Below are 57,671 nucleotides of genomic sequence, written 5' to 3' on the forward strand. Positions count from 1 at the left end.
GCTCCAGCCCCAATCGCTTGAATTTCCACATTACCACTTGTTCTTAGTACACCCGCTATTGCACCCGCGACTGAATTTGGGCTTGATTTTGAAGATACCTTTAATATATTTTCCATGTAAGTTGCTCCCTCTATTATTTAATCTCTCTTTCGTTACAATTTTAAATATTTTAGCGTATCTTTAATTACTATTCACACCAAAAACAAACGATGCTTCATATGTACATTATTCTATATTTTCTGACTTCTTCCTGCTCAGCTACGCAAATAAAAAAATAAACTGAATAACCTAATATACATACAGTTAAATGTCATAACTTCACCAAATGATAACATCCATACAGCTAAAGATAATATTGCTGTTTTGTCAGACTAAATAAATATAGTAAATTGAAATTTTAATGAGTGGGGGTTTAATTCATCCCCCACCTAACTTCTTTGCTTTCGCTGAATTTTGAGGTGGGAGTCTTACTGCTCGGAAAATAGCGGGATAAACGTTTCCTCATTACTTCAATCTATTTAGAAATTCCATTTATTTTTCTATTAAATTATAAACCTTGTCATCTTCAAAAGGTGTTACAGGTAATACCCAAATACTACACTTCATCATTTGACCACTTTATATTCCAAATCTATCTCCTTTTATAGTACAAGCATACACGCCAATTGTGATTCATCTTCATAAACTACTATGTGATTTAAATTTATTAAGAATAGGAGGTAATATATTGGGTTCATACTATCATTCTTCAAACTCGTATAAAAAATGCTCATGCAAATCTTCTTCCAGTTCAAATAAAAAATGTTCATGTGACCATTCACATAAACGAAGCTGTCCTGCATACGGAACTTTTTGGCAAACTGAATTTATAACTGTTCCTTTTGGCGATCCTTTTCCATTTAATCACGTTGGACCTTTAGCAGGAGGTGTTTCCTTACTAAATCCTACTACTATACACTTTAGACAAGCTGGTGATTATAGAGTTTCGTTCATTTCCAGTATTAATACTACTTTAAATCCTGTATTTCCACATATCCCAGTCATAACTATATTTTTAAATAACAATCCACTTGCTAATAGTCAAGGTGACTTCGCTATTCAAATGAATACTTCATCAAATAACGAATGTCTTCAACTCGTTGGCGAAACAATTGTTACAGTGCCTGCTAATTCAACTCTTCAACTTAGAAATAATAGTGGTTTTAATCGTCAAAGTATTGTAACTTGTGACAATGGTATAAATTCAGTTGAATTAACAGTTACAAAACTAAGTTAAAATTATTTCTTCACATTCAGATGCTATTTCAGCATCTTTTTTTATTGAATAACAGTTTTTTCAACTTTTATTATCTCTCCCCACATAAAAAAGTGCAGAATTCTTTCTAACACAAGATTTCTGCACTTTTTATTATACTTATTTATTCTTCCTTATTTCTCTACATAAACCGACTTAACAATCGTACGATTATATGGTTTTCCTTCTTTATTCATCCCTTTTATATCCATCGTAACGTTGTATACTCCCGGTTGTTTTATATCTTTCAAAGCACCTGTAAATGTATTCGTATTAACATTTTGTAATTCATTAAATTCAGAGACTAACTTACCTTCTTTATTAACGACTCTTACTGTTATGGAAAGATCCCCTTTCATTTCAGGTGCCACTGGTGATTTTTTCAGTTTATACTCAGGTTTATTTACTTTAACTTTTGTAGGCATTTGAAGAACAAATGGCGCGCTATTATTGTAATCGCTTACAACTAAATATGCATCTTTCGACTGCTTCGCCATCATTTTGATTTTCCATTCGCCTACTTCCAATTTATCAAACTTAAATGTTCTAATTGTCGCCCCATTAAAGAAAGATTCGCCTTCACCAGTAGTTATAGCGCTATCTTTGTTTGCATAGATTTCTCCTTTTGGAGATACCATTTGTACTTCTACATCAGAAGAAGCAGTTAGTACAGAAACTATTCCTTCAGCCTTTTTATCAACAGAAATACTTTGCTCTATCCACTGATTTTGTGGTAATTCGCCTCCTAAAATATTTTGATTTGAAGTTGTATTTAATTGTTCTAGATTTTCATTTGAACTAGTGCTGGATGCTACTAAAGCTGGTAACCCCACATTTGTCGTACGTAAATATGGTTCAATTCGTGCAAAAACAGCTGATCCTTTTCTTATATTGTCATGATCAAATCTGGAATCTGTAAATAAATGTGTACCGTACGATAGCTTCGCACTCCATTCATTTACTAGTCCATCATTTGAACCGTACGATGATAAATATAACCCGCCCATAGATAATGCAGAAAATGTTGGTCCCCAGCTAGTCCCAGTAGCCGTATAGTAACGGTTTAATTTAGCTGCTGGGTTGTTATCTATTATTGAACGAAACTTTGCCATTTCACCTATTTGTAACGAATACGTACCATCATCTTTTTGACCTAATATAGAAGCAAGCCACCCTGCCCACCAACTATATGACAAATCTGCTAAATTTGAGCCATGATGCGGTGTAGCAAGTGTAATAACATTTCCAACAAATCGATTCGCACCATATTCAACTAATGCAGCTTGTGTATCAATTCCACCTTTACTATGCGCTACAATATTAACTTTCTTACCGAAATGATTATATATTTCTTCAAGTTTTTGTGCCAACAATTTTCCGTTATCCCACTGACTAGCCGAACCTTTCCCCGCTGCATCATACAATTGTATAAACACTGTTTGATAGCCTGCTTTTAAAGCATAATCATACATATCATTTATATCATGATATACTGTCTTTCCATACCAACTATCAGCATTACCATTTCTTCCTTGTACAAAGAGAATTGGCGGTTTATTCTCATCATAATTAGCAGGTTTTTGGCCTAAAAACCATTCTCCAGGTGTGAATACTTCTGTATCAGGAAACCCCTTTCCAAGCTCTTTTACAACTTCTGCCTGTACATTTGGGCTAATCGTTGGAGCCATGATAAAAAATACAATTAGTAAGGCCACACATCTTCTCATCAGTCGCATATTACTCCCCCTATTTTTTTGAAAGAAGGTGTTCTTTATAATATTTTATATTTTCCCTTCCTTAATAATAGCTAATCTTTTATTTTAAAAAGATGTTAGCCCTATTTTTAGAAGGTTACTAGTTGTATACCCTCTTTCTTAACTCTCGTTATTCTCTTTGTTTCTACCTCTTCCTTTTGATAGAATACGACAAAAAAGTTTCTCAATAATTGTTTACTTCGCTACACCCAGATATTTTTTAAATCATTATTGTTTATATAAAGCATACAAATCTTGAAAAAATTTTAGTAAAAAAACATTTTATTACTAGTTAGTTATTTAAAAATATAATAAAGATATGTACTTTCTTTTCATTAAATACAAACTAATTTTAAAGGAGCTTGTATTATAAGACTTTCCTACGATTAAAAATTAAACTGAAATTTCCGAATAGAAAATCATATTTCCAGAAACATATATTATGATAATTTCCGCACACTTGAATTAACTTTTTAGAAGTACTAACCTATCGGTGAGCAGAAGAAAATTCTGTAAAAAGAAAGGAGAATACTTTATGATGACCAAATTACAAAAGGAGTTTTTTAAACGCTTAGAAATTCCTGCAAAAGAAATAACATTTGATGATTTAGATGAAATTCTCTTAAAAATGGGAATGATTCTCCCCTATGAAAATCTTGATATTATGGCTGGTACTATTAAAAATATCTCAAAAGATAACTTAATAGAAAAGTTACTTATTCAAAAACGAGGTGGACTTTGTTATGAATTAAACTCCCTATTGTATTATTTTTTAATTGATTGTGGGTTTCAAGTATACAAAGTAGCCGGTACTGTTTATGACCTTTACGATAATAAATGGAAACCCGATGATGGTCATGTCATTATCATATTAAGTCATGAGGATAAAGATTATGTTGTGGATGCAGGTTTTGCATCTCATCTCCCTTTACATCCAGTCCCTTTTAACGGAGAAGTCATCTCCTCTCAAACAGGAGAATATCGAATTCGTAAGCGAAATACTCGAAAAGGTACGCATATTTTAGAAATGAGAAAAGGAGCTAACGGGGAATCTACAAGTTTCTTACAATCTGAACCTTCAAACGAATGGAAAATAGGCTATGCTTTCACTGTAGATCCAATAGATGAGAAAAAAGTGAATAAGATTCAAAAAGTGATTGTAGAGCATAAAGAATCTCCTTTTAATAAAGGAGCTATCACTTGTAAATTAACTACTTATGGTCACATATCATTAACAAATAAAAATTATACAGAAACCTTTAAAGGCACCAAAAATAAACGACCAATAGAATCTAAAGATTATGCTCGCATTCTTCGTGACTCTTTTGGAATAACGCAAGAGAAATATGTAGGAAAAACACTAGAAAGAGGCTAGTTGACTACAAGTATTTCATAATAAAGCAGATTCTATATTTAGAATCTGCTTTATTTTATATTTTGTTATAAATTAATTTAATTTTGTTGTTACCCTTTAATTTTCAATTATATACTCATCATCATATTTATCGTATTGTAGCCCTTTCCCTATCTTTGACTCCGTAACTTGATCTCTTAAAAACGGTGCAGCATCCATTTTACTAGTTGCAATTTCAATTCCATATTTTTTCGTTAAATGAGCTAACTCTATTAAAAACCACTCTCTTCGCAATGTAACTGGAATATCCAATGTTTTTCTTTTCATATATAATAGCACCTCTTTTATTTTCATAGCTTAAAAATATCACTGGATGCACTTATTAAAACTACCTTTCACCGCTAACATCCAATGAAACATTATAGTATATGCATGTCCATTTCAAACGTGCTATCACAAATATGATATTTAAGTTTACATAATTATATTATGTAATAGTAGGAAAGGAAGGCATGTCCCTTCCTCTTCTACTATAGAGATTTAAATTAAGAACATCTTGGTACACCTAAAGCTAAAAATAAACCTGCTACTCCCGCAGTAATCGGTACTTTTAACGTAATAACATCATCTACCTTCGTTACTAAAAAGTAAGCATTACCTTCTTGTAATATACAAGTTACCAACAATTGAAATTCCATTCAAATCTCCTCCTTTCAATCGATATACTATAATTTATGAAATCTCTTTCAAAAAGTAATAGGAAATATATCTATTTTTCCTTATATATAAAATAAATGTTTATGAGTCTATTAAAAATATTAATTTTCTAAATTTATACAAAACGTGTAATATCCAATAAATTCCTATATAATCAATAAGAAGAATCTTACAAATGGAGGTATGAAAATGTCGATTTTAAGTAATATTGGTGCAGCTTTATTTTTTATTGCTTTTATTCTTTTAATCTTATGTATCATTTCATTCTTTAAGAAAAATGGAAAAGCAAAACAATATGGACGTCCTACCGTTATTCTTTTTATGATTTCTATTATATTAATAACGGCCGGTACAACAAAATCGGAACACCCCGTCGTCGAGTTTTTTTCTACTTTAAGTTTCATTCTATTTATATTCTTCCTTGTTCTAGCAATCTTATCTGTTATTAAGAAAACAGGTGTAGCGAAAAAACAATTTATTATTACAGCTGTATTATTTGTCATTTTTGTTGCGTTATTAGGTATTTCAGCTCCTTCTTCTGAAAAAACGACAGCAACTAGTACAAAAGTTGCCTCTAATAATGAAGAGCCAAAAGATAGCGAACAGAAAAAAGAGCTAGAAAAGAAAGAGGCGGACGAAAAAACTCAAAAGCAAGAAGATGAGAAGCGTCTAGCCGAAGAACAAGCTCGTAAGCAAGAGGATGAAAAACGTCAGGCTGATGAACAAGCTCGCAAACAACAAGAAGAACAAAAACGTCAGGCTGATGAACAAGCTCGCAAACAACAAGAAGAACAAAAACGTCAGGCTGATGAACAAGCTCGCAAACAACAAGAAGAACAAAAACGTCAGGCTGATGAACAAGCTCGTAAACAACAAGAAGAACAAAAACGTCAGGCTGATGAACAAGCTCGTAAACAACAAGAAGAACAAAAAGCACAGCAAGCTCAAACACAACCAGCTAATGGTAATACTGATAGTGCATACTACAAAAATTGTGCTGCAGTTAGAGCAGCTGGGAAAGCTCCTTTACATAAAGGGCAACCAGGTTATAGCTCTCATCTTGATCGTGATGGCGATGGAATTGCATGTGAAAAATAGTAATAAAAAAGAAGCTTTTACTAAGCTTCTTTTTTATTAACGTAAAATATTACCACTTATTACTTTCCCCCTTATTTTAATAACATTCTTCTTATTATTCTCAAAAACGACACAGAATAAGTGATTTCAATCACTACATAGATTTTAATTTATCGCTATTCTTAATTCAGATATTACATTAAAACTTTATGGAGGCATTCATATGGAACATACATTTACTGAAACTTCAATTGTTGGTGAGATTGTTACACAATTTCCGAAAGCTAGTGATCTTTTTAAATCATATAGAATAGATTTTTGTTGTGGCGGTAATAAGCCACTTATTGATGCAATTCATGAAAGAAATTTATCAGCTACTGAAGTGCTTACAGAGTTAAATACGCTTTATCATAATACGAAACGATTAAATGAATCGGAAATTGATTGGAAGAATGCTTCTTATCGTGAATTGATTGATTATGTTATAAATAAGCATCACCGCTATTTAAATGAAGAATTACCACAGTTAAGTCCATATGTGACAAAAGTATTACGTGTTCATGGGGCAAGTCAGCCTCATTTAGCTCAAATTCATAAGCTATTTCATGAACTTAAAATGGAATTAGAACAGCATTTAATTAAAGAAGAAATGGAAGATTTTCCATTAATTTTAGAATTTGAACAAAATCCAACTAATGAAAACTATGCTAAGTTACGTAAAGTAGTAAATGAACTAGAAAATGAGCACAATCATGCTGGAAATATTATAAAAGAACTTCGTAAAGTGACAAATGACTTTACTCCTCCAGAAGGTGCTTGCGGTACTTATCGACTTGTTTACCAACGCCTCGAAGCGCTAGAGTCTGATTTATTTGAGCATATTCATTTAGAAAATAATATTTTATTTCCGCGTGCCATTACGAAAGCATAAATCAAGTGCAGGACATGAGTGTAAATACTTATGGCCTGCTTTTTCGTTTCGCGAAAAATATTCACATCCCCTTCACATAAAACCGAATTTTAACAATTTGTGAATCATTATAAAAATGTGATAAATATCACATCTCCCCCTTATTTGATTTTCTATAATAAAAATATAATCCTTTGTTCAATATTTCACATAAAAAGGGGAAACGAAAATGAAAAAACGTTTAGTTATGATCGGAAATGGTATGGCTGGCATTCGCTGTATGGAAGAAATCTTAAAACATGATAGTGATTCATATGAGATTACTATTTTTGGAGATGAACCGCATCCAAACTACAACCGCATTATGCTCTCTCATGTTTTACAAGGCAAAACAAATATGCAAGATATCATTATGAATGAATACAGTTGGTATGAAGAAAACGAAATAACTTTGTATACGGATGAAAGAGTTCAAAGTATTAACCGAGAAGAAAAAATTATTATTACAGAAAAGAAGCGTACTCTTACATACGACAAGCTCATTATCGCAACAGGTTCTAGTGCTTTTATTTTACCTGTTGAAGGTTCCGCACTTTCTGGTGTAACAGGATTTCGAACTATTGAAGATACACAATTTATGATAGATACCGCTAAAGAAAAGAAAAAGGCCGTTGTCATTGGTGGCGGGTTACTCGGTTTAGAAGCCGCAAGAGGTCTAATTGATTTAGGAATGGACGTACATGTTGTTCATTTAATGCCTAGCTTAATGGAGCAACAACTAGATACGAAAGCAGCTGCTCTTCTGCGTGAAGATTTAGAAGCACAAGGCATGAAGTTTTTAATGGAAAAGAAAACTGTAAAAATTCTTGGTACAGACCATGTTGAGGGCATTCAATTTGAAGACGGTGAAGTTGTAGATTGTGATTTAATCGTAATGGCTGTCGGAATACGCCCAAATACGCAAATAGCAAAAGATGCTGGTCTAATTGTAAATCGCGGTATTGTAGTCAATGACTATATGCTAACAAATGATGAGTCCATTTATGCAGTTGGAGAATGTGCAGAGCATGACGGTATCGCATATGGATTTGTTGCTCCTCTTTATGAACAAGGTGCGATATTAGCAAAACATATAACAAATTTACAAACTGATGGATATTCGGGCAGTATCGTCGGTACACAATTAAAAGTTGCTGGTTGTGATTTATTCTCTGCTGGCCAAATTTATGAAGATGATCAAACGAAAGCAATATCCATCTTTAATGAATGTAAACGTTCCTATAAAAAAGTATTAATTCGTGATAATAAAGTCGTCGGTATCGTTTTATACGGTGATACAACTGACGGTACCCGCCTCTTTAGCATGTTAAAGAAAGAAGAAGATATACAAGAATATACACCAGCTTCCATTCTTCACAAAGCTGGTGAAGAATGTGAACTTGACGTTGCTACTATGAGTGCGGATGACACAATTTGCGGATGTAATGGTGTTACGAAAGGCACAATCGTTCACGCCATTTTAGAACAGGAGTTAAAGACTTTTGAAGAAGTTAAAGCCTGTACGAAAGCCGCAGGGTCTTGTGGTAAATGTCGTCCGCTTGTAGAACAAGTTTTATCTCATACACTTGGAGATGCTTTTGATGCTTCTGCACAGTCTACCGGTATGTGCGGATGTACACCTTTATCACGTGATGAAGTCGTAGCGGCCATTCATGAGAAAGGTTTAAAATCTCCAAAAGAAGTACGAAACGTTCTTGGTTTTGTACATGAAGATGGATGTTCGAAATGTCGTCCTGCTTTAAACTACTATTTACGTATGGCGATTCCAGAAGAATATGAAGATGATAAATCATCCCGTTTCGTGAATGAAAGAATGAATGGTAACATCCAGCACGATGGTACCTTCTCTGTTATTCCACGTATGTACGGAGGCGTTACAACAGCAGATGATTTAATGAAAATTGCTGAAGTTGCGAAAAAGTACGATGTTCCACTTGTGAAAATTACAGGTGCGAGCCGAATTGGCTTATACGGTGTTAAGAAACAAGATTTACCTAACGTATGGGCTGAATTAAATATGGCTTCTGGATATGCGTATTCAAAATCTCTTCGTAATGTAAAATCATGTGTTGGCTCTCGTTTCTGCCGTTTCGGTACGAAAGATTCATTAGGACTTGGTATGTTGCTTGAACAATCATTAGAAATGGTAGATACACCTCATAAAATGAAGATGGGTGTAACGGGTTGTCCGCGTAACTGTGCGGAAGTACTGACGAAAGATTTTGGCGTTGTTTGTGTCGAAAATGGATATCAACTTTATATTGGCGGAAATGGTGGTACAGAAGTACGTGAAGCTGATTTTGTAATGATTGTCCCTACTGAAGATGATGTCCTTCGCATCGCTGCAGCTTACATGCAATATTATCGTGAAACTGGTATTTACGGAGAGCGTACCGCCTACTGGACAGAACGTTTAGGCTTCGATCATATAAAAGAAATACTACAAGATGCAAGTATGGTTACTACGTTAAATGAACGTTTCCAAACAGCTCGTAGAACATATACGGAAGCATGGGGACAAGCACTAGAAACGAAATCATTAAAAGCGATGTATGAAGTAGAAACTGTGAAATAAGGAGCTGTGATCTAAATGATACAAACGAAAGAAAAAATAAAAGTTATGCGTGCGGAAGATCTTGCTATTCAAATCGGTAAAGAAGTGCAAATGAAAGGTATGTCTATCGCCCTATTCCGCCTTTCAAATGGCGATATTCGAGCTGTAGAAAATCGTTGTCCTCATAAAAACGGACCGTTAGCAGAAGGGATTGTGTCTGGAGAATTCGTCTTTTGTCCACTGCATGATTGGAAAATCTCACTACTAACAGGTGAAGTTCAAAAACCTGATGACGGCTGTATTCAAACATACGAAGTAGAAGTTATTGACGGTGACATTTATTTATACATGTAATTTTCGAAAGGAAGCCTCCTCTGGCTTCCTTTTAAATAAAAATTGATGAGGTGCAATTATGAACGGATATGTATATTTAGTTGGTGCAGGACCAGGTGATGAAGGGCTTATTACAAAAAAAGCGATAGAGTGTTTAAAACGTGCAGATATTGTTTTATATGACCGTTTACTAAACCCTTTCTTTCTTAGCTATACAAAACAAACATGTGAACTTATGTATTGCGGAAAAATGCCAAAGAATCATATTATGCGTCAAGAAATAATTAACGCACACCTTCTTCAATTTGCGAAAGAGGGCAAAATTGTTGTCCGATTAAAAGGCGGAGATCCATCTATTTTTGGCCGTGTTGGTGAAGAAGCAGAAACTTTAGCAGCAGCAAATATTCCATATGAAATTGTACCAGGCATTACATCTAGCATCGCCGCTAGTAGCTATGCAGGTATTCCCCTCACTCACCGTGACTACAGTAATAGTGTCACTTTATTAACCGGACATGCAAAAGGTCCCTTAACCGATCATGGAAAATATAATTCATCTCACAATAGCGACACGATTGCCTACTACATGGGTATAAAAAACTTACCTATAATTTGTAAAAACTTACTACAAGCAGGAAAAAAAGAAGATACGCCAGTAGCAGTCATTGAATGGGGTACAACTGGTAAACAGCGCGTTGTCACAGGGACACTGTCTACCATTGTTTCTATTGTCAAAAACGAAAATATTTCTAATCCTTCTATGACAATTGTTGGTGATGTTGTTACTTTGCGGAATCAAATCTCTTGGAAAGAACGTAAACCATTGCACGGCAAGAAAGTTTTATTTGCAGCTGCAACAAATAAAAAAAGCGCAATAAAGCAAAAGTTACAAGAGTCCGGTGCAGAAATATATCAAATTCCAACTTTCAAAAAGAAAGAATACACATTAACCTCTGAACAAATCAATAAGATTTTTAACGTTGATCGTCTTGTATTTTGTTCCGCTGACAGTGTAGACATCTTAATGCAATCATGCAGTAAATATCATAAAGATATTCGTTCCTTACAGGCAGAACTTCAGTATATGAACCTTTCTATTCAAGAAAAGCTCATGCAATATGGATTGTTCAGTAAACCTGCGCAATTTTCTTCGAATTCAACGATTTATTTAGGACGAAACATTAATCGAATTGCTGTTATTCAAGAAAAAATTGGTGCTGGTTCCTATATGATGACTCATGAGTACACAATTGATCATCGCTTCGATGAAATTCATTCACGTATTCTTTCTGAATTCTCATGGGATAGCATTGTATTTGAAGGTCGTGCTTCTATTGATACGTTTCTAGCAGAAATAAAACGCCTTGGCTTTATCAATATTCTTACTCTCCCATTCTCGTATACCGACGTTCCAACTTTACACTATGCAAATAAAGTTGGGTTTCATAACGTAGATCATCAATTACAAGAAACTCTTATGAAGAAAGACATGGTGAGACAATGAAAGGAATTGTATATGTTGGACATGGGAGCCGGCTACAAGAAGGTAATGAACAATTCATTCAATTTATTCAATCTGTTATGAAAGAGCGAAACGAAAGAATTCAAAAAATAGCTTTTCTAGAACTAACGACACCTACTATTTCGGATGCAGTTACAGAAACGATAATAGAGGGAGTAACTGAAATAATGATTGTACCTGTTTTATTATTTGCAGCAGCTCACTATAAACGTGATATTCCTTTTGAAATAGAACAACTACAAAAGAAATATCCACAAATAACATTTTCAGTTGTACCTCCTTTTAGTACACATCCACATATGGTGGAACTTGTAGTGAAAAGAATACGTGAAGCTATGCCAATGCAAAATAGTAGTATTTTACTCGTAGGGCGAGGCAGTAGTGATCCACAACCGATACATGAATTACAACAAATCGGAGCAGCTGTCGAACGAAAACTTGGTATGCCAGTATCCTGTTCCTTTTTAACGAAAGGAACTCCCTCTTTCGCTGCTGAGCTCAAGGCTATAACATCGACTGCGTCCCATGTATATGTCATGCCGTACCTTCTCTTTACCGGATTATTACTTCAAAAAATTAAATTGCATACAAAAAAATATAATCATGTCACGACTTGTAACTGTCTTCAGTTTGATACATATATGAAACTAACATTATTAGAACGAATGGAGGAATGCATATATGTATAACATGTACCCTCTTATGTTTAATCTACAAAATAAAGTTGTCATTATCATTGGTGGAGGTAAAATTGCATATCGAAAAGCGTCTGGATTAAAAGATACAGGCGCTTTCGTCACTGTTGTCAGCCCAGAAATTTGCGAGGAAATGAAGGAACTTTCTTATATTACTTGGAAGCAAAAAACTTTTAGTAATGATGATATTAAACATGCTCATCTAATTTATGCAGCTACAAATCAACATGCTGTAAATATGATGGTCAAACAGGCCGCTCATGATTTCCAGTGGGTTAACGTTGTAAGTGATGGTACAGCATCATCGTTTCACACACCTGGTGTCATTCGAAATGATGAATATGTTGTCACTATTTCGACTTCAGGTAAGGACCCATCGTTTACGAAGCGTATGAAACAGGAATTAACTTCTGTCCTTCCTAAACTTATAAAAAGAATTTCTCGTACTCATAAAATGGAATCTATCACTTAGCTAAAATAGGAATTAACTGTGAACAAACGTTTTTTAGAGACGTTTGTTCTTTTGGCTTTAGTTTCGTTTTTTAGGATCAGACAAACAATTGGACAAGAATCTGTGAAGAAAAATAACGGCAACAATTACGGACAAAAAAGCAGTTGCTTGAGAGCAACTGCTTCAATACAGGTTTTATATTGGATATTCATTCAACCAAATTAGCGCTTGTTCATAATCATCAAAAAATCTCACAGATTCTTTCGTATTAGATTGTTGTAAATAATCCATTATCTCCCCCTCTTCAAGGAGAAATGCAATTGCCTTACTGTTATTCAAAATGATTTCATTGAAGAACTTCTCTTTCCATACTTTTTGAACAGAAAAATGATTTGGCGTGTATCCTTTTCTATCCACCAACAATTTGTATTTCCGCCCTTCAGAAATGAATTGTTGACAAACCTGCTCAAAACCATTAAACCATTCATACACATCATCTGTTTTTATATTGCCAACTAGATGGGTAACAATTATATCTCCTGAAACTGTTGTGCTGATATTCTGTTTACTCAACTTGGAATCCCCCCTTAGTTACAATTTTGCGGAAAAACCGCATAAAATCAATAAAGAAAAAATTCTTACTTGACGCTCCCACCCCACCGCTATCAAACTAAGCTCATGTAACGTCAATTATAAGCGAAATTGTGTCTTTTTTCGCAAGTCTATATGTAGATGCTTTAAAGATTTTCATACGAAATAACCCGTAACGAGTTTCCTTTTTTTGAATTAAGCCACTTGATTATCAGACACGGTACAATTGTAAACGCCCCCCATATATCATAGACTGTTTTCTTCTCATATCGATGGGGTTTCCGTCCATCATTTACCGCCTCAAATCTATTCGTTTTTGCACGTATATTCAAAACAAAATATATGACAAATAAATAACAACAGTTACTGTAATAATACTGAAAAGTGTTGAAAATAAAACGATTTGTGCATGTAATTCAGGCTCTATTTGATATTCCATAGCAATGGTTGATGTATTTCTTGAAGTAGGAAAAGAACTTGCAATAAATAATGATTGTGCAACAATACTATCGATGTTTAGTATGTATATTACGGCAAGTGCTAATAATGGTCCCATCAGTAACCTTCCAATTAAAGCCCATGTTATGACTCGATGGAAAAAATTAAGTTTAATGTTAGATAATTGTGCCCCTAGCAATATGAGTGCTATTGCAACAAAACCATTCGCAAGCTGATTAAGAGGTAGCAAGATAGAATTAGGTATTTGAATTTTAAAAGATTGAAAGAGAACCCCTAATACGAGCGCATGAAATACAGGCAGTCTTAGAAATGATCGAATAATACCTCCGATTGTTTTTGTTGCTGATAGTAAGTTATATATCCCATATGAATAAGTTAGAAGATTCTGGAAAATAACAATAAAAATTTGAATGGAAACCCCCACTGGATTGTGACTGAAAATCAATTGACTTACTGGTAACCCATAATTACCAGAATTCATTAACGAAATGCTATTTTTTAGAGCTGCACTTTCTCCTTTTTCTAACTTTAATATTTTTGAAATGAAATGACTTACTATGATCAGACTCAGACTATAAAGCATTAAATAGTATATTATCTGGAGCAAAAAACCTGTTTCTATACGAATATCATATATATTCACAAATACCGCCGCTGGCATTAAGCAATAAGTAATAAGTGTAGAAAGCTGCTTTAAGTTAAATTGGAACTTTCTTTGTAAGATTGCACCAATTAGCATCAATATTAATATCGGTAATATTACGTCTAATATAATAAATACAAACATGTAAAACCTCATTCTAAATATATTTTAGTTGGATTAAACGCTTTACTAAATGTGGACACATTTCATTCATCGGAAAACACCATTAGTTCTCAATAATCAGAAAACTGAAATCGATAATATGAAAATGCTCATCAAAAATTCTTATTTCATTCCCCTCTCCTCTCTTTTCTTTAACATATCAAATATAACTCATAAAGAAAATTATGGATTATTTATACAAATTCATAATTTTATCTTATCAAACTAAACTGTATTCTTTAGTGTAGTACTTTTTTCACAATATCCGTTAGCCTTACCAAAAAAATTTGGCCCTACAAAAATCTGATACTGCAGTTACTATGCGAAGAATACTTACATCAATCCCATACTTGTCGCTTAAACTACCTAACACACCTGATACTTGTTTATCTTGAGTGGACTTATATTTTTTTCATCTAAACATCCCGATTCAATTAAATATTTGCATTCTAAAAATGAGTTCGATCTTTAGAATAGATTTAAGATTTCCTTCACTAATCTACCCTTTAATTGAATAACTTTTGACTTCTATATTTTAAAATAAAATTCCATAAACCTTCTGTTTTTCATTTTAAAAGCACATTCTTTTAGAAAACGAGCGTTTGTTGAGATAGCAATAAAAACATGTTGAAGCCTATTACTAAAAGAACCATCCCAATATACTTTGGGATGGTTCTTTTTCCTTATTAATGATTCTTTAACATCACTAACAATTTCTCTTGGCTATACATCCATACTGTAATGATTAAACAAGCAAGTGCGACTTCTGATAGCGCCATAAATCCAATTGCATAATGACCTGTTAATTGGAATAGTAATGTTAAAATTAGCGGTGGGAAGAATCCTCCTAGTCCACCTAAAGCTGATACGAGACCATTTACAATACCAGCTTGTTCTGAGAAATACATTGGAACGAGTTTGAAGATTGTACCATTACCAATCCCTGCACAAAATGCGACTAGTAAGCAACCAAATGTATACACGTTCATACTAGGCATAAACGATAAAATAATACCTGAAAGTGTTAAACCGATAAATACGAAGATTAATATTTTAAATGGATTAAACTTATCACCGAGCCACCCACCAATCGGACGCATAATTGTTGCGAGTACGATGAATCCGGCTGTCCGCATACCAGCATCTACTTTCTCTAATCCGAAATGAGATACTAGAAAGTTTGGTAAGTATACGGTAAATGCGACAAATGATCCGAAAGTTAAAAAGTAAAAGATACATAAAAACCAAAGTTTCTCATTTTTATATACACCTTTTATTTGTTCCATTAGTGGTGTATTCACTTTTTTCTCTTTACGATCACCTAATAAAAAGTTCATAAGTGCAAACGCTGCAAGTAAAACTAAATAACATTGTACTGTCGTTCTCCAGCCAACTGAAGTTGCAATGACAGGGGCTAAAAACGAAGTAATTGCTGTTCCGGCGTTACCGACACCGTAAATACCATTTACAAAACCGTGACTCTCTTTCGGAAAGTATTTTGGTAAAGAAGTTACTCCTACAGAGAATACAGCACCACCGATTCCTACAAATAATCCACCAATAATTAAATCCATCATAGAATTGGCAACACTAATATAAAAAACAGGAAATAATAATAGAATAAAACTAATATAGAATAATTTTCTTGCTCCGAAACGATTTGTCCAATAACCAATTGGAATGCGAAGAATAGAGCCTAAAATAACAGGTACTGCTGTGACCATAGAAATTTGTCCCGCAGTTAATGGAATATCCGCTTTAATATAAGGCATTAATGATGATAAAATGACCCATACCATAAAACCGATAATTAGATTAGAAGTTTGTAAACTTAATTGAAAATTAGGACTTTTCATCCTGTTCCCTCCTATGTATGCATAGTTAAATTCATTCTCTCCAGCCCAATCACGTCCTAACATCATTAGGCTGAAAAGAATCAACCACCACTTACTGGCGGAATCATTGCTACGACATCACCAATTTGGATGATGTCATCCTCATTTGCGTATTCTTCATTTATCGCGACCATAATCTCGTTTGAAATTGCTATGTTGTATTTCTTAGTGAGGACTTCCTTTAATTCCGTAACTGTAATATTTTCATAGTCTATATGCAAAGCCGGCTTACTTGCTCCTTCTTGCAAATGTGCAAATAATAGTACTTCAATCATATTCTCATCTCCTTTCCAGGCTCGCCATTACCATATGCTGTTTTCTCTAACTGATCACCTATCCACGACTCTCCATCTTCCCAAAACTCTTTTTTCCAAATAGGAACAATTTGTTTTATACGCTCCATAATATATTCATTCGCCTCATAGGCCGCTTTCCGATGTGGTGTAGACACAGCGACAACGACAGCAAGATCAGAAATTTGTAATGTACCAATGCGATGTGTAATAGCGACATATGTCCCCGGCCACTTCTCTCCTACTTCAATGCTAATTCTCTCAAGCTGTTTCTCCGCCATTGTCTTATAAGCTACATACTCTAAACAAAGTGTACGACGCCCTTTCGTAAATTCTCTAACAGTACCAACGAAAGTAGTAATTGCGCCACACTCACGACGAATTACTTTGTTTGTAACTTCCTCAATTGAAATAGATGTATCAATTACTTCATAATACGTATATGTCATCTTGCACCTCTGATCCTTATATAAGTTAGCAATCCCTTTTTCTATTACTTGTATGATCGAAGCGGTTCTTCCCACGGCCACTCACTTCCGTTGTTTGATTCTAATAACAGTACCGAAACAGTAATTCCAGCTTCAAATCCTCTCGTTCCCCCTGGTAAAACGATAAATGCATTCGCTTCTGCAAGTGAAGAAATTGCGCTAGATTTATCTAAGCCAACTGGTGTAACTTGTAATTGACCATCTATAATTTCTACTCGCCCTCTTACAAATCGAGTAAACGGATTTGCTTTCGGGAAGTCTTTCTGTAAAATTGCCTCTGCACGATATATGTGCGAATCTTCCCTATGCAAGTATTTTCCAATCACTGGTCTAACATATAATTCACAACCGACATAACAAGCAGAAGGATTACCAGATAGACCAAATAGTAATTTTCCTTCTACCTCAGCTACAGTTGTCACACTTCCTGGTCGCATCGCTATTTTGTCAAAAAGTACATTAGCTCGTAATCTCTCATAGATGGCAGGTAAATAGTCATAGTCTCCTACTGAAACACCACCAGTTGTAATTAATATATCTACTTCTTTCATCGCTTTTTTTACAGTGTTATAACACGTCTCTAAATCATCAGCGAATTGCCCATAATACTGTACAACTCCGCCGGCTCGTTCAATTTGAGCAGCAATCATATAAGAGTTACTATTTCGAATCTTCCCTGGCTTTAATTGTTCATGTACTTCAAGCAGTTCGCTTCCTGTCGTTACAATTCCAATAACCGGCTGTTTTATAACATGTACGGAACTATAACCAAACGTAGCAAGAAGCGCTGCTACTCCAGGATTAATAACAGTCCCTTTTTTCACAAGAATGCTATTTTGGTTTACATCTTCTCCTTTAAAAGAAATGTTATCGCCAGAAGAGAAAGAGCGTTTTAATACCATATAAATCTTTTCGTTTTCTTCAAATCCTTCCGTTAGCTCTAACATAACAACCGCATTACACCCTCTCGGAATTGCGGCTCCTGTCATAATACGGACAGCTTGAAATGCTTTCACTTCTTCTGTAAAAACAAATCCTGCTCCAATTTCACCAATCACTTCAAACTGAATGGGGTTACTATTACTCGCTTCTTTTGTATCTTCCGCTCGAATCGCAAACCCGTCGTACGGAGAGCGATCAAAATGCGGAACATCATGATCTGCAATAACATCTTCTCCAAGTGTTCTACCGTAGCTTTCTATAAGAGAAACCTTTTCCATTTCACCTTGGTAGGCATATTTCATTACACGAGCAACTGCTTCTGCTACTGGAATTGGTATACGTTTATCTAACATTCTTTTTCACCTCGTTTTAATAAGGAAAAAACGATTTTTCTGTTCATCCTATATACTTGGCGTATAATCGTTTTGCTAGTTTCACATCATTTGTCCCATGAATAAATGCCCTACCGTCTGTAAATAAAACGAAACGATATTCATCAATTACAAATGATAGTAAGTAAGGTGTTTTTTGGACATGTACACTTTTTTGTAATCGTTTTTGAACTTCCTCTAAATGAAGAACACGTTTTACCCCTGAACGGATTTGAACCGTATTCCGTCCGCATAGCACTTCCGTTTTCATCTGTGCTTCAAATGTTAAACTTGGGTACGTGCGTGTATTTCCACAAGAGGGACATGTATTTTTCTTCTGTCTATTTACTTTTAATGAGAGATATTGATTGTTCCAAATATCAAATGATAACATTGTTCCTCTTAGCGCCTCGAAATCATCCACCAATATTTTCATTGCTTCTGTCACTTGGTGAGCAACGACCATTTGTACAGTTGGCTGAATAATTCCCGCTGTATCACATGTTGCACCGCCCATAGGATGATCCATTAAGCAGCGAAAACATGGTGTTTTTCCTGGAAGAATTGTGTACGTTACACCGTAACTTCCAATGCATCCACCATATATCCAAGGTATATTTTCTTTTTGTGAAATGTCATTTATAAGTAGACGCGTATCAAAGTTGTCAGTCGCATCCAATATGAGATCCACTTCTTTCGTTAACTCTTCCATTTCTTGCATTGTGACGTCCGTTACAACTGGTACAATTTCCACATCAGAATTAATCTTTCTTACATGTTGTGCCGCTGCAATTGCTTTTGGTTTACACTGCTGTGCATCTTCTTCTGTATATAACTGTTGCCGCTGTAAATTACTCCATTCAACATAGTCACGATCAGCAATTGTCAATTTCCCAATTCCCATCCTAACGAGTGCTTCCGCATTCGCAGCTCCTAGTGCACCCGCACCGATTAGGAGCACATGTTTCTTTCTTATTTTCCTTTGTCCCATTTTACCAATTCTAGAAAACAACACTTGCCTTGCATAACGCTCTTGCATAAGAACTCCGCCTTTCACTATCCACCAATGTAAGACATTTCAACTTTTGGACGTTTACTTGTACTTTCAACTGTTCTTTCATCTGAATATCGATCTGTTCTATATCGCCATGTATGTTGTAAAATTTTTAATAGTGAGGCGTCAGAAATATTTTCTCGAAGAAGCGTTCGCAAATCCGTTCCTTTTGTTCCAAATAAACATGTAAAAAACTTACCGTCTGCCGAAATACGGGCTCTCGTACAAGAAGAACAAAATGACTCAGAAACAGAAGTAATAAATCCAACTTCTGCATCGCTCCCTACATATCGATACATTTTCGCAACCTCTCCAAAGTAACGAGGTTTAACAGGCTCAATCGGATATACACGATTAATCTTCTCTATTAATTGTTCCTTCGTAATAACTTGTTCAAAGTTCCAGCCGTTTGTACTGCCCACATCCATAAACTCTATAAAACGGAGCTGAATTTCTTGTTCTTTAAAATAACGAGCCATATGAAGAATTTGACTATCATTCATTTCTTTTTTTACGACCATATTTACCTTTACTTCTAATCCAGCAGCCTTCGCTGCTTCAATTCCTTTCAATACAGGTTTTGTGCTTACATTTCTTCCATTAATTTTTTGGAAGACATGATCCTCTATTGCATCTAAACTAATATTTACCCGCTTTAATCCTGCGCCTTTTAGCACCTTAGCTTGTTTTGCTAAATGAATTCCGTTTGTTGTGAGCCCAATATCTTTTAAGCCTTCTAGCTTTGCAAGTCTTCCAATTAACTTCGGTAAGTCTTTACGCAATAAAGGTTCACCGCCAGTAAGCCTAATTTTATTAACTCCCATACTTATAAATAATCTCGCTAACCTTTCTATTTCATCAAATGTTAATAAACACTCTTCCTGTAAAAAAGCATAATCAGGTCCGAACACTTCAGCAGGCATACAATATGTGCACCTAAAATTACAACGATCAATAACTGAAATGCGTAAATCTTGAAGTGGCCGCTTTAAAGAATCTTTCATGTTCTCGTGCATCTATATCCCTTCTTTTCTGCTGCAATCCTTAGTAAGCTTTCATTTTTTTATTTGCCTTTATTATAAAAAAGAAGCTACATATTCAATGTGACTTTTCTCACATTACTTTCCCCATTCAAAAATTTTTCACAAATCCGTTCGAATTTTGTTCACATCTTTAATCTCATCTACTTTGTCTATTGAATTTTTCAAACTAAAAACTGAAAATCTCTTCCCCTTACGGTCATTGAAATTTCAATTTATTTTTAAAATAGCTCTTGCATTTTCATCATATTTACACTCAAAATAGGAAATGTATTGCTTATAAGAAGAAAGGTGATCACTGTGGCAAACAGTATGACATTATCTCAAGATTTAAAAGAATTACTTGCATCTGTTGAATATAAAATGCAGATAAAAAAAGGTAGTTTTATTTTTCAAGAAGGTATGGAGGCAACAGAGCTCTATATCATCCACTCAGGAAAAGTACAAATTAGTAAACTAAGTGCTGACGGACAAGAATTAACACTTCGAATTTGTTCAGAATATGACATTATTGGAGAATTAACATTGTTCACGGACAATGCAAAATACTTATTAAATTCAAAATGTCTTGAGGATGTGGAAGTAGGCGTTATAAAGCGTGAAGCGTTAGAAAAAGCATTACTCCAAAAACCTGCACTCGTATTTGAATTTATGAAATGGATTAGTGAACATTTAAGAAGAATGCAAACGAAGTTCCGAGATTTAGTATTACACGGCAAAAAAGGTGCCCTGTATTCTACCCTGATACGAATGACAAATAGTTACGGTATATTAAAAGAAAATGGGATTTTCATCGATTTACCATTAACAAATCAAGAACTTGCTAATTTCTGTGCAACTTCACGTGAAAGTGTAAATCGAATGTTAAATGAATTAAAAAAGCAAGGTACAATTTCAATTCATAAAGGAAAGATTACAATCCACGATTTACAATTTTTAAAATGTGAAATTGCTTGTGAAGATTGCTCTGCTTCTGTTTGTAGCATTGATTAGCATCTTATTTAGATGCTAATCTTTTTTCAATTTAAGCTATTTATTAACGGTTATTCCCTATGTAAACAAAAACGAGGCCTTCCATATTAGACCTCGTTTCGTTTTAACCATTAGCTCCTATCCGTTTACAGCAGTATTATTTTTTCAACTCATTAGGAATACGTCTTCTGTAAATTACATAACTACGGCTTACATATTTAATTGGGGCACTAAATACATGTACTAGTCTTGTAAATGGCCATACTGCGAATAAACCCATCCCTGCAAGAATATGAATTTTAAACCATACTGGTACTTCCATCATATATTCAACTTTCGGTTGGAAAATAAAGAGACTTCGGAACCAAGGGCCAATTGTTGTACGATAATCAAATCCTTTTGAATCGATATTTAAAAATGTTGAAGAAATTCCTGCTAACATTACGATAAGTAATAAAATAAGCGCAATATAATCTCCCTTTGTACTCGTTGCAATGATACGTTTTACAGTTACGCGGCGGTAAGTTAATATAATTAAACCGATGATAGAAGCAACACCTGCCGGAAGCCCGAAACTAATTGCCATTATGTGATACGTATGCTCAGAAATACCTATCGAACGGTATACAGCTTCTGGAATTAAAATCCCCATAACATGACCGCCAATTACGAACATAATCCCAAAGTGAAATAATAGACTTCCGATTCGGAGCATTTTCTTTTCTAATAGTTCACTAGATTTTGATGTCCATCCAAATTGATCATAGTTGTATCTAAAAATATGTCCACCGATAAAGATTGCAAAAATGATATAGGGAAACAATACCCATAGAAATTGATCCATCATTTTAACAACTCTCCTTTCTAATTTGTCTGTACACCCCATGTATCGATAGCGAGTAGAACAGCCGCAAGAATTGGTTCATACATACTACCTGCTTCTTTTAACTGAACGTGTAATGCTTGGATGTTTTCCTTGTATTTACTCATAATTGGTTCACTGTCTATCTCATTTGCATTTGCAAAAAACTCAAGCAATAGCGGTAAATAATCAGGTAATTCTTTATCTGTTACTTCAAAACCAGATTTTTTATAATGCTGTTTTAACTCCAGTAATTCAATACCTCTTTCTCTTTGTTCACCAGTGTTCATATAAGTAAGATACATATTTGTTTTCTTACCAAAATCGAATGTATATACGTAACTATCAATGAGTTGATCATTCGTTTTATTTAGCGCTTGTTTTATAAAGGCTGTAAGTGATGCTTTAACTTCTTCCTTTTCTATCGTTTCAATCTCTTCTTGCAATTCAGTTACAGCTTCTCTCCACCCTAGTTCAGGATAGGAGAGAAGAAAAGAAGAACAAGAAAAAGCAGTTTGTAAACTTTGTTTCATCATTTTCTGCCCCCTTTATTTAAGAAATTGTCATACAAGAGCCTGGACCACCTGCGAATGATAAACCACAGCTTCCTTGTTCGCTATATAAATCTGTCACTTGTTCACGGTGAGTGCCCGGAATGACGAAGCGATCTTTATATTTCGCAATAGCAAGAAGACGATACATATCTTCTACATCCTGTTTTGTTAAACCAAGTTCTTTTAATACAGCTTCATTTGGCTCTTTATTAATTTGCAGCGCTCTCATATGCGTTCGCATAACAGCCATTTTCTTCAATGTAAGACGAATGTGTGATTCATCTCCTGCAGTGAGTAAATTCGCTAAATATTGAATTGGAATACGCATATTATCGATAGCAGGGAAAATCTCTTCTGCTTGCCAGTTACTTCCTTTCCCTTCCACCATATTCATAATTGGACTAAGCGGCGGGATATACCAAACCATTGGCATTGTACGATACTCTGGGTGAAGAGGTAGAGCAATTTTCCAATCGATAATCATTTTATAGATTGGTGACTGTTGTGCCGCTTTAATCCATTCTTCAGGAATGCCTTGTTTTTTCGCTTCAGCTGCTACTTCTGAATCATTTGGATCTAGGAAAACAGTAAGCTGAGATTCATATAAATCTTTTTCGTCTTCAACAGACGCTGCTTCTTTTACTTTATCAGCGTCATATAGCATTACCCCAATATATCTGATACGTCCTACACATGTTTCTGAACAAATTGTTGGCATGCCAGCCTCAATACGTGGGAAACACATTGTACATTTTTCAGCTTTATTCGTTTGCCAGTTAAAATACACTTTTTTATATGGACAAGATGATACGCAGAATCTCCAAGCACGACATGCATTTTGATCCACAAGTACAATCCCGTCTTCTTCACGTTTATACATTGCACCAGATGGACAAGATGATACGCACGATGGATTCATACAATGTTCGCATATGCGTGGTAAATACATCATAAAGACGTTTTCAAAATCAGTTTTAATTTCTTCTTCCATTTTCTTTACGTTCGGATCTTGTAATCCTGTTATATGTCCGCCTGCTAAATCGTCCTCCCAGTTTGGACCCCATTCAATTTTGTCGATAAATTCGCCTGTAATTGCTGATTTCGGACGAGCAACTGGTTGATGCTTACGCTGTGGGCTATTTGTTAATGTTTCATAATCATAATTCCAAGGTTCAAAGTAATCATCAATTGTTGGTTGATCTGGATTGTGGAAAATGTTCATAAGACGCTTCATTTTCGAACCAGATTTCAGCTGAATTTCACCATTTTTCAATTCCCAGCCGCCTTTATATTTCTCCTGATCTTCCCATTGCTTCGGATAACCAATACCAGGTTTCGTTTCTACGTTATTGAAGTACATATATTCAGCACCTGGACGATTTGTCCAGGTGTTTTTGCACGTTACGCTACAAGTATGGCAGCCGATGCATTTATCTAGGTTCATTACCATTCCGACTTGTGCTTTAATCTTCAAGCCAATCTACCTCCTTCAGTTTGCGAATTACAACGTTTAAATCGCGCTGATTCCCAGTCGGACCATAATAGTTAAATCCATAACTTAATTGACCGTATCCACCAATCATATGTGTTGGTTTAACATGAATTCGAGTTGGACTATTATGCGTTCCCCCGCGGTTACTTGTTAATTTCGTACCAGGTACGTTTATATGACGATCTTGCGCATGGTGCATAAACGCCATTCCTCTCGGTATACGGTGCGTTACAACAGCACGCGCTACAACAACACCGTTACGATTAAAGCACTCAATCCAATCATTATCTGCAACACCCGCTTCAGCAGCGTCCTCTTTATTCATCCAAACAGTTGGACCACCTCTAAATAGCGTTAACATCGGTAATGAATCGAAGTACATACTATGAATCGACCACTTATTATGCGGTGTTAAATAGTTTAGTGTAATCTCTTTCCCTTCTACTTCGGGCCGTGATTTACGGAACGGTTTATGTTGCAGAATTGGTTTAAATGTTGCCATCGTTTCACCAAATTCTTTCATCATGTCATGGTCTAAGTAGAAAGATTGTCGACCAGTTATCGTTCTCCAAGGGATAAGACGTTCCACATTTGTTGTAAACGGTGAGTAACGGCGTCCACCTTTTTCTGAACCTGTAAATGCTGGAGAAGTAATTACTGTTTTCGGCTGTGCTGTAATTTGTTCGAATGTGAAGCATTCCTCTTCACGTTCTTCTGCTAAATCACGTAATTTTAGATCTGTTTGTTTTTCAAGTGCTTCCCATGCTTTTACTGCCATATGACCGTTTGTTGTAGAAGATAGTGTTAATACCGCTTCAGCAGCATTGATTGCTTCTTTGATGTCTGGGCAACCTTTCGCGATAGAATCCGTTCGAACAACTCCTAATTTGCTCTTTAATTGCTCATATTCTTTTTCCGCAGACCAAGAGATCCCTTTCGTACCAATCGGTTGTTTTCCGACATTCGGTCCAAGCGCAGTCATTTTGTCATAAATCGTTTTATAATCTCTTTCGACAACATGAATTTGTGGCATCGTTTTACCCGGGATTAGTTCACATTCACCTTTACTCCAATCTTTAATCTTGCCAAGTGGTTGCGCTAATTCTTGCGGTGTATCATGAAGAAGTGGTGTTGCAACAACTTCTTTCATTGGTTCAAGATCAATTTTCTTCGCTAAATCTGACACAGCTTTAGAAAGTGAAGTGAAAATATCCCAGTCAGAGCGTGCTTCCCACGGTGAACCGATTGCTGGATTAAAAGGATGCACAAATGGATGCATATCTGTACTACTTAAATCATGTTTTTCGTACCAAGTTGAAGCTGGTAATACAATATCAGAATACAGTGCTGTTCCAGCCATACGGAAATCTAAATTAATGAGTAAATCAAGCTTCCCTTCTGGTGCTTCTTCATGCCACTTAATTTCTTCTGGTCGTAATGAATCACTATCGTCATTCATTAATCCGTTTGTTGTACCTAGTAAATGTTTTAAGAAATATTCGTGCCCTTTACCGGAACTTGAAATTAAGTTCGCACGCCATACGAATAAGTTGCGCGGGAAGTTATTTTTGTTATCTGGATCTTCAATTGCAAATTTCAGTTCTTTTTCTTTTAGTTTTTGTGCAACGTATTTTCCGATTTCTTCTTGTGTTGTTGCACCAGCAGCAACAGCTTCTTTATATAGTTCAATTCCATTTTTCTCAAATGTAGGATAAGAAGGTAACCAGCCGAGTCGTGCTGCTAATACATTGTAATCACCGTGATGTTGATAACGAGAGTTTCCTTCCACTGGTGATGCTAAATGTCCAACTGGTGTATCTTCATAGCGCCATTGATCTGTTACGAAATAGAAGAAAGATGTACCATTTTGTAATTTTGGTGGCCCTTGCCAATCTTTTGCCATCGCGATTGTTTGCCATCCTTCTGCTGGTCGTAATTTTTCTTGCCCAACGTAATGCGCCCAGCCACCGCCGTTTACACCTTGTGCCCCAACGAGAAGTACAAGATTTAAAACGGCGCGATAAATCGTATCAGAGTTAAACCAATGGTTAATACCAGCTCCGACAATAATCATTGAGCGACCGTTCGTATCAACAGCATTTTGTGCGAACTCACGAGCGATTTGAATAATAAGCTCACGTTTTACTCCTGTCATTTTCTCTTGCCATGCAGGTGTAAACGGAACGTCATCATTGAAGTCTTTCGGCTCTTGTCCGCCAAGCCCTCGGTTCACACCGTAATTTGCTAACGTTAAGTCGTATACAGTTGTAACGAACACTTCGCCTTCTTCTGTCATAACCTTTTTCACTGGAATTGTACGTTCTAATACTTTGTTTCCATCATCAGAGAAGTACGGAATTTGTACAGTTCCAATCGATTCTTCCATTCCAAGTAAAGAAAGACGTGGATCAATCTTTTCACCTGTTTCTTCATCTTCTAAACGCAAGTTCCATTTCTTTTCGTTATCCCAACGTGAGCCCATTGTGCCATGAGGTGTTGCAAAATCATTCGTGTTCTCGTTCCAAAGAACAGGTTTCCATTCTCCTAACTTCGTTTCGCGTCCAATATCAGCAGCGTTTAAGAAACGATCAGCAACGAATTGATCTCCTTTTTGTTTCAATGTGACAAAGAAAGGAAAATCAGTATATTGCTTCGCATACTTTGTGAAATATTCCACTTGATTATCTACGTAAAACTCTTGTAAAATCACATGCCCCATTGCCATCGCAAGTGCACCATCTGTACCTTGTTTCACACTAATCCAATCATCCGCAAACTTTGTAGATTCAGCGAAGTCAGGACTGACAGAAACGACTTTCGTTCCTTTATATCGAACCTCTGCTAAAAAGTGAGCATCTGGTGTTCTCGTCATCGGTACATTTGAACCCCATGTCATAATGTAACCAGAGTTATACCAGTCACTACTTTCTGGTACGTCTGTTTGATCGCCCCAAATTTGCGGAGAAGCTGGTGGTAAATCTGCGTACCAATCATAGAAACTAAGCATCGGCCCACCCATAAGTTGCATAAAGCGGCTGCCTGCAGCATGACTTAACATCGACATAGCTGGAATTGGTGAAAAGCCAACATTTCGGTCTGGACCGTATTTCATTACTGTGTACAGTAATGAAGCTGAAACGAGTTGTAACACTTCATCCCAATTCGCACGAATGAATCCCCCTTTACCACGCGCCTGCTTATACGTACGTGCCTTTTCACGGTTTTCCACAATGCTTTTCCAAGCCTCTAATGGTGACTCGTTATTTTGCAATTCTTCTTGCCACATACTCCAAAGAACACCACGTACATACGGGTATTTCACACGAAGTGGACTATAAATGTACCAAGAAAAACTTGCTCCACGTGGGCATCCTCGCGGTTCAAAATCTGGCATATCAGGACCTGTCGTTGGATAGTTAAGCTCCTGCCCTTCCCAAGTTACAATTCCATCTTTCACATATATATTCCAGCTACATGAACCAGTACAGTTCACGCCGTGTGTAGAACGAATTACTTTATCATGCTGCCAACGCTTTCTGTACACATTTTCCCATTCGCGATCTTCATATGTTTCTTGTGTATGATTATCGTTATAACGATCTATTGGTGAAAAATATTTTAAACGTCTCATTAGTGCTGAAGTTTTTTTCTTCATACTGTTCACTCCTTTAATACGTCTCTCTTACATACCCTTACTATAAGAGAGGTTGTAAAATACAGATGTGACATTTCGCACAGTTCAAGAGATTGTCAAAAATTCAGTAGAAAATAAGTTTGTGAGAAAATCTTTTGTTCCGTTGTGAAGATTATGGTTAATCTTAATTATTAGGAGAATGCTATTTTGAGGTATCGACTATTTTGCAAAAGAAAAAGAGTTTTGATATTATTTCAAAACTGCCATAAGGAAAAGAGTATAAATTGTATGTAAGAAATTTTTTCCCAATGTTATTATTTTATATTGAGTCTGATTTTACATAAAACTACAAATCATTATTTACTGTATTGCCCTTAGTTACGGAAACAATTATACTAGATGTAATCGAAATAAATAATCTGAATATTCTCAGAATTTAAGGTAGAAGTTTTACTATCTACAAATAGAATTAGAAATATGTCCAATAAATTGATTAGAAAACGATAATAACATTAGGAGGATTACGATGCCCCAGCTTGATTCATTACATCCCACTGTAGAAAAAATAATCAATAATATTGAAAAAATAATGGTCGGAAAACGAAAAGAAACCATCTTAGTTTTGACAGCTCTCTTAGCTGAAGGTCATGTGCTATTAGAAGATGTTCCTGGTGTCGGAAAAACAATGTTAGTACGTGCTCTTTCTAAATCCATTGATGCTGATTATAAGCGAATTCAATTTACACCTGATTTATTGCCGTCAGATGTAACAGGAGTTTCTATTTATAATCCGAAAGAGCTCCAATTTGAGTTCAAGCCTGGACCAATTATGGGGAATTTTGTACTTGCTGATGAAATTAATCGTACATCTCCAAAGACACAATCTGCTTTACTTGAATGTATGGAAGAAGGCAATATTACAATAGATGGTATTACAAGACCTTTACCAAAGCCGTTCTTTGTCATGGCTACACAAAATCCGGTCGAATATGAAGGAACATATTCTCTACCAGAAGCTCAACTCGATCGTTTCTTATTGAAACTAAAAATGGGATATCCTACACCAGAGGAAGAATTTGAAATTTTAAACCGGATGGAAAAAACAAATCCACTCTCTCAATTACAGACCATTACTACAATAGAAGAATTACTTTATTTACAACAAAGCGTACGGGTAGTAAGTATGGACAAAGCAATTAAGCATTACATTGTAAAGCTTGTTAATCAAACTCGTACGTACAGTTCTATACAGCTAGGTGCAAGTCCACGTGGCTCAATTGCTTTAATGAAAGCTTCACAAGCTTATGCATTTATCCATGGCAGAAATTATGTTATTCCAGACGATGTTAAACTTTTAGCTCCTTACGTTTTAGCGCATAGGCTCATTTTAAAAATGGAAGCAAAATTTGAAGGAATAACTGGCGAACAAGTTATCGCAAAAATCGTTGCACGAACTACCGTGCCTACTCAAAGGACGATGAACCCTTGATGAAACGAATGCTGCGAGCGCTATATCACGTTATGAAGTTATTGCTACTCCCTTTATGCCTAGTCTTAACATTTGTGTACGCTATGTTTCAAGGCGGGTTTGTCAGTTGGTTTTTGTTTTACAGCATAATTCCCATTGCTCTTTATTCGCTACTACTCCCCTTCTACGCTTTACGGGACGCTGAAGTAAAGCGAATAACAAATCAGAATGGATATGTAGTAGGAGAACAATTTGTAAGCACGATTACAATAAAAAGAAAATTTCCTTTTCCCTTACTTTATTTAGTTATAGAAGATGAACTGCCACCACAATTTATAAGTTGTAAACAAATAAAGATGAATAAGGTAGTACTCTTCCCAGGATTGAAACGAAATATTTCGTTTCAATATGTTATTGACACAATCCCTAGAGGCGAGCACACTTTTTCAAGCGTTCGTGTCAAAACTGGCGATTTATTCGGCATGATGGAGAAAGAAGTAACTTTTTCAGTTCCAAATACATTTTTAGTCTATCCCCAGTATGTAGATATAGCGTATCGACAATTGGAAAATCATTTCGAACAAGGAGCGCTTTCAGCAAATATAAATTCAGCAAAAGACTCTACAATCTCGGTCGGTGTCAGAGACTATAAACCTGGCGATCGCTTTTCATGGATCGATTGGAAAGCAACTGCACGAACAAACAATATTATGACAAAAGAGTTTGAACAACAGCGCAGCCATAATATCATGATATTCATAGACAGAACCGAGTCTCCTCTATTCGAATCAGTCGTCACATTTACTGCCTCTATCGTAAGGGCTGTCTTGAAACAAAATTCACCAGCATCATTCGTGTCTATCGGAAAAGAACAAACTATTTTCCCTTTAGACAATGGAGATACGCAGTTACAACAAATCCTTTGTCATTTAGCAAAAGTACAAGCAGACAGTGTATTCCCGCTCTCCCAGAGTGTAGACATGGAACTAAGAAAAATTTATGAGCCCGTCACGGTTATACTCGTGACCAGTAATCTTTCTCCCGATATTCAAAAGGCGGCTGATTGTGCTGCTATAAGAAATAGAAAATGTATGGTTTTTGTCGTGAAAGAAAAAGCGAATCAACTTTCACACCGAGAACTCAGTATACTAGAAACTCTAAAAAAACGACAAATATTTGTAAACACGGTTTATGAAAACCGGTATACAAACGTGTTTTTTGAGGTGAACAAATGATGATATTACAAGCAAAATACAAGTGGGATACGAACAGATTCTTCATGCATGCATGTGTATTTCTTCTTTTACTAGAATGGCTAAGACCTCTTATAGGTATTACAAATGTAGGTAGATTAGATATTTTCGTAACATTTATAGGAATTTGCTTCGCTCTCTCTTTTTTTCAAACGAGGTGGCAGATTCCTATAAAAATTGTCACAGTCTTATTTATCATTCATTCCCTATATTATAAAAATGCTTTTATAAATCCATCTTGGCTAACAACATTCTTTTCTGATATGTTTCGAAATTCCTCCCTGTTTTTCCAAGGGAATTTACTAGATATTTCTCCAGTTTTTCCGACGGTTTTATTTTTTCTCTCATTTTGGTTTTTGAGTTCTTTCACTTCATTTTGGATTATTCATAAAAAACGTGGGTTTCTATTCCTTGTATTGACTATTATTTATATCGCAACTTTTCATAACTTACATTTATACAATGCAAACTACGCTATTATTCGTACTGTTGTCATCGGCTTTTTTATGCTTAGTCTTCTTCAAGTAGAACGAATAAAAGAACGTGAACACTTACAAAATTATGCTAGAGAAATCTCAAAATTACTTAGACCACTTACAATATTTATCGTATTATTAGCAACCATTGCATACTTTGCTCCAAAATTTGGCCCTCAATGGCCAAACCCAATGGATTTTTTAAAATTCAACACATCTGAAGCAAGTAAAGAACAAAAAATTTCTACAATTGGGTATGGTTTAGATGACTCGCGATTAGGCGGTCCTTTTAAGGCGGATCCTACAGTTGTTTTCACAGCACGAACGCAAAACAAACAATATTGGAGAGTAGAAACAAAAGATTTTTATACAGGAAAAGGCTGGGAAATTTCTGAAAATCCGAAAAAGATTTCTTTTAAAAATAAAAACGACGTCGTAAGCTGGTACGAACAAAATACAAAAATGAAAACGACTGAGGCAACAATTACCATGCAAAAAAGTTATCCTCACCTTACCTATCCAGCAGGATTAGTATCAGTTGAGGCTGCTTCTGATGTATCATACAGTGTTGACCCGTTTTCAGAAAAAATTTATACAATGAATGGAGACTCTTCTACTACTTTACATTCGTATAAAGTAACATATGAGATCCCTGAGTTTTCCATAGAAAACTTGAAAGCTGTAAAAACAAATGAAGGTCAAGAAACAAATCCTTATTTTATGACAAAGTACACACAACTTCCCAAGTCATTACCACAGCGCGTAAAAGACTTGGCTGTCAATCTTACAAATGATAAAGACAACCGATATGATAAAGTATTAGCTATTGAAAATTACTTTACAGACAACTCTTTTACATACGAATCAACGAATGTCTTATTCCCTGCCAAAAGCCAAGATTATGTAGATCAATTCCTTTTCGATACAAAAAGCGGCTACTGTAATAATTTTTCGACGTCTATGATTGTACTACTTCGTTCTGCCGGGATTCCTGCTCGCTGGGTAAAAGGCTATACAGAAGGAACTCTTGACAATACACTTGCCTCTGCAGAAGGTGAGGATGTTTATACAATCACGAACGATAACGCACACTCTTGGGTCGAAGTATATTTCCCAGGATACGGATGGATTCCATTCGAACCAACAAAAGGATTTACTAATCCCTATAATTTTATAAATAATACGCCTGCTCCTATTTCACAAAATAGCGAAGCAAATAATTCTAATAACACGCAAATACAACAACGAAATAATGAAGCAAAACTTAAAAGTTTAATAAAAAATACAGAAGAAGCTTCTACTAAAAAGGTCACAAATTCTCAAACTAGTTTTTCTTGGTGGTACGTATTCCTCTCTACGATACTAATTAGTATTATGGGATACATTCTCTTCACCACTAGAATGATATGGAGGACATTTCTTATTATTCATTTCTATAAATACCGAAAAAATGATGCTGTTTATCAAAAAGCTTACGGTGCACTTTTAAAACAATTTGCAAGAATTGGCATACCACGGGGTGAAAGTCAAACATTCCGAGAATACGCTCTCCATATCGATACACTTTACAACTCGGCCGATATGCAACAACTTACTGCCAGTTATGAGAACGCTATGTATAAACAGGGGCAGGCTGCAGCAGAATGGAAGAAATCCGTACACTTATGGGAAGTGCTTATGAAAAAAGCAGCTTCTCTACCTAAATCAGATGGCTTTGATACAGTAATTTAATCTTGAAAATGTAAGTTTAAAGAAAACGTCTCAAAGAACTACATTGTTCTTTGAGACGTTTTTTAATAAAGTGAAACTCCTAATTATTCTCCAAGTACCTTCTCAATCTCAACCTCTAAATCTACCGGCTTCGTCTGTGGCGCAAAACGCCCTACTACTTTCCCGTCTTTTCCAATTAAAAACTTCGTAAAATTCCATTTCACTGCTTTCATACCGAGTAAACCTGGTGCTTGTTCTGTCATGTATGTATATAAAGGATGAGCCTTATCACCTTTCACATCAACCTTTGCAAACATTGGGAAGTTTACACCGTAGTTTAATTCACAAAAACTAGTAATATCCGCTTCTGTACCTGGTTCTTGTCCTCCAAATTGGTTACAAGGGAATCCGAGTATTTCAAGTCCTTGGTCTTTATATTTATCATACACCTCTTGTAATCCTTTATATTGCGGTGTGAAACCACATTTACTAGCTACATTTACAATAAGAAGTGCTTTTCCTTCGTAATCTTTTAACGATTTTTCTTCACCGGTAATTGTTTTAGCTGAAAAATCATAAACTGTCATTGTCTTTGCCCCTCTCTTCACTATCATTCTATGTTTATACTATACTACATTCGTGAATATACATCTCTTATTACGTACTTATAAGATATAATGATAGCGCTTTATTTTCGTTCAAAATTCGACACATACTACTAGACTTTTATGATGGAAAGTTTTACAATTGAAATGTGAACAAAATGTGACAGTTTATATTCCATTATAAAAGAAAAGGATGGTGTCCATTATGAAAACTGCACAACATGAAACGATTTCAAATCGCGAGTTTTATTTCGTACTATATATGATGTTATTGTATGTTACTGGCTGGGTAATCGATGTAAATGGTTTATTCTTAAGCTCCTACTTTAATTTAGCAGGAGAAATTATGCTTCCATTAGTAGGCGGGATTGTTGGACTGTTCATTATGTCTATTAATAAACAACAAACGAAATAATAATATTACAAAAAGGCAGAAGACGAGCTTCGTTTTCTGCCTTTTTTCTATTTTAGCGTATAATAGAAACATGCAGTATATAAGGAGTGGTAAATATGAAAAAAGTAGAGCAATTATCTTCTCACCTATATCTGATTGATGATTTCGATTTACAACATAATGAACGAACTGGTACGTACGTTTTATTAGGTGACGATATTACTTTAATTGAAACTTGTGCAGCCCCTTCTCTTCCGTATATTTTAGAAGGCTTACAACAATTACATATTGATTTAAACGCAGTTAAAAACATTATCGTTACACACGTTCATTTAGATCACGCAGGGGCTGCTGGTTTAATGATGGAAAAGTGCCCAAATGCTACTTTATATGTGCATTCTCGTGGTGCTCGTCATATGATTGATCCAACAAAACTTATTTTAGGTGCAAAAGCTGTCTACAAAGAAGATTTCGATAAACTCTTTGACCCAATTCTTCCAATTGAAGAAGAACGTGTTCATATTGTACAACATGGTGATACGTTAAAAATTGCAAAAGACCGCACCCTTACATTTTATGATACACCAGGACATGCGAAGCACCATATTAGCATTCACGATTCATTAACAAACGGGATTTTTACTGGCGATACAATTGGAATTTATTATAGAGAACTCGCAGACGTTGATGTAGAGTTATATCTACCATCAACGTCCCCTTCACAATTCCAACCAGATGCGATGATTGCTTCTAAAAATCACATTCAAAGCATGAATGTAGATACTATTTATTTCGGTCATTACGGCGCATCCTCTCATGTTACAGAAGTATACAATCAATTGGAACATTGGCTACCTATTTTCGTTCAGACTGGTAAGGAAGTCTTTGACAAGTATAATGATTTCGATGAAGCGACTAAAGCTTTACAAACTTTGTTAATGGATAAAATCTCTTCTCATCTTACAAAGTTAAACGTTCCATCAGATCATTCCGTTTATAATATTTTACATTTAGATATAGAAATTAGCGCAATGGGCATTATTGATTATTTCACGAAGCAAGAAAAAGCAAACTCCACTATTAACTAACAGTAAAAGAAGAGATATACAACAGTAGTTATTGTATATCTCTTCTTTTTTTGAATATATTTTGAGTAAAGGATGGTGGAATATAATGCAAAAATTGATGCTATACCTCTGCTTTACATTATTTATCGTCTTATTATTATTTGTAGGAGTAAAAATTCAATTTTATTTAGATACAGACACGCAAGTGAACTTTAACGTTTATCCAAGATTATTCTACTTTACACTCTTCCCTCTTATAGTTGGCATTTTATTACGATTCCTTCAATCTATTAATCGCGAAACAAGTAAACAAAACTGGAGCTTTCAACCGGATAAATTTATTGCTATTACAGTGCCTACACTATTCATTTCCTTTTCCCCAGCACTACTCTTTTCACCACTTGCAGAATACCTACCTTATTTAGTTAATATTATTCTAATAAATACAACTTTTGTTACTATAATTAGTTTAATAGCTGGTTATTCACTTTTAGATTGTTTTATACAAAAAGATACTGCAAATATGAAAAAATATAATTGAACACTCTTTTTTTGTTTTAATAAAAAAGCTCAAAGCTAAAGCATTGAGCTTTTTACTTATCTCACCTTTTCATCTACATACTCCATAAACTGCTCCGCTTGAATAAATCTTTCTTTGTACGCCTCAGGTACTTCTTCTACTTTCATCCCACCAGTTGATTTTGTCTTCACTTGTACGATTTCATATGTCATTAAAGCTTCCACATAACGGTCAAACTCTTTTTGTGTTAATACTTCTTTACTAGACTTATGACCATTTAATTTATCAAAGTATGGCTGAAGACCCATACTTACCTTTTTCATTTCTTCTCTTTTTGCTGGTGATAATTGATCATAATCAATATTACCGTTCGAATCTCCGTACGTAAGTTTTGCATTTGTTAATTTTTTTAGTTCTTTTGTAAACTCTTCATATTCCTTCGTACCCATTTCATCTTTCGCCTCTGATAATTTTGCACTAAAACGCATATACGCCTCTAATGTCATCGTTCCGGCATGTTTTTTTAAATTCTCGAAAGATCCGTATATACCATCCGCCATAATAGATTGATACGCAAAACCAGTCGTCGGGATTAAAAATGCTGCCGCAAGCACTCCTGCAATAAGACGCTTCTTCCTTTTGTTCCCTCCGCGATTCATTTTAATCTGAACAATTACTTTTTCTTTTAACTCCGGCGGGGCAACAATTCCCTTCGATTCTTCTTGTATAGATTCTCTAACTCTACAATCTAAACTCATTTCACATTCCCTACCTCTCCTAAAAAGATTTCTTCTACTTGCTCTTTTTGACGTAGTTTCTTTAATGCTGCGTGAATTCTAGATTTCACAGTACCAATTGGAATATGTAATATTTGTGCTACTTCTTCTTGTGAATAATCGTGTAAGTATCTTAAGATAATAACTTGTTTCAATTTATACGGTAATTTATGAATGAGTTCAATTAGTTTTTGGTTTGATATTTTACTTACAACATCGTTAGAAAAATCAATTTGCACTGACTTTCTTTGCTCTTCTGCTTTTTTTATAATTCGTAGTCGCATCCACCTCTTTCTTCTATAAGAATGAATTTGTTTAATCGCAAGCCCAATTAGCCAAGGGCGAAATGGCTTCTCGCTATCATATTTACGAAGCGATTCATATAGCTGTATGTATACTTCTTGAACGACATCATCTACATCCGTTTTATCTTCAATTAAAAAATGTGCTGTTTTATATACTTCTTGAATCGTTACATCATACAATTCGCTATACGCTTCTTTATTGCCTGATAAAGTTAATTGAATTAAATGTGCGTAATCTATTTCATCCTTCATATTCCAGCCCTCCTTTGTCTTACACTATATATTGGCAGGTAATTCATATTTCGTTCGATTTTTCCGAAAAAGTTTTTTATATAAATTAATATAATGATCCACTGAGTTCATAAGCTTCACTTATAACCACACATAACTATTATATAATTTTCCAATTTCTGATAAAGATTTAAAATAATTTATATAGTCAAATTTAGGAGGACATATAATGAAAGCTATCGTTGTAACGTCGTTCGGTGGTCCTGAAGTGATGAAATATACAGATTTTGATATACCGGCTATTTCAGAAGATCAAGTTTTAATTCGCGTAGTTGCTACTAGTGTAAATTTCGCTGATATTAAATCACGTTATGGTAAAAAAGGAAATAAAGCACTACCTTTTATTCCAGGTATAGATGCCACTGGTATTGTAGAACGTGTCGGTTCTCATGTGAAAAATATTCACCCTGGACAACGTGTCATTGCTTTTCCTCAAAATGGATCTTACGCAGAATACGTTGTTGCAAATGAAAATCTTACTTTCGTATTACCCCATGAAGTTGACTTTCAAACTGCAGCCGCTTGTCCAATCGTATCTTTTACAAGCTATAATTTACTCGCAAATGTTGCAAGGCTTCAACAAGGTGAATCTGTACTCATTCATGCGGCTGCTGGCGGAATTGGCACTACTGCTATTCAACTTGCTAAACTATTAGAGGCTGGAACAGTTATAGGCACTGTCGGAAGTGAAGCAAAAAAAGAAATTGCTTTAGATGCTGGAGCTGATTATGTTATTTGTCATCAAGATGAAGATTTTGTAGAGAAAGTCAATGAACTGACAAATGGTGAAGGGGTTGATGTAATTTTAGACTCTATTTCTGGAACGGTTTCTGAAAGAAGTTTAAACTGCCTTGCTTATTACGGTCGCCTCGTTCATTTCGGTAATGCTAGCGGTGAAATTGGTAACTTTCAAACGAAAGATTTACATGCAAGTTGCCGCTCTATACTCGGTTTTAGCTTTGGAACCACACGAAAAAAGCGTCCTGAACTGCTCCAAGAAACTGCAAATGAAGTTTTCCGTTATTTGCGTGACGGACGTTTACAAATTAAGGCTACGAAATCTTTTCCACTTCAAAATGCAGGGAAAGCACATGAATGGGTCGAAAGTAGAAAAAGTACAGGGAAAGTAATACTAACTGTTTAGTCCTCTTCCTGAAATGAATACTGGAAACAGAGGTGGCATTCATGGGATCACGAATTATGCATGTTATTATCGCTAGTGGTATTGCTGAGAAACTATCAATTCACGATAAGACTTCTTTCTTACTTGGAGCTGTAGCCCCTGATGCTGTTCATTCAAAAAAAGAAAAAGGAACCTCACATTTTTATGCCGGTACAACGAAGAACTATACGAGAAGAATAGATTATGATTCATTTTTTCATAAATATGAATCACATATAGATTCCCCATTTATTTTAGGCTATTATACCCACCTCATTGCCGATGATAATTGGCTAAGTGGATTTTTTCTACCTTGGCTAAAAAATAGAATAGAGAATGACGAAACTATCGCACCCCTGTACTATAACGATTTTAAATTGTTAAATGCAAAGTTGCTTCATCATTACGATCAAGAACAACAGCTTTTCTCTCTTCTCAATCAAGAGGCTCACATTGTGGATATTGAAGAGGTTTCTAAAGAAAACGTTTTAGCTTTTCGAAAGTATCTTTTTGAAGATATGTTGTATCCAAAGCAACATTTGCATGAAGACTTACAAGTATTTACGTTTGACCAAATCGTTGGCTATATTGAGACAGCTATTGAAAAAGGAGTATTTTTTATTAAACAACTCTCTAATGAAAAATCCACTTCAAAAATTTAATCCCCCTCAAATATATTTGAGGGGGATTTTCACATAGCAATATTATTATTGGTTCTTCTCCATAACCGCAAAATAATTCCCTTCGCTATCAGCAAAGTTAAACACTTTACCAGAAGGCATGGTTACCATTTCTCCAACAGTAACATTTTTATTTGTTAAATCTGTATATAGTTGATCAAGATTTTCTGAGAAGAACATTAGGGACGGTGTACCAAGATTCAATTCTGGGCTCATTTTCGAAATAACTTCTTTATTATGTAATATAATGCTCGTTTCCGCACCGCTTTTCGGAGCGATTTCAATCCATCTCATTCCTTGCTTATTATCTTCCTCTGCAACTACATGAAACCCTACCTTCTCCGTCCAAAAATTTACTGCCTCATCTTGATTATTTACATATAACATAATTTGTCCTACTTTATGGATCATTACATTTCCCCCTAATGGTTTTTATATTCTATGTAGCTTTCTACAAATACTATCGTTATTCCTTTTGAGTTGGTATGTACTTCTTTGCAAAATTTATCGACTGACTCATCCCATCCAGTTCATCAAAATAATCATTTCTTTCAATCATGTTATATCCGTCGAATCCAATTTTATCTAATACTTTGAAGAATATATCGAAATCTACTTCACCATTCCTTGCTGCGACTTCAATATACTTACTTGAACTATCGCTTTTCACCTTTGTACAATCTTTAATATGAGTTTGTACTATATAATCTTTTAATAGTAATAAACCTTCTCCCGGATTTTCATTTACATCACTTATTAAATTTGCTGGGTCAAAGTTAACAGCTAGTCCTTTCGAGTTTGCAGTTTCTAAAAATCGTTTTAATACTATTGCTTTTTCAGATCCCGTCTCAATGGCGAAGAATCCTCCAAATCTGAACGCTAAGTCCCCTATTTCATTACAAACACGTAGCATTTTATCATAGTAGGCACTTTTTTCATCATCTGGAACTTTTCCAATATGAGCTGTTATGATCTTTGCCCCAAGCCCCAAACCTCTGTCAGTAATATATTTAAACTGATCTATTGCACTCTCAGCTTCTATTCCCATAATTCCATTTTCTCCAAAACTAATTGCTAATGATGGAATCTTTATTCCATTAAAAGATAAGCTTTTCTTTAAAGCATTCCATTCTACCATTGAGATATTAGCTAAGTTAAAGTTTTTATTCATAGCATATAATTGAATATATTCTAAATCCCATTCCCTTGCTTTTTGTATTCCTTCGTTTACTTCAATATATTTCGTATTTAAAAACATTCCTAATTTCCTATCCATATGTGTACCTTCTTTTTATTATTTCGTGTCAGTTTAATATTCGACTTTTTTTATATTATTTCCTCGTATAAACCAAATAAATAAACTACCCTTTTTTCGATACTCCCAGTAGAAGCATATATATGATAGGCACATTAAAAACACTAATACAATTCCCATTATCGCTTGTTTACAAACAAAAAAGACGTAACTACAAATAGTTACGCCTTCCCTATCATTTATCTAGGCTTTTTCTTCCCAGTAAATGCTGGTTTCTTTTTCTTTGGTGCTTTCGGTTTCGTTTCTACAAATGATCCCTTGAACATTTCTTGCTTCGTAAATACGATGCCTAGTTTTTTCGCAAATTGTAGTAATTTACGCTCTTCTTGTGGTGTTACAAGAGACACGACAGTTCCTTCTTTACCCATACGTCCAGTACGTCCTGAGCGGTGAATATATTGGTCTACTGTGTCTGGTAACTCTAAATGAATTACGTGTGTTAAATCGTCAATATCGATACCGCGTGCTGCAATATCAGTAGCAAGTAGAATTTCTAATTTCCCTCCGCGGAAAGCACGCATTGTCGCTTCACGCTCTTGTTTACTTGCTTCTGCATGAAGAGCCGCTGCTTTCATTTTACGGAATTTCAATTTCTCAGTAATTTCATCTAAACGGAATGGGTCGTTTAAGAAAGCAACTGCTTTTACATCGCCCATATGCATAATTCTTCTTACGTAATCATTTTTTTCGCGTCGCTCACAAATGATATACGTATGCTCAACTAAGCTTTTTGATTCTGCACGTGTTACACGTACTAATTGTGGTTCCACTGTTAAATCACGTGCCGCATCTTCTGCCGCTTTTGTCATTGTCGCCGAGAAGAATACTAATTGACGATCGCGCATCGTTGATTTAATTACATCTTGCACTGCGCCCATCATTTTTTGCTTTACAATTTGATCAAACTCATCAAATACAATTGTTTTTACTTCATGCATTTTTAGCTTTTTCATACGAATTAATTCTAAAATACGGCCTGGTGAACCGACAATTACTCTTGGGTGTTTCTTTAATTTTTCAACTTGGCGCTTAATATCTGCACCACCAATTAAAGATGCACCTGAAATTTCAGTTCCTGCTGTAAACTTTTGAACCTCTTCATGAATTTGCATTACAAGTTCACGTGTTGGCGCTAAAACAACAACTTGTGGCTGTTTTACTTCAGGATTAATTTTATGTAAAAGGGGTAATAAGTACGCTAATGTTTTTCCTGTTCCAGTTGGAGATTCAGCTATAACGTCTTGTCCTTCTAAAATAGTTGGAATCGCTTGTTTTTGAATTTCAGTTAACTCTTTAAAACCAGCCTTCTCCCAAGCTTGTTGTAAAAATGGTTGCATATCTTTTATCATTTGTTTTTCTCCTTTATCTCTATTTTTGAAGAAAATGCTGTATTGTTCGCACCGTTTCTATCATGTGTGAAATAACAGCTATTAAATCATCAACATGGTCTTCTGTAATCGCTTTTTGAAATAGAACCTCTACCTTATTATGATATGAAATCGCTTGCTTATTATATTCGTATGAAACTTTCTGCATAATCATTCTTTCTTTTCCCCATATAGAACGCATTAATGTTTCAATTTCTTCGCATTTTACTTCTGGTTGTTCTAACGGGAATGAAAATGCTAGCTTCATTTCACAACCTGGTGTAAACTGAGGCACTTCTAGTATTTCACCAGACAAGTTCTTTGCATCCACAGATAATGAAAATGTTGCTTCTACTAATGGTTCAAACGGTTCTGTTAATTGAAATGAGATATGATATATACGACTTAATGAAGCAAGATCCATCATATCTTTTCGATCTGTTACAAGAATATCTCCATGTAGATCAAAATCATACACAGCACCTTCTACGATTACTTTTAAATTGTCAAAAGCAGTTGGATCAAACATAATTTCCTCCAAAAAACAGGCGCCTTTCGATGGAAAGGCGCCACTTGATGTATATATAGTTTACAGATAAACGAGATGAATTACAACCTTTTAGAATAAACCTACTGCTTTTCCATCTTCATTTACATCCATTTGAAGTGCTGCTGGCTGTTTTGGAAGACCTGGCATTGTTAACATTGTACCTGTTAACGCAACGATAAAGCCTGCACCGATAGATGGTTTTAACTCACGAATTGTAACGATAAAGTCAGATGGACGACCTAATTTTGTTGCATCGTCAGAAAGAGAGTATTGTGTTTTCGCCATACAAACTGGTAGATTACTCCAACCTTCTCCTTCATATTGAGCTAATTGCTTACGTGCTTTCGGAGCAAATTCAATATCTTTTGCGCCATATACTTTTTGAGCAATTGTACGAATTTTTTCTTCTAATGGTAATTCTAATTCATAAAGTGGTGCGTAGTTGTTTTCACCTTTTTCGATTTCTTTTAGTACTTTTTCAGCAAGGTCAACTCCGCCTTGGCCACCTTTCTCCCAAACTTCTGTTAAGGATACTGCATAGCCACGCTCATTACACCACTCTTGTAAGTATGTAACTTCTGCATCTGTATCTGTAATGAATTTATTAATTGCAATTACGAAAGGCACTCCAAAGCTTTGAATTGTTTCAACATGCTTCTGTAAGTTTTCCATACCTTTTGCTAATGCATCTACATTTTCTTCTTTTAATTGATCTTTTGCTACGCCACCATGCATTTTAAGCGCACGAATCGTCGCAACAATAACAACTGCTTCTGGTTTAATGCCAGCTGCACGAGCTTTAATATCTAAAAACTTCTCAGCGCCTAAATCAGCACCAAATCCAGCTTCTGTAATAACATAATCACCTAATTTTGCTGCCATTGTCGTAGCGATAACACTGTTACAACCGTGAGCAATATTCGCAAATGGTCCACCATGAATGATAGCTGGTGTATTTTCTAACGTTTGTACTAAGTTCGGCTTTAATGCGTCTTTTAATAATAGTGTTAACGCACCTTCTACACCTAAATCTTTAACCGTTACAGGTTGATTTGTAAAGTTATAAGCAACTACGATGCGAGATAGACGCGCTTTTAAGTCTTGAATATCTGTTGCAAGGCAGAATACGGCCATAATTTCAGATGCGACTGTAATGTCAAAACCGTCTTCACGTGGTACACCTTGTACAGGTCCACCAAGACCAATTACTACGTTACGAAGGGCACGATCATTTAAGTCAACACAGCGTTTCCAAACAATTTTACGCGTATCAATTCCAAGTGTGTTTCCTTGTTGGATATGATTATCAATAAACGCTGCTAATGCGTTATTGGCAGTTGTGATCGCATGGATATCTCCAGTAAAGTGAAGGTTAATGTCTTCCATTGGTACGACTTGTGAAAAACCGCCACCTGCTGCTCCACCTTTTAATCCCATCGTCGGTCCAAGAGATGGTTCACGAAGTGCAATTACTGTTTTCTTACCAATTTTGTTAAAAGCTTGACCTAAACCAACTGTTACTGTTGATTTACCTTCTCCAGCTGGAGTTGGGTTAATCGCTGTTACTAAAACAACTTTACCGTCTTTCTCATCTTGTAAGCGCTTAAAAATATCAAGAGATAACTTACCTTTATAATGCCCGTATGGCTCTAATTCATCTTCTAAAATATTTAAATCAGCTGCAATTTCTTGAATCTTCTTCATACTCGCTTCTTGTGCGATTTCAATATCGGATTTCACTGTTGTAGTAGTTGTCATATACCCTAGTCCCCCTTTAATTGGTTCTGATGATATTGTATCAGTTTTTTGTATTTTCTGCACTTATTTACCTCCTAAAAATTCTTTCATTTCTTTATACGTTTTTTAACATAAATACCCATAAGAATGTTAACGATTGTTGTAACTCTGTAGGTAGTTGACCTAACATCTTCTCATTTACTCCGCGCTTATATACGCCGATGCCATCTACAACTTTAAAACCTTGTTCTTTCGCTAACTGTTCAAATTCCCAAGGCATCATCGTATTACAAACAACGTCTTTTCCGTACAAGCGAGGATAACTGTTCTCTCGTGGCTTTGCTGTCGGTCCTAAAATTGCAATACATGCATATCCATCTTTCTTTAACACACGTTTTATTTCATTTAACGCTTGTAATGGCTCTTCCGTCCATTCTAAAGAATTAATTGCCATAATTGATTCAAATTGCTCATTTTCAAATGGTAATGCAGAAAGATCTCCTTTTATAAAAGATAAATTCGGTCCTTCTCCGCGTTCCTTACCTTTTTGAATCATCACTTCCGATAAATCTACTCCCACTGCTTTATAGCCTGCGCGACTTAATTTATATGTACCGTAGCCATCACCACAACCAACATCGAGCACTTGTGCTTCTTTCTTCACGTATTGTTCAAAAAACGGAATAATTGTACTTCTGCTACCACTGTCCCACATCTCTTGACTATTTTGATTCCAAAACTCTGCGCTACTATCCCATTTCTTCTCCGCTGACTCGTGCCAATTAAATTTCGTCATACATTCCCCTACCTTCACGTATTATCATTCATTTCATTCTACATCATTTTCCAAAATTCCTGTTTTATCCCGCTTGCAGTAAGACACCTACCTCAAAATTCAATGGATGCGGATCAGTTAATGGGAGAGAACTGCTCATAAAAATCCAATTGTTGCTGGCTGATAATCAGTCCTAGTGGAAAAAATCCCACACTTTATCTTCAATAGGAGATGGATATGTTAACGATGGAATGCGTATTCTCCAATTTTTGCTTTACTTGGGTTTAACTCATACTCATGCTCTTCTCATTTTGAAAGATACTATAGATACACCCAATTGAAAGAGAGGGATGTACATGCGAAGAAAGAGAAATCATCATTTTAAAAGTGGTGAAAAAAACGAAGAGTATGCTGCTGAAATATCACCAGCTGGCATTCCAATTAGACATAAGCGTAAAGAAATTGCAAATGAGATAGAAGGTACAAATACCGGCACAATGGTAGGCTATGTCGCTTTATTTCTTTCGTTATTCTCCATTGCTTTTTATCCAGTTACGCTCGGCTCCCTAGCAATTTTAGTTGGCCTATTAGCTGTCAATTTCGGAGCAAGAACACTTGGATATACAGCAATTGGTTTTGGTAGTTTTTCTGTTTTATTTACTTTACTTTATCCGCTTGCTTTGTCAGCGTTTTAAAAAAACACACCAAGTTATACTTGGTGTGTTCATTCATGATACAACATAATATGACCGCATCCACAACAATGTTTCGCTGTAATTTCTTGAAACACTGGATAATTTTCTTCATCTCGATGCTCAATAAATACTTTTTCAAACCGATACATGTTTGGTGCATATGCCCAATCTTGTTTCGTACGTGCATATAACGTTGAGGAAAAAAACTCCTCACCACCGCAAACGATACATGTGTTCTTCATCGCTATCCCTCCTATGCTTGTCTTACTTCATCTATATGAACATAAGCATAAAAAAAAGACCTTCTATTATTAGAAAGTCTTCTCTGAAACAAAAAGAAATGTACCAAACATTCCTACTCCGCTATATTCTTTTGAAACACCAGCTTCTGTTTTAAATGTTTGCTTTACAGTCATAAAGAATACACCATTTCGTGCATCTGTACTTTCAAATTGTAGTTTTTCTTTTTTACCATCTACATTTTGCGTGCATTCAAAACTACTCTCATTACAATTCAACGCATACTTATCCTCTACATACACTTTAAAATCTGATTCTTTCGGACAAGTTATAAGTAATATTGCCACGAGAATAATACTTATAATACCCACAATTGTATAATATTTCTTCATTTGTACTCCTTTCAAATGACAAGAAAACTTGACTTCATACGCCAAGTTTTCTTAGTCAACAACCCATTGCCACTCTTGTTCTTTCTTATCAAAAATGAGCCAACCTGTTTCTGTTGCTTCCTCTTTCAATTCATCGATATTATCTAACACCTCATCCGTACTTTCATACGAACCAACTACATATACCGGAATTTCAAGACCTCTTCTTGACTCAATCTTCCCTGCTAGATCTATGTAAAGACCATCTTCCATTAGTGGAATCAGTCCCATGATCAATTCTTTTGAAATTGCTGGGAAAATTTTTGATTTTTGGAAGAAAGAAAAACGTTTCTTACCGAAAGCACCGAGTTTATACGGAATGACTTTACTTAACATTCCTACAAAATCAGCAATTCTACGATAATACACTTTGTTGTACCATCCGTCATCATGTGAAAAATAAACAAATCGATTTTTCAACAGCGGAAAGAATGTTCTTGCAAGTGGTTCTTTTTTGTGAGCCAAATATAATAATTCTGCAATTTCTTTCGGCTCTAATTCATCTAAATCGCTTGCATCATCAAAATCTACCCAACAAAATTCATCAAATTCATCAATCTCTGCTTGAATTAACTTATGTATATTTTCTTCCTCAACATATTCAAATAAAGTATGATAATGAAAATCCGTCCATTCAAAGTTGTGCTTCAAAAGCAACACTTGATGAAGCGGTGAAGGGATGTTACTCGCAAACTCTTTAAACGTAATTCCTGATGTAATAAAACAATGACCTCGACGATTACCATTAATATATATCATATTCTTTACTTGGTCAGATCCTCCAGACAAAGCACCTAGCCACCTTCGTTTTATATGTTTCAATTCTATAGCATATTTTAACATGAAAAATTTTAGAAACATAGAAAAAACTTCAAAAACTATTTACAATTTCATGTGTTTTATTACATAGTGATTACAAGAAAAAACGCCTGCTCATAAGCAGGCGTTTTTAAAGGATTTCATCTGGGTTTTGAGGATGATGATTTCCCTCTTTCTTTTCTTCTTTTTGGAACATCGATTGAATTTTATCAATTGTTTGTGGAGCTAATTCAATCATTTTTTCTGCTAAATGTGTCGCATTTTGTAGATGAAGAATATTTACTCCATCTTTATTCACCACAAGAAATGCTACTGGTGTAATCGAAACACCACCCGCGCTACCGCCACCAAATGCAGCGTTACCGTTCGCTCTTTGTCCATCATTCGTTTGGAAATCAGAACCTCCTGCTCCAAAACCGAACGCTACTTTAGAAACCGTTAACACCACACCACCGTCAGCCGTTTGAACAGGCTCTCCAACAATCGTATTTACATCAACCATTTCTTTTAAATTTTCCATTGCTGCTTTCATTAACCCTTGAATTGGATGATCCACCGTTCATAACCTCCTTTGTCATATCTTTCCTAGTTTTTCCGAAAGTTTGTGAACTAAACATAAAATTTTATATTGATTTCAAAAAACTTAAGTTGTAATATTTAGAAAAATAAAAAAAGAGGTCGACCTACTAATCACTTTAATCACCTTACATAATTAAATTTTATTTTAGAAGTTAAAATACTCTCCTATAAATTATTACTTTTTTACCACCAAAACTTACAATACGCACTTTCTTTATGCCTTACGTTTCGATATACCTTTTTTATTTTTCCTTTGATATCTTGGAGTTTCTCTTTTATGTTGCTCCCACGTTTTATTAAATGACTGAAATTTAAACTTGCAATATGCTAATAGCTGAAATCCTGCTGCTGCGATGGCTATCGTATACAGTGAACTCCCCCCCACTTAGTATCTCTTATGAGCATACCCCTAAGTGGGGGCTTCTCGGTTCATCGCTACTTTTGATAGCTAACGAATTTGTCCTAGGACAGCCGAGCTAACTCCCTTGTTCCAAAGGTTATTTTGTTACTATTTATGCCAACGCTAGTAAGCGTATGGCTTCTTTTTTGATATTGATAGCTGCGTTATAATCACGGCCGATTGTGAGTCCACACGAACACGCATACATGCGTTCACATAATGGCATTTCTTTTTTATTTCTACAACGACTACACATCTTTGTAGAAGGAAACCATTTATCTATTTTTACAAGCTGTTTTCCTTGTTCTTGCAGCTTATATTCTAAAAATGTCGTGAACATCCTCCAACCGTTGTCCGCTACACTTTTACCAAAGCGAAGTGCTCGTGCCATTCCTTTCATATGTAAGTCTTCAATTGCTACAACGTCAAAATTCGTAGCTAATTCTTTAGACTTGTGATGAAGAAAATTTTTACGTTGATTGGCGACCTTTTCATGCAACTTCGCTACACGAATACGTTGTTTATTCCAGCGCACTGAACCTTTTACACGCCTTGCTAATACTCGTTGTGCCTTCGCTAATTTGTCTAATATCTGATGATAAAAGCGAGGATAATTGGCTTTCTCATCTTCGCTACTCACGTACAATTCAGCCATTGCGAAGTCTAATCCAACTACACGTTCTACTTCTTTTGGAGTGATTTCTTTTTCATATTCGGTCAAAATAGACACGTAATACTTACCAGTTGGTGTCATCGAAATCGTACATGATTTGATGATATGATTTGGCGGGATCTCTCTATGTTGCTTCAGTTTCACCATTTTCAATTTTGGTAATTTGATATAACCATGAAATAACATAATATTTCCGTTTACTCGATTCGTTGTATAGGATTTTCTACTCTTTTTATTTTTGAATGTAGGAAACTCACTTTGACCACTAAAAAAATTCTTATACGCAGTTTGCAAGTTTAATTGAGCGTTGGCCAATGCCAATGAATCAATTTCTTTCAACCATTCATACTCCACTTTATATTTCGCAGGAGTAGGGAATTTTTGTTTCTTCAGCTCTTCCTTGTTCGCTTTGTGTTTTTCATATATTTCTTTCCGTTCAGCCAGCATTTTATTATACACAAAGCGTACACATCCGAACGTTTTACATATGAGATGTGCTTGTTCTTCTGTTGGATACAGACGAAATTTATACGCCTTATTCTGCTTTGGCATATCCATTCACCTCATTTTCCGCTTCATTTCCCATAAGCTATGACGGTGATCACACAACCTGAACACTACAAGATTATTATCTACTTTCATTGTTATACCAAACTTTACCTCTTATAAGACTGATTATATCAGGGGCGAAATAAATAGGAAACTCAAATGTTTGGCTACGCCAAATCGACATTCATCCCCCACCTACCGCTAGACTATCGTCTTTCACACGCCTCTGGGAGGATACTTCTTTCGGATAATACGTTAAAAGGGGCCCTACTACATACCTAAAGTATCCCACCCATAATCGTTATGAAAATATATCAAAATAAAACTAGTTGCTGCGTAAAATGTAGCCCCCTTCATCATCTTTCCCTTTGTTTTACTAAAGAAAGAAGCATACCTTTCATCGATACTAAACGCACCTTCACTCGCTTGTTTAAACGTATCAAGCGTTGTCACAATATGAACAATAATTCCACCTAATACTAATAGCCCTACATAAACACGTGTATTGAGATCAATTGAATGCTCTATCATCCCAGAAAGTACAAATAACGTGCTTTAGGGAATAAATATAGAATTAAAAACATTACTTGCAAACCATATAACACTAATTCAATCCTAACAATTACCTTATCAAACAAGGTAGTATAATAATCCATTCCTCCCACAAAAATAATAACCATAAATAATGAAGTATAAAATATCGTTCCGAGCATAAAACCCTTAGCACCTTCAGGACTTAAACGTCCTTGACATGTCATCCTAAACTTATCTAAATCTTCTTCTTTTATATCCCACACCCTGACTCTTCACCCTCTATACAGTTTAAATAAATTTCATTCACTTCAATTCTATTTCACTCTTATTTACTTTCCGGTTTGGATTTTGTATTTCGCTTTCGAATTCTCCCACGCATTCTCTCATTCTCTTCCCATGACATATTAAATGACTTGAATTTAAATCTACAGTACACCAATAGTTGAAATTCTGCCGCTCCAATGGCTACTGTATACAGTAAAACAATACCTACCGCATAAAGAACTAAAACATCAATTCCATAACCATCATGAAAATATATCAAAATAAACAGGATTAGCACATATATTGTAGCCCACTTCATCACATCTCCTTTTCTTTTACTAAAAAATGAGATGGATCTTTCATCCTTACTAAACGCACCTTCACTCGCTTGTTTAAATGTATCAATTGTTGTCACAATATGAACGATAACTGCTCCTACAAATAATAACCCTACACAAATTAAAGTCATTCGATCAATTGAATAATCAGATATCCCAGGAAGAACTAACGCTGTAAATGTTATTGTACCTAATTGAAATGCATATAATAATACAACGAGCGTTTGTAACTTTTGAAATTTATAACGTGCTTTTGGAAATGAATATAGAATTAAAAAGATGCATTGTAAGCTATATAAAACAATTTCAATTTTAACAATTGTTTTGTCAAAGAAAGTATTATAATACTCCAAGCCCCCCATAAAAATAAAAAACATAAATACTGAAGTATAAACTATCCCTCCAATAAAGAAAACCATAGCCCCCTCAGGACTTAAACGATTATTACATGTCATTCGAAATTCATCTAAATCTTCTTCTTTTATATTCCACATCCTGGCTCTTCACCTCCTATACGTTTCAATTATTTTTCGAACACTAAAATTCTATTAATATATTATTTATTTTTCGTTTTGAATTTCTTATTTTGTTTTCGAATTCTCCCACCCATTCTCTCATTCTCTTCCCATGACATATTAAATGACTTGAATTTAAATCTACAGTACACCAATAGTTGGAATTCTGCCGCTCCAATTGCAACCGCATACATTAATACAGTTCCCACTCCATACATAACAAAAAAATCAATTGAATAATCATTTTGAAAATACATTAAAATAAGTAGTATGAATATATATATTATAGCCCCCTTTATCATAGCTCCTTTTGTCTTACTAAAAAACGAGGTGGATCTTTCATCACTACTAAATGCACCTTCACTTGCTTGTTTAAATGTATCTAGTGTTGCTACAATATGGATAATAACTGCTCCTACAACTAGTAGCCCGGTATACATCCTACCAATTGAATTGTCAGCCATTTCAGAAACAATCGAAACTACAAATAATATCGTTCCAAATTGAAACGCATATAGTAATACGATTAGCGTTTGTAACTTTTGAAATTTAAAACATGCTTTCGGAAATAGATATATAATTAAAAATATAATTTGAATACTAAATAACACAATTTCAGTTTTAACAATTGTTCTATCAAAAAAATTGTTGTAGTAATTCAAATTCCCTACAAAAATAATAAACATAAATATTGAAATATAAAATATCGTTCCAAGCATAAAACCCACAGCACCTTCAGGACTTAAACGTCCTTGACATGTCATTCGAAACTTATCTAAATCTTCTTCTTTTATATTCCACACCCTGACACTTCACCTTCTATACAGTTTTAATAAGTTCCATGCACTAAAACCCTATTACCTTCTTAACATTTTTAAGTACATAGATTTTTGTACAACTAAATTCAGATAATCTTTTAGGTATACCATTACCACATTAATTACCATAATCATATAATCAGATTGCTTTTTGATAGTCCAAATAGTATCCTTTCTCCTCAAAATTTCCAAATACTCTTCTCTCTTTCACTTAAGTATAACCGCCTTCTTGTCACCTTCATCCATTGCCTTTATTAGGCTCTCATACTTTATTTTGATTTCCCAAAACTACACGCGCTCAGCAAAACATAACTGTCATCACAGTAACTATTTTTCAATACCCCTTTACTCATATCCTCACAACATTTATCGTTCTCAAAATTCAATTAAAATATATTATTTTTGATTTATATACTCTTTTTCATAATTTACATATTCTTTTTTAGAACTTTGATTATTATCTTCCCTGGTATGATAATATGTTGAAATTTCTTGATTGCGTTTTATAAGCTTATCTTCTTTTCTTTCTTCATAATTTACCGATATTGTTATTTGTATTATTCTCATTTGATTTTCTTTTGTATCATTAGGCGTATTAAATTCAATCATCAATATTGCAGAATCAAATTTATCATATTTTAAATTTAACTTGTCATTTATTATGCTTTTAAACTGTAATTCAGTTAAATCATAGCTTATTATGCTCGGTTCACTAAATCTTTTTGTATCTTCACTCGGTTTCAATTTACTAAGTTCATTTAATCCTCTAAACATTATTTTTACATATGAAACATCTATGCCTTGATTCTGGGCTATTGAACGAGATTTTTCATTTTTCAAATTTGTACTATAGACAGTTTCTTTTTTGTAATTTTGATTACTACCAACGTTTTTATCATTTTTTATATCAGTAGCAATCTTTTGAGTTGTTTTCCCATATAAGTCGTTTTCTTTCACATTATATATTCCATGGGTTGTTTGATATATTATCCTGCTATGTTCACCATCTTCTTTTTCTTCATAAGTACTTTCGCTAGTCTCTTCTTTCACATATGCATATCCATCATCACTCGCAGACATAACCGTTTTCATATCACCTTCATCCAATGCCTTTACTAATCTCTCATACTCTATCTTCATCTCCCCAAAACCACATCCACCTAATAAACTTGATACTATTGACAGAACTATCATCATCTTAGCTTTCTTCTTTAACTTCATACTGACACCCCGTTGATTTCTCTAGGCATTTTTAAGTTCATTATGTTCCTTTTTGGAAAGTAATACATTTCACCTTTACTTACTGCTATTTATTTACTCATACAGATTATATTGAAGATACTTTAATTTTTAATAGCATCGATTTATATACAATCCTTAATTGCTTATATATTCTATTCGAATTTTCAGAAATTAAAACTTATTTTATTTCTTTTTCTTTCTTTTCTTCTCTCTCTTTATAACGCTTTAAGAATTCCTGACGCTCCCTTTCGTGTTCCTCCCACGAAATATAAAATGAAGGAAATTTAAATCTACAATAGGCTAATAATTGGAACTCTGCTGCACCTATGGCTACCGCGTACATGATTAGAGTCCCTCCCGCATACAATCCTAAAATATTTAGTGTATAATCATTATGCACATAAATTAAAATGAGAAGCGTTAACACATAAATTAGAGCACACTTAATTGCAATCCTCTTTGTTTTACTAAAAAATGAAGAGGATTTTTCTTCCGTACTAAATGCCCCTTTACTTGCCTGTCTAAAAGTATCAATAGTCGCTAAAATATGCAAAATGACTGCTCCTAAAAATAATAACCCAACATACATTAATGTAATTTGATCAATCGAATAATTTGACATCCCTGGGATTATCAGTATTGTAAATGTTATAGTACTTAGCTGAAACGCATATAACAGTACCACAAGTGTTTGTAGTTTCTGAAATTTAAATGACATCTTAGGAAACAGATAAATAATTAAAAAAATTACTTGAAGACTATAAAACACTAACTCAAAGCTAACAATTATTTTATCAAAGAGAGTCGGGTAATAACTCCAACCAAACCTTATTAACCCTACAATAAGAAAAAACATTATTAATGAAATAAAAAACATCGTTCCAAACATAAACCCTGTAGCCCAGTCGGGACTTAAGCGGTTCTTACAAGTACTTTTAAATTCATTTAAATCTTCTTCTTTTATATTCCACATATAATTACACCATCTTTTCTAAAATCATGTAATAACTCTATTTTTGTAGACAAACTGAAAGTAAATAAATGTTTTTAGTATTTCATATTAAACTAGCCTTTTTTACTTTTTTTAACAAACACAAAATACAGCGATAGCATTAGTATTAAGCCTATTCCACAAACCAATACACCTCCATATTCTTTCTGGTATAAAAAAATAAACATAGTAACAATATAGCCCGGTATTGACAAAATAATGAGCCACTTCCCCAGAAACTCTGCTACTTTATATAGAATTAAAAAGATAAACATAATCCCAACAATAATAGGTGCTATTACACCTTCAAAAAAAACTTTTTCTTTTTTTACGGCTTTAGAATCTTTATTCAAGATATTACATTCCTCCCTTTACTAGTTAATTTATGAATAATGTATTCATTCTATCTTCAATGTAAGTTTACGAGTATCATTTATAACTTTCATTTCAGTTTTTGTTTCGCCTTTGTTCTTTCTCTCTTATTCTTTTTCTATTTGCTATAAATTCTTGGCGTTCCTTTTCATGTTGTTCCCACGTAATATTAAATGATGGAAATTTAAAGCGACAATACACCAATAGGACGAATTCTGCTGATACTACAGCGAATATATATAATATTATTGTTTGTGTCACATAAATTGCCATTTCATCAAATGTATAATTAAGGTTTAAAAAAATTAATACAAGTAGAACTATTACACCGATCGTTATTCCAATCAATAAATATAATTTCGTGTTAGTAAAAAATGAGACAGCCGGTCCTTCTAATTTATATCCTCCATGCTTTGCTTTTCTAAAAACATCGATCGTTACTACAATGTGAGTACAGATTGCACCTAATAGTATTAAACCAACATAAACCAGTGTTTTATTATCACATGGAAAATCAAAGATTTCTTCCACCACCATAGCCATAAATGGTAATGTTGCTAACTGAAAAGAATAAAATACAGTCACAATGGTTTGGAGTTTCTGTAATTTAAAAGCAATTTTTTTAGACATGAATAACATTAAAAAAACGAACTCCAAAATATACAATTTCACTTCAGTTTGTACAACCATCTTCTCAAAAGGAGTTAAAGAAATCTTATCACCATTTAGCAAAAGAATTAAAAACATAATAAGCATGGGTATAGAAGTATATGCAAAAACTCCCCCATAAAAGATTCTTATATAATCCGGACTTAATCGGTTTTTATTTGTAATTTGAAAAAAACCTAAATCTTCTTCCTTTATTTTAAGCATTCATCTTTCCCCATTTCGACGCAAAACTTATTTTATTTCTTTAGTTTTCTTTTTTTCCTTCCCTTCATAAAGCTTTAGTCTTTTCTGACGCTCTCTTTCATGTTCCTCCCACGAAATATAAAATGATGGAAATTTAAATCTGCAATAGGCTAATAACTGGAACTCAGCTGCACCTATGGCTACCGTGTATAGTATAAGGGTCAATACAGAATACCAACCTATTTGCTCCATCGTATAATCATTATTAATATAAATTAAGATTAAGAGAGTTAATACACATAATATAGAGGCAATCATTAAAAAATCTTTTGTCTTACTAAAAAATGAAACTGAATTTTCCCACTTACTAAATGCGCCTTCGCTAGCTTGCTTAAAGGTATTAATCGTTGTAAAAATATGAATAATAAAAGCTCCTAACAATAATAAGGCTACATAAGTCAATGTAATACGATCATTTGAATAACCAAAAATACTCGAAACAACTACTGTTACAAATCCTATAGTCGCAAGTTGAAGTGCATATAACAATATAACTATAGCTTGTAACTTTTGAAATTTAAAACGGGCTTTGGGAAATAAATATACAATAAGAAAAATGATTTGTAAGCTATACAAACATAACTCTATTTTAATAATTGTTTCCTCTAGTAAACTAGGATATACGGACCAACCAAATTTCACCAAACCATAAATTACACCTAACATGATTAATGAGGTGTATATGATTGAACCTAGCATAAAACCTACAGCAGCCTCAGGACTTAAACGATTTCTACATGTTATTTTAAATTCATCTAAATCTTTTTCTTTTATATTCCACATCCAATTGTCCCACCCTTAACTACATTCACTTAAATCATGTAGATTAAAAATAAAAACCTTCTCATTTTAACGAAAAGAGAAGGTTTTCTTACTGTTATACATTCATGCCATATTCAAAACTTTCCCTCTTCAAATAACGTATTATAGTTGTTAATCTTTGTATTTTTGCTATTAATTTAGGCATTTTTACTTTTCTTAAAAAACACCAAATATGCAAATAATGACGAAATTAAGAGGAATACACCCGCCCCTATACCCTCATATATTTTAAAATAAACAGCAGCAATTATCACAAATATTGACATTATTATTATTAGAATCATTGTATATTTCATTATAAATTCTAACGCTTGATAGATAGATACTATTGTCCTTTGAAAAAAACTTTGCTCTGTTTCTGAAACATTCCGATCCTTAATCAAAATAACACCTTCCACTCTTTACAAATTGACTTTTGAATAAACTTTCCCCTTCAAACTAGCAACAAAGCGAACTATAGCACGTAACTACTACCAATACAGAATGAGCCCGTTGAAAATCACATGTCGAAATATTAAGTTAATTACATATAAATTTGAGAACGCAAAACCTCCTCATTCTAACGAGAAGAGAAGGTTTTATTTATGATATTTCCCCAAACCCTATTCAAAACTATCTCTTTTATGATATTTCATGATGTTTCCATATGTTAAAAGTCACAAGCTTAAAATATTATTCTTCATTAAATACAGCAATCTTCACTTCAACATACTGTAAAGACTCATCACCGCTAAACACATGATAAATTGGCGAGGCTAAATTCAGATTATTATCCTCCATATACAGAAGCATTTCACCATATACCTGCTCTGTTAATTTTTCATAATCTCCCGTATATCGTTTCATGAGCATCTCATCAACATAATAATAGCTCCTAAATTGAAGTGTTTCTGATGCTGGAATTTTATCTTCATTTACTGGCATGAATAATTCAACGTACATATTTTCATCAGATGGTATATTTTTCAAAGCATAAAACATCGGACCTTTTACTGTTAAATTCGCTGTTGCAATTTCTGACATAAAATGTTCAATTGCTTCTTCCATATCTTCGTAATGAAAATAGTACTCCTTCGAAACAACATTTGTATATGCAATACTTTGTCCTTCAATTATCATTTTATTGTTTCACCTACTTCTATAATAGGAGCATAAATATCTAGCCACATGTCACCGTATACGTCTAAACATACGTGATAAAAACCGTTATCTAATTTAATATGATGCTGTTCTGCAAACTCATGTATTAAATTATAAGCCTCCTCAATATCACCATCTTCATCTGTAAATCGAACACTTAATGCCTCTTCAATAATTAATCCATCAACGTATTCATATGCAGAATTCTCTCCCAATTTAACACGCTCATTTACTGGAACAGAATACGTATATTCACCGTACTCTGGTTCATTTTCCAATGGCTGATATTTAAAAAGAACAGGACCTACTGCATATATTCCATTATGAACAACTTGATTTCTCAGTGCGATAGCAGGTAATAACCAATCTTCTTTTTTTACAATTTGAGTAATACTAATTAAATTTAAAAGTGATAATGCTTTATATTGAATTTTCATAATAACTACTCCTTTTACTATATCTTGGCTATATTTTTTATGTTTCTTCAAATGTCACTTACGCTCTCCTTCATATTCCTTCCACATTATAGTAAATGACGAACATTTAAATCTACTATACTCATTTCCTTTACGCCTTACGTTTTGATTTACCTTTTTTATTTTTCTTTTGATATCTTGGAGTCTCTCTTTTATGTTGCTCCCATGATATGTTAAATGAAGGGAATTTAAACCTACAATACGCTAATAGCTGAAATTCAGCTGCACCTATAGCTA

The 57,671-nt window shown here is 34.6% G+C and carries 62 protein-coding genes and 1 pseudogene (2 of these 63 running past the window's edge); 19 read left to right on the top strand and 44 right to left on the bottom strand.

Translation table 11 applies throughout. From position 1 onward, the window contains the following. On the bottom strand, positions 1-116 hold the 5' end (the start) of the coding sequence (locus tag HMAS_RS13645) for a stage V sporulation protein S (protein ID WP_000427801.1). Its footprint begins 160 nt before the window's first position; only the first 116 of its 276 coding nucleotides appear in the window; the start codon lies at positions 114-116; its stop codon lies beyond the left edge, outside the window. 611 nt (positions 117-727) lie between these two features. On the opposite strand from HMAS_RS13645, the gene HMAS_RS13650 reads away from it, so the two are divergent. Beyond that, complete coding sequence (locus tag HMAS_RS13650) at positions 728-1,276, top strand: hypothetical protein (protein ID WP_000536153.1); 549 nt, start codon at positions 728-730, stop codon at positions 1,274-1,276. A gap of 152 nt (positions 1,277-1,428) precedes the next feature. Here HMAS_RS13650 and HMAS_RS13655 read toward each other — a convergent pair whose 3' ends face one another. After that, positions 1,429-3,030 carry an esterase/lipase family protein gene (locus HMAS_RS13655; RefSeq protein WP_044307150.1) on the bottom strand — a complete coding sequence of 534 codons (1,602 nt, stop codon included), beginning with the start codon at positions 3,028-3,030 and terminating at the stop codon, positions 1,429-1,431. Between the two features lie 553 nt (positions 3,031-3,583). Here HMAS_RS13655 and HMAS_RS13660 point away from each other — a divergent pair. Further along, on the top strand, positions 3,584-4,423 hold the full coding sequence (locus HMAS_RS13660) for an arylamine N-acetyltransferase family protein (protein WP_000988427.1): 840 nt from the start codon (positions 3,584-3,586) through the stop codon (positions 4,421-4,423). A 96-nt stretch (positions 4,424-4,519) separates the two neighbouring features. Here HMAS_RS13660 and HMAS_RS13665 read toward each other — a convergent pair whose 3' ends face one another. Both HMAS_RS13665 and exsG read right to left on the bottom strand, forming a co-directional pair. Further along, positions 4,520-4,729: a hypothetical protein gene (locus HMAS_RS13665; RefSeq protein ID WP_000824207.1), complete on the bottom strand. Its 210-nt coding sequence runs from the start codon at positions 4,727-4,729 to the stop codon at positions 4,520-4,522. A gap of 218 nt (positions 4,730-4,947) precedes the next feature. Further along, positions 4,948-5,100: an exosporium protein ExsG gene (gene exsG / locus HMAS_RS13670; RefSeq protein WP_000395679.1), complete on the bottom strand. Its 153-nt coding sequence runs from the start codon at positions 5,098-5,100 to the stop codon at positions 4,948-4,950. A 208-nt stretch (positions 5,101-5,308) separates the two neighbouring features. Here exsG and HMAS_RS13675 point away from each other — a divergent pair, with 208 nt between their 5' ends. From HMAS_RS13675 to HMAS_RS13705, 7 genes are all read left to right on the top strand, one after another. Beyond that, positions 5,309-6,217, top strand: coding sequence for an excalibur calcium-binding domain-containing protein (locus tag HMAS_RS13675; protein WP_064469067.1), 909 nt, complete (start codon positions 5,309-5,311; stop codon positions 6,215-6,217). A 202-nt stretch (positions 6,218-6,419) separates the two neighbouring features. Next, positions 6,420-7,127: an iron-sulfur cluster repair di-iron protein gene (gene ric / locus HMAS_RS13680; protein ID WP_000401361.1), complete on the top strand. Its 708-nt coding sequence runs from the start codon at positions 6,420-6,422 to the stop codon at positions 7,125-7,127. 208 nt (positions 7,128-7,335) lie between these two features. Continuing rightward, entirely contained in the window at positions 7,336-9,741 is a 2,406-nt protein-coding gene (gene nirB, locus HMAS_RS13685) for an NADPH-nitrite reductase large subunit (RefSeq protein ID WP_116344877.1), read from the top strand. A gap of 15 nt (positions 9,742-9,756) precedes the next feature. Continuing rightward, complete coding sequence (gene nirD, locus HMAS_RS13690; RefSeq protein ID WP_000616677.1) at positions 9,757-10,074, top strand: nitrite reductase small subunit NirD; 318 nt, start codon at positions 9,757-9,759, stop codon at positions 10,072-10,074. Between the two features lie 58 nt (positions 10,075-10,132). Then, on the top strand, positions 10,133-11,557 hold the full coding sequence (locus tag HMAS_RS13695) for a uroporphyrin-III C-methyltransferase (protein ID WP_001014943.1): 1,425 nt from the start codon (positions 10,133-10,135) through the stop codon (positions 11,555-11,557). Further along, positions 11,554-12,264, top strand: a complete 711-nt coding sequence (locus tag HMAS_RS13700) for a sirohydrochlorin chelatase (protein WP_000676473.1) — start codon at positions 11,554-11,556, stop codon at positions 12,262-12,264. The genes HMAS_RS13695 and HMAS_RS13700 overlap by 4 nt, the downstream gene beginning before the upstream one ends. Beyond that, on the top strand, positions 12,257-12,742 hold the full coding sequence (locus tag HMAS_RS13705) for a precorrin-2 dehydrogenase (RefSeq protein WP_000282588.1): 486 nt from the start codon (positions 12,257-12,259) through the stop codon (positions 12,740-12,742). The genes HMAS_RS13700 and HMAS_RS13705 overlap by 8 nt, the downstream gene beginning before the upstream one ends. 174 nt (positions 12,743-12,916) lie before the next feature. Here HMAS_RS13705 and HMAS_RS13715 read toward each other — a convergent pair whose 3' ends face one another. The 9 genes from HMAS_RS13715 to moaA all read right to left on the bottom strand — a co-directional run bounded on the left by HMAS_RS13715 (position 12,917) and on the right by moaA (position 20,635). After that, positions 12,917-13,294: a hypothetical protein gene (locus tag HMAS_RS13715; RefSeq protein WP_000043368.1), complete on the bottom strand. Its 378-nt coding sequence runs from the start codon at positions 13,292-13,294 to the stop codon at positions 12,917-12,919. A 346-nt stretch (positions 13,295-13,640) separates the two neighbouring features. Further along, entirely contained in the window at positions 13,641-14,558 is a 918-nt protein-coding gene (locus HMAS_RS13720; protein ID WP_044307181.1) for an AEC family transporter, read from the bottom strand. A gap of 292 nt (positions 14,559-14,850) precedes the next feature. Beyond that, positions 14,851-14,949 carry a hypothetical protein gene (locus tag HMAS_RS28415; protein WP_074619245.1) on the bottom strand — a complete coding sequence of 33 codons (99 nt, stop codon included), beginning with the start codon at positions 14,947-14,949 and terminating at the stop codon, positions 14,851-14,853. Between the two features lie 313 nt (positions 14,950-15,262). Continuing rightward, positions 15,263-16,432, bottom strand: a complete 1,170-nt coding sequence (gene narK / locus HMAS_RS13730) for a nitrate transporter NarK (RefSeq protein WP_044307180.1) — start codon at positions 16,430-16,432, stop codon at positions 15,263-15,265. Positions 16,433-16,512: 80 nt separating this feature from the next. Beyond that, positions 16,513-16,746, bottom strand: a complete 234-nt coding sequence (moaD, locus tag HMAS_RS13735) for a molybdopterin converting factor subunit 1 (protein ID WP_046392651.1) — start codon at positions 16,744-16,746, stop codon at positions 16,513-16,515. Beyond that, positions 16,743-17,213, bottom strand: coding sequence for a molybdenum cofactor biosynthesis protein MoaE (locus HMAS_RS13740; protein WP_044307178.1), 471 nt, complete (start codon positions 17,211-17,213; stop codon positions 16,743-16,745). Before HMAS_RS13740 ends, moaD begins: the two co-directional genes overlap by 4 nt. A 44-nt stretch (positions 17,214-17,257) precedes the next feature. Continuing rightward, positions 17,258-18,547 (bottom strand): gephyrin-like molybdotransferase Glp, encoded by a 1,290-nt coding sequence (gene glp, locus HMAS_RS13745; RefSeq protein WP_046392650.1) that lies wholly within the window; start codon positions 18,545-18,547, stop codon positions 17,258-17,260. Positions 18,548-18,590: 43 nt separating this feature from the next. Then, a complete protein-coding gene (locus tag HMAS_RS13750; RefSeq protein ID WP_044307176.1) occupies positions 18,591-19,604 on the bottom strand; it encodes a molybdopterin-synthase adenylyltransferase MoeB in 1,014 nt (337 codons plus the stop codon). A gap of 17 nt (positions 19,605-19,621) precedes the next feature. Continuing rightward, positions 19,622-20,635, bottom strand: a complete 1,014-nt coding sequence (gene moaA, locus HMAS_RS13755) for a GTP 3',8-cyclase MoaA (protein ID WP_044307175.1) — start codon at positions 20,633-20,635, stop codon at positions 19,622-19,624. A 324-nt stretch (positions 20,636-20,959) separates the two neighbouring features. Between moaA and HMAS_RS13760 the strand changes: the two genes are divergently transcribed. Further along, positions 20,960-21,652, top strand: a complete 693-nt coding sequence (locus HMAS_RS13760) for a Crp/Fnr family transcriptional regulator (protein WP_044307174.1) — start codon at positions 20,960-20,962, stop codon at positions 21,650-21,652. A gap of 136 nt (positions 21,653-21,788) precedes the next feature. Here the strand turns inward: HMAS_RS13760 and narI are convergent, their stop codons facing one another. From narI to HMAS_RS13780, 4 genes are read right to left on the bottom strand one after another with little or no spacing between them, the layout of a single operon-like run. Continuing rightward, a complete protein-coding gene (narI, locus tag HMAS_RS13765) occupies positions 21,789-22,478 on the bottom strand; it encodes a respiratory nitrate reductase subunit gamma (protein WP_000969216.1) in 690 nt (229 codons plus the stop codon). A gap of 17 nt (positions 22,479-22,495) precedes the next feature. After that, complete coding sequence (gene narJ / locus HMAS_RS13770; RefSeq protein WP_016122390.1) at positions 22,496-23,026, bottom strand: nitrate reductase molybdenum cofactor assembly chaperone; 531 nt, start codon at positions 23,024-23,026, stop codon at positions 22,496-22,498. 19 nt (positions 23,027-23,045) lie between these two features. After that, positions 23,046-24,521, bottom strand: a complete 1,476-nt coding sequence (gene narH, locus HMAS_RS13775) for a nitrate reductase subunit beta (RefSeq protein ID WP_025709753.1) — start codon at positions 24,519-24,521, stop codon at positions 23,046-23,048. Continuing rightward, positions 24,511-28,194: a nitrate reductase subunit alpha gene (locus HMAS_RS13780; RefSeq protein ID WP_116344878.1), complete on the bottom strand. Its 3,684-nt coding sequence runs from the start codon at positions 28,192-28,194 to the stop codon at positions 24,511-24,513. Before HMAS_RS13780 ends, narH begins: the two co-directional genes overlap by 11 nt. A gap of 505 nt (positions 28,195-28,699) precedes the next feature. Between HMAS_RS13780 and HMAS_RS13785 the strand changes: the two genes are divergently transcribed. The 3 genes from HMAS_RS13785 to HMAS_RS13795 are packed head-to-tail and all read left to right on the top strand — an operon-like array spanning position 28,700 to position 33,101. Then, entirely contained in the window at positions 28,700-29,662 is a 963-nt protein-coding gene (locus HMAS_RS13785; RefSeq protein WP_044307172.1) for an AAA family ATPase, read from the top strand. Then, positions 29,662-30,876, top strand: coding sequence for a DUF58 domain-containing protein (locus tag HMAS_RS13790; protein ID WP_000827541.1), 1,215 nt, complete (start codon positions 29,662-29,664; stop codon positions 30,874-30,876). Before HMAS_RS13785 ends, HMAS_RS13790 begins: the two co-directional genes overlap by 1 nt. Next, positions 30,873-33,101, top strand: coding sequence for a transglutaminase TgpA family protein (locus HMAS_RS13795; protein WP_044307451.1), 2,229 nt, complete (start codon positions 30,873-30,875; stop codon positions 33,099-33,101). Before HMAS_RS13790 ends, HMAS_RS13795 begins: the two co-directional genes overlap by 4 nt. 83 nt (positions 33,102-33,184) lie before the next feature. On the opposite strand, the gene bsaA is transcribed toward HMAS_RS13795, so the two are convergent. Continuing rightward, positions 33,185-33,667 (bottom strand): glutathione peroxidase, encoded by a 483-nt coding sequence (bsaA, locus tag HMAS_RS13800; RefSeq protein WP_000219434.1) that lies wholly within the window; start codon positions 33,665-33,667, stop codon positions 33,185-33,187. A 223-nt stretch (positions 33,668-33,890) separates the two neighbouring features. On the opposite strand from bsaA, the gene HMAS_RS13805 reads away from it, so the two are divergent. From HMAS_RS13805 to HMAS_RS13815, 3 genes are all read left to right on the top strand, one after another. Next, positions 33,891-34,100, top strand: a complete 210-nt coding sequence (locus tag HMAS_RS13805) for a DUF3925 domain-containing protein (protein ID WP_000844984.1) — start codon at positions 33,891-33,893, stop codon at positions 34,098-34,100. Positions 34,101-34,195: 95 nt separating this feature from the next. Then, positions 34,196-35,167 carry an MBL fold metallo-hydrolase gene (locus HMAS_RS13810; RefSeq protein WP_000755000.1) on the top strand — a complete coding sequence of 324 codons (972 nt, stop codon included), beginning with the start codon at positions 34,196-34,198 and terminating at the stop codon, positions 35,165-35,167. Between the two features lie 85 nt (positions 35,168-35,252). Then, positions 35,253-35,687 (top strand): hypothetical protein, encoded by a 435-nt coding sequence (locus tag HMAS_RS13815; protein WP_001170917.1) that lies wholly within the window; start codon positions 35,253-35,255, stop codon positions 35,685-35,687. Positions 35,688-35,743: 56 nt separating this feature from the next. Here the strand turns inward: HMAS_RS13815 and HMAS_RS13820 are convergent, their stop codons facing one another. Then, positions 35,744-36,424, bottom strand: coding sequence for a DUF3600 domain-containing protein (locus tag HMAS_RS13820; protein ID WP_000050697.1), 681 nt, complete (start codon positions 36,422-36,424; stop codon positions 35,744-35,746). Continuing rightward, a complete protein-coding gene (locus HMAS_RS13825; RefSeq protein WP_044307453.1) occupies positions 36,421-36,999 on the bottom strand; it encodes a sigma-70 family RNA polymerase sigma factor in 579 nt (192 codons plus the stop codon). Before HMAS_RS13825 ends, HMAS_RS13820 begins: the two co-directional genes overlap by 4 nt. Positions 37,000-37,207: 208 nt before the next feature. Here HMAS_RS13825 and HMAS_RS13830 point away from each other — a divergent pair, with 208 nt between their 5' ends. Together HMAS_RS13830 and HMAS_RS13835 are read left to right on the top strand one after the other, a co-directional pair. After that, positions 37,208-38,182, top strand: a complete 975-nt coding sequence (locus HMAS_RS13830) for a quinone oxidoreductase family protein (RefSeq protein WP_044307454.1) — start codon at positions 37,208-37,210, stop codon at positions 38,180-38,182. A gap of 41 nt (positions 38,183-38,223) precedes the next feature. Continuing rightward, complete coding sequence (locus HMAS_RS13835) at positions 38,224-38,862, top strand: zinc dependent phospholipase C family protein (protein WP_000535630.1); 639 nt, start codon at positions 38,224-38,226, stop codon at positions 38,860-38,862. Between the two features lie 45 nt (positions 38,863-38,907). Here the strand turns inward: HMAS_RS13835 and HMAS_RS13840 are convergent, their stop codons facing one another. From HMAS_RS13840 to HMAS_RS13865, 6 genes are all read right to left on the bottom strand, one after another. After that, positions 38,908-39,291, bottom strand: a complete 384-nt coding sequence (locus HMAS_RS13840) for a VOC family protein (RefSeq protein ID WP_000581467.1) — start codon at positions 39,289-39,291, stop codon at positions 38,908-38,910. A gap of 55 nt (positions 39,292-39,346) precedes the next feature. After that, on the bottom strand, positions 39,347-40,156 hold the full coding sequence (locus tag HMAS_RS13845) for a sugar phosphate isomerase/epimerase family protein (RefSeq protein WP_048558215.1): 810 nt from the start codon (positions 40,154-40,156) through the stop codon (positions 39,347-39,349). A 218-nt stretch (positions 40,157-40,374) separates the two neighbouring features. Beyond that, positions 40,375-41,544, bottom strand: a complete 1,170-nt coding sequence (locus HMAS_RS13850) for a DEAD/DEAH box helicase (protein ID WP_000588618.1) — start codon at positions 41,542-41,544, stop codon at positions 40,375-40,377. A 19-nt stretch (positions 41,545-41,563) separates the two neighbouring features. Continuing rightward, a complete protein-coding gene (locus tag HMAS_RS13855; protein WP_000460219.1) occupies positions 41,564-42,091 on the bottom strand; it encodes a hypothetical protein in 528 nt (175 codons plus the stop codon). A 90-nt stretch (positions 42,092-42,181) separates the two neighbouring features. After that, complete coding sequence (locus HMAS_RS13860; protein ID WP_044307460.1) at positions 42,182-43,870, bottom strand: formate--tetrahydrofolate ligase; 1,689 nt, start codon at positions 43,868-43,870, stop codon at positions 42,182-42,184. Between the two features lie 94 nt (positions 43,871-43,964). Then, entirely contained in the window at positions 43,965-44,645 is a 681-nt protein-coding gene (locus tag HMAS_RS13865; protein ID WP_116344879.1) for a class I SAM-dependent methyltransferase, read from the bottom strand. 335 nt (positions 44,646-44,980) lie between these two features. Here HMAS_RS13865 and HMAS_RS13870 point away from each other — a divergent pair, with 335 nt between their 5' ends. Beyond that, complete coding sequence (locus HMAS_RS13870) at positions 44,981-45,319, top strand: hypothetical protein (RefSeq protein WP_001253202.1); 339 nt, start codon at positions 44,981-44,983, stop codon at positions 45,317-45,319. 29 nt (positions 45,320-45,348) lie between these two features. Here HMAS_RS13870 and HMAS_RS13875 read toward each other — a convergent pair whose 3' ends face one another. The 18 genes and pseudogenes from HMAS_RS13875 to HMAS_RS13960 form a co-directional block, all read right to left on the bottom strand. Beyond that, on the bottom strand, positions 45,349-45,561 hold the full coding sequence (locus tag HMAS_RS13875) for a hypothetical protein (protein ID WP_000798747.1): 213 nt from the start codon (positions 45,559-45,561) through the stop codon (positions 45,349-45,351). 69 nt (positions 45,562-45,630) lie between these two features. Next, positions 45,631-45,951 carry a hypothetical protein gene (locus HMAS_RS13880; RefSeq protein ID WP_000761171.1) on the bottom strand — a complete coding sequence of 107 codons (321 nt, stop codon included), beginning with the start codon at positions 45,949-45,951 and terminating at the stop codon, positions 45,631-45,633. Positions 45,952-46,002: 51 nt separating this feature from the next. Beyond that, complete coding sequence (locus HMAS_RS13885; protein ID WP_000014087.1) at positions 46,003-46,779, bottom strand: oxalate:formate antiporter; 777 nt, start codon at positions 46,777-46,779, stop codon at positions 46,003-46,005. Between the two features lie 160 nt (positions 46,780-46,939). After that, positions 46,940-47,365, bottom strand: coding sequence for a GerW family sporulation protein (ytfJ, locus tag HMAS_RS13890; protein WP_000349986.1), 426 nt, complete (start codon positions 47,363-47,365; stop codon positions 46,940-46,942). A gap of 535 nt (positions 47,366-47,900) precedes the next feature. Beyond that, positions 47,901-49,013 (bottom strand): RNA-guided endonuclease TnpB family protein, encoded by a 1,113-nt coding sequence (locus tag HMAS_RS13895; RefSeq protein WP_044584396.1) that lies wholly within the window; start codon positions 49,011-49,013, stop codon positions 47,901-47,903. Positions 49,014-49,289: 276 nt separating this feature from the next. Beyond that, positions 49,290-49,807, bottom strand: a pseudogene (locus HMAS_RS13905) (hypothetical protein); the annotation flags it as partial. 62 nt (positions 49,808-49,869) lie between these two features. After that, positions 49,870-50,640: a hypothetical protein gene (locus HMAS_RS13910; protein ID WP_044584395.1), complete on the bottom strand. Its 771-nt coding sequence runs from the start codon at positions 50,638-50,640 to the stop codon at positions 49,870-49,872. A gap of 62 nt (positions 50,641-50,702) precedes the next feature. Further along, a complete protein-coding gene (locus HMAS_RS13915; protein WP_116344880.1) occupies positions 50,703-51,464 on the bottom strand; it encodes a hypothetical protein in 762 nt (253 codons plus the stop codon). A gap of 222 nt (positions 51,465-51,686) precedes the next feature. Then, a complete protein-coding gene (locus tag HMAS_RS28330) occupies positions 51,687-51,758 on the bottom strand; it encodes a hypothetical protein (protein ID WP_306307679.1) in 72 nt (23 codons plus the stop codon). Positions 51,759-51,875: 117 nt separating this feature from the next. Beyond that, positions 51,876-52,700 carry a DUF3952 domain-containing protein gene (locus tag HMAS_RS13920; protein WP_044584393.1) on the bottom strand — a complete coding sequence of 275 codons (825 nt, stop codon included), beginning with the start codon at positions 52,698-52,700 and terminating at the stop codon, positions 51,876-51,878. 199 nt (positions 52,701-52,899) lie between these two features. After that, a complete protein-coding gene (locus tag HMAS_RS13925; RefSeq protein WP_044584392.1) occupies positions 52,900-53,694 on the bottom strand; it encodes a hypothetical protein in 795 nt (264 codons plus the stop codon). A 92-nt stretch (positions 53,695-53,786) separates the two neighbouring features. Next, positions 53,787-54,065 (bottom strand): hypothetical protein, encoded by a 279-nt coding sequence (locus HMAS_RS13930; RefSeq protein WP_044584391.1) that lies wholly within the window; start codon positions 54,063-54,065, stop codon positions 53,787-53,789. A gap of 94 nt (positions 54,066-54,159) precedes the next feature. Then, on the bottom strand, positions 54,160-54,957 hold the full coding sequence (locus HMAS_RS13935) for a hypothetical protein (protein ID WP_044584390.1): 798 nt from the start codon (positions 54,955-54,957) through the stop codon (positions 54,160-54,162). A gap of 27 nt (positions 54,958-54,984) precedes the next feature. Next, the gene (locus tag HMAS_RS13940; protein ID WP_000267169.1) at positions 54,985-55,779 is read right to left on the bottom strand and encodes a hypothetical protein; all 795 of its coding nucleotides are present in this window, start codon (positions 55,777-55,779) and stop codon (positions 54,985-54,987) included. A gap of 176 nt (positions 55,780-55,955) precedes the next feature. After that, positions 55,956-56,201 carry a hypothetical protein gene (locus tag HMAS_RS28105; protein ID WP_000588631.1) on the bottom strand — a complete coding sequence of 82 codons (246 nt, stop codon included), beginning with the start codon at positions 56,199-56,201 and terminating at the stop codon, positions 55,956-55,958. 289 nt (positions 56,202-56,490) lie between these two features. After that, positions 56,491-56,937 carry a DUF5085 family protein gene (locus tag HMAS_RS13950; RefSeq protein WP_000582716.1) on the bottom strand — a complete coding sequence of 149 codons (447 nt, stop codon included), beginning with the start codon at positions 56,935-56,937 and terminating at the stop codon, positions 56,491-56,493. Further along, positions 56,934-57,395, bottom strand: a complete 462-nt coding sequence (locus tag HMAS_RS13955; protein ID WP_000701784.1) for a DUF5085 family protein — start codon at positions 57,393-57,395, stop codon at positions 56,934-56,936. Before HMAS_RS13955 ends, HMAS_RS13950 begins: the two co-directional genes overlap by 4 nt. A gap of 130 nt (positions 57,396-57,525) precedes the next feature. Further along, on the bottom strand, positions 57,526-57,671 hold the 3' end of the coding sequence (locus tag HMAS_RS13960; protein ID WP_000267114.1) for a hypothetical protein. The gene runs 640 nt beyond the window's last position; the window shows 146 of its 786 coding nt (coding positions 641-786); its start codon lies off the right edge, out of view; its stop codon occupies positions 57,526-57,528.

The organism is Bacillus sp. HMA207 (genome assembly GCF_003402455.1).
Lineage (GTDB): Bacteria > Bacillota > Bacilli > Bacillales > Bacillaceae_G > Bacillus_A > Bacillus_A cereus.

What these genes read in the sequence shown, in the direction of transcription:
- HMAS_RS13940 (WP_000267169.1), bottom strand. Translation starts at nt 55,779, where the DNA reads ATGTGGAATATAAAAGAAAAAGATTTAGATGAATTTAAAATAACATGT.
- HMAS_RS13720 (WP_044307181.1), bottom strand. Translation starts at nt 14,558, where the DNA reads ATGTTTGTATTTATTATATTAGACGTAATATTACCGATATTAATATTG.
- HMAS_RS13805 (WP_000844984.1), top strand. Translation starts at nt 33,891, where the DNA reads ATGAAAACTGCACAACATGAAACGATTTCAAATCGCGAGTTTTATTTC.
- HMAS_RS13895 (WP_044584396.1), bottom strand. Translation starts at nt 49,013, where the DNA reads ATGCCAAAGCAGAATAAGGCGTATAAATTTCGTCTGTATCCAACAGAA.
- HMAS_RS13675 (WP_064469067.1), top strand. Translation starts at nt 5,309, where the DNA reads ATGTCGATTTTAAGTAATATTGGTGCAGCTTTATTTTTTATTGCTTTT.
- HMAS_RS13665 (WP_000824207.1), bottom strand. Translation starts at nt 4,729, where the DNA reads ATGAAAAGAAAAACATTGGATATTCCAGTTACATTGCGAAGAGAGTGG.
- HMAS_RS13820 (WP_000050697.1), bottom strand. Translation starts at nt 36,424, where the DNA reads ATGAGTTTAGATTGTAGAGTTAGAGAATCTATACAAGAAGAATCGAAG.
- HMAS_RS13830 (WP_044307454.1), top strand. Translation starts at nt 37,208, where the DNA reads ATGAAAGCTATCGTTGTAACGTCGTTCGGTGGTCCTGAAGTGATGAAA.
- HMAS_RS13875 (WP_000798747.1), bottom strand. Translation starts at nt 45,561, where the DNA reads ATGAAGAACACATGTATCGTTTGCGGTGGTGAGGAGTTTTTTTCCTCA.
- exsG (WP_000395679.1), bottom strand. Translation starts at nt 5,100, where the DNA reads ATGGAATTTCAATTGTTGGTAACTTGTATATTACAAGAAGGTAATGCT.
- bsaA (WP_000219434.1), bottom strand. Translation starts at nt 33,667, where the DNA reads ATGACAGTTTATGATTTTTCAGCTAAAACAATTACCGGTGAAGAAAAA.
- HMAS_RS13695 (WP_001014943.1), top strand. Translation starts at nt 10,133, where the DNA reads ATGAACGGATATGTATATTTAGTTGGTGCAGGACCAGGTGATGAAGGG.
- HMAS_RS13840 (WP_000581467.1), bottom strand. Translation starts at nt 39,291, where the DNA reads ATGATCCATAAAGTAGGACAAATTATGTTATATGTAAATAATCAAGAT.
- HMAS_RS13935 (WP_044584390.1), bottom strand. Translation starts at nt 54,957, where the DNA reads ATGCTTAAAATAAAGGAAGAAGATTTAGGTTTTTTTCAAATTACAAAT.
- HMAS_RS13790 (WP_000827541.1), top strand. Translation starts at nt 29,662, where the DNA reads ATGAAACGAATGCTGCGAGCGCTATATCACGTTATGAAGTTATTGCTA.
- HMAS_RS13810 (WP_000755000.1), top strand. Translation starts at nt 34,196, where the DNA reads ATGAAAAAAGTAGAGCAATTATCTTCTCACCTATATCTGATTGATGAT.
- HMAS_RS13880 (WP_000761171.1), bottom strand. Translation starts at nt 45,951, where the DNA reads ATGAAGAAATATTATACAATTGTGGGTATTATAAGTATTATTCTCGTG.
- HMAS_RS13785 (WP_044307172.1), top strand. Translation starts at nt 28,700, where the DNA reads ATGCCCCAGCTTGATTCATTACATCCCACTGTAGAAAAAATAATCAAT.
- HMAS_RS13925 (WP_044584392.1), bottom strand. Translation starts at nt 53,694, where the DNA reads ATGTGGAATATAAAAGAAGAAGATTTAAATGAATTTAAAAGTACTTGT.
- glp (WP_046392650.1), bottom strand. Translation starts at nt 18,547, where the DNA reads ATGTTAGATAAACGTATACCAATTCCAGTAGCAGAAGCAGTTGCTCGT.
- HMAS_RS13655 (WP_044307150.1), bottom strand. Translation starts at nt 3,030, where the DNA reads ATGCGACTGATGAGAAGATGTGTGGCCTTACTAATTGTATTTTTTATC.
- HMAS_RS13860 (WP_044307460.1), bottom strand. Translation starts at nt 43,870, where the DNA reads ATGACAACTACTACAACAGTGAAATCCGATATTGAAATCGCACAAGAA.
- HMAS_RS13835 (WP_000535630.1), top strand. Translation starts at nt 38,224, where the DNA reads ATGGGATCACGAATTATGCATGTTATTATCGCTAGTGGTATTGCTGAG.
- HMAS_RS13795 (WP_044307451.1), top strand. Translation starts at nt 30,873, where the DNA reads ATGATGATATTACAAGCAAAATACAAGTGGGATACGAACAGATTCTTC.
- HMAS_RS13955 (WP_000701784.1), bottom strand. Translation starts at nt 57,395, where the DNA reads ATGAAAATTCAATATAAAGCATTATCACTTTTAAATTTAATTAGTATT.
- narJ (WP_016122390.1), bottom strand. Translation starts at nt 23,026, where the DNA reads ATGAAACAAAGTTTACAAACTGCTTTTTCTTGTTCTTCTTTTCTTCTC.
- HMAS_RS13950 (WP_000582716.1), bottom strand. Translation starts at nt 56,937, where the DNA reads ATGATAATTGAAGGACAAAGTATTGCATATACAAATGTTGTTTCGAAG.
- nirB (WP_116344877.1), top strand. Translation starts at nt 7,336, where the DNA reads ATGAAAAAACGTTTAGTTATGATCGGAAATGGTATGGCTGGCATTCGC.
- HMAS_RS13700 (WP_000676473.1), top strand. Translation starts at nt 11,554, where the DNA reads ATGAAAGGAATTGTATATGTTGGACATGGGAGCCGGCTACAAGAAGGT.
- HMAS_RS13705 (WP_000282588.1), top strand. Translation starts at nt 12,257, where the DNA reads ATGTATAACATGTACCCTCTTATGTTTAATCTACAAAATAAAGTTGTC.
- HMAS_RS13870 (WP_001253202.1), top strand. Translation starts at nt 44,981, where the DNA reads ATGCGAAGAAAGAGAAATCATCATTTTAAAAGTGGTGAAAAAAACGAA.
- narK (WP_044307180.1), bottom strand. Translation starts at nt 16,432, where the DNA reads ATGAAAAGTCCTAATTTTCAATTAAGTTTACAAACTTCTAATCTAATT.
- HMAS_RS13815 (WP_001170917.1), top strand. Translation starts at nt 35,253, where the DNA reads ATGCAAAAATTGATGCTATACCTCTGCTTTACATTATTTATCGTCTTA.
- moaA (WP_044307175.1), bottom strand. Translation starts at nt 20,635, where the DNA reads ATGCACGAGAACATGAAAGATTCTTTAAAGCGGCCACTTCAAGATTTA.
- HMAS_RS13920 (WP_044584393.1), bottom strand. Translation starts at nt 52,700, where the DNA reads ATGAAGTTAAAGAAGAAAGCTAAGATGATGATAGTTCTGTCAATAGTA.
- HMAS_RS13910 (WP_044584395.1), bottom strand. Translation starts at nt 50,640, where the DNA reads ATGTGGAATATAAAAGAAGAAGATTTAGATGAATTTCGAATGACATGT.
- narI (WP_000969216.1), bottom strand. Translation starts at nt 22,478, where the DNA reads ATGATGGATCAATTTCTATGGGTATTGTTTCCCTATATCATTTTTGCA.
- HMAS_RS13850 (WP_000588618.1), bottom strand. Translation starts at nt 41,544, where the DNA reads ATGATAAAAGATATGCAACCATTTTTACAACAAGCTTGGGAGAAGGCT.
- ric (WP_000401361.1), top strand. Translation starts at nt 6,420, where the DNA reads ATGGAACATACATTTACTGAAACTTCAATTGTTGGTGAGATTGTTACA.
- HMAS_RS13865 (WP_116344879.1), bottom strand. Translation starts at nt 44,645, where the DNA reads ATGACGAAATTTAATTGGCACGAGTCAGCGGAGAAGAAATGGGATAGT.
- HMAS_RS13855 (WP_000460219.1), bottom strand. Translation starts at nt 42,091, where the DNA reads ATGTTTGATCCAACTGCTTTTGACAATTTAAAAGTAATCGTAGAAGGT.
- HMAS_RS13825 (WP_044307453.1), bottom strand. Translation starts at nt 36,999, where the DNA reads ATGAAGGATGAAATAGATTACGCACATTTAATTCAATTAACTTTATCA.
- HMAS_RS13740 (WP_044307178.1), bottom strand. Translation starts at nt 17,213, where the DNA reads ATGACATATACGTATTATGAAGTAATTGATACATCTATTTCAATTGAG.
- HMAS_RS13845 (WP_048558215.1), bottom strand. Translation starts at nt 40,156, where the DNA reads ATGGATAGGAAATTAGGAATGTTTTTAAATACGAAATATATTGAAGTA.
- HMAS_RS13660 (WP_000988427.1), top strand. Translation starts at nt 3,584, where the DNA reads ATGATGACCAAATTACAAAAGGAGTTTTTTAAACGCTTAGAAATTCCT.
- moaD (WP_046392651.1), bottom strand. Translation starts at nt 16,746, where the DNA reads ATGATTGAAGTACTATTATTTGCACATTTGCAAGAAGGAGCAAGTAAG.
- HMAS_RS13780 (WP_116344878.1), bottom strand. Translation starts at nt 28,194, where the DNA reads ATGAAGAAAAAAACTTCAGCACTAATGAGACGTTTAAAATATTTTTCA.
- HMAS_RS13750 (WP_044307176.1), bottom strand. Translation starts at nt 19,604, where the DNA reads ATGCAAGAGCGTTATGCAAGGCAAGTGTTGTTTTCTAGAATTGGTAAA.
- nirD (WP_000616677.1), top strand. Translation starts at nt 9,757, where the DNA reads ATGATACAAACGAAAGAAAAAATAAAAGTTATGCGTGCGGAAGATCTT.